This is a genomic window from Gluconobacter japonicus (assembly GCF_002723975.1).
GTDB classification, from domain to species: Bacteria; Pseudomonadota; Alphaproteobacteria; order Acetobacterales; family Acetobacteraceae; genus Gluconobacter; species Gluconobacter japonicus.
In genome coordinates this window covers 57,672-115,342 of the sequence record NZ_BEWO01000010.1, presented here as the reverse complement: position 1 = coordinate 115,342, position 57,671 = coordinate 57,672, and the positions used below count along the sequence as shown (strand labels likewise).

At 54.2% G+C, this 57,671-nt stretch carries 48 protein-coding genes and 1 riboswitch (2 of these 49 cut by a window edge); of the genes, 26 read left to right on the top strand and 22 right to left on the bottom strand.

Translation table 11 applies throughout. The annotated features are described in order from the left end of the window. Both GJA01_RS08860 and GJA01_RS08855 read left to right on the top strand, forming a co-directional pair. On the top strand, positions 1 to 321 hold the 3' portion of the coding sequence (locus GJA01_RS08860; protein WP_062505083.1) for a phospholipase C. It extends 1,335 nt beyond the left edge of the window; the window shows 321 of its 1,656 coding nt (coding positions 1,336-1,656); the start codon falls outside the window, past its left edge; its stop codon occupies positions 319 to 321. A gap of 155 nt (positions 322 to 476) precedes the next feature. Further along, complete coding sequence (locus GJA01_RS08855; RefSeq protein ID WP_062505085.1) at positions 477 to 1,631, top strand: cytochrome-c peroxidase; 1,155 nt, start codon at positions 477 to 479, stop codon at positions 1,629 to 1,631. A gap of 22 nt (positions 1,632 to 1,653) precedes the next feature. Here the strand turns inward: GJA01_RS08855 and GJA01_RS08850 are convergent, their stop codons facing one another. From GJA01_RS08850 to qhpR, 4 genes are all read right to left on the bottom strand, one after another. Continuing rightward, positions 1,654 to 3,783 (bottom strand): M3 family metallopeptidase, encoded by a 2,130-nt coding sequence (locus GJA01_RS08850; RefSeq protein ID WP_062505087.1) that lies wholly within the window; start codon positions 3,781 to 3,783, stop codon positions 1,654 to 1,656. An 81-nt stretch (positions 3,784 to 3,864) separates the two neighbouring features. Further along, positions 3,865 to 4,410, bottom strand: a complete 546-nt coding sequence (locus GJA01_RS08845) for a DsbA family protein (protein WP_062505089.1) — start codon at positions 4,408 to 4,410, stop codon at positions 3,865 to 3,867. Between the two features lie 14 nt (positions 4,411 to 4,424). After that, a complete protein-coding gene (gene arfB, locus GJA01_RS08840; protein WP_062505090.1) occupies positions 4,425 to 4,847 on the bottom strand; it encodes an alternative ribosome rescue aminoacyl-tRNA hydrolase ArfB in 423 nt (140 codons plus the stop codon). A gap of 40 nt (positions 4,848 to 4,887) precedes the next feature. Then, positions 4,888 to 5,949, bottom strand: a complete 1,062-nt coding sequence (qhpR, locus tag GJA01_RS08835) for an AraC-like transcriptional regulator QhpR (RefSeq protein ID WP_062505092.1) — start codon at positions 5,947 to 5,949, stop codon at positions 4,888 to 4,890. 182 nt (positions 5,950 to 6,131) lie between these two features. On the opposite strand from qhpR, the gene GJA01_RS08830 reads away from it, so the two are divergent. The 6 genes from GJA01_RS08830 to GJA01_RS08805 all read left to right on the top strand — a co-directional run bounded on the left by GJA01_RS08830 (position 6,132) and on the right by GJA01_RS08805 (position 13,252). Then, a complete protein-coding gene (locus tag GJA01_RS08830; RefSeq protein WP_062505094.1) occupies positions 6,132 to 7,514 on the top strand; it encodes an ethanolamine ammonia-lyase subunit EutB in 1,383 nt (460 codons plus the stop codon). 2 nt (positions 7,515 to 7,516) lie between these two features. Continuing rightward, positions 7,517 to 8,311 carry an ethanolamine ammonia-lyase subunit EutC gene (gene eutC / locus GJA01_RS08825; RefSeq protein WP_062505096.1) on the top strand — a complete coding sequence of 265 codons (795 nt, stop codon included), beginning with the start codon at positions 7,517 to 7,519 and terminating at the stop codon, positions 8,309 to 8,311. Then, a complete protein-coding gene (eat, locus tag GJA01_RS08820) occupies positions 8,308 to 9,672 on the top strand; it encodes an ethanolamine permease (protein ID WP_062505098.1) in 1,365 nt (454 codons plus the stop codon). Before eutC ends, eat begins: the two co-directional genes overlap by 4 nt. Before the next feature lie 48 nt (positions 9,673 to 9,720). Further along, positions 9,721 to 11,166, top strand: a complete 1,446-nt coding sequence (locus tag GJA01_RS08815) for an outer membrane beta-barrel protein (protein ID WP_062505099.1) — start codon at positions 9,721 to 9,723, stop codon at positions 11,164 to 11,166. Positions 11,167 to 11,274: 108 nt separating this feature from the next. Further along, positions 11,275 to 12,039 (top strand): DeoR/GlpR family DNA-binding transcription regulator, encoded by a 765-nt coding sequence (locus GJA01_RS08810; protein ID WP_306417359.1) that lies wholly within the window; start codon positions 11,275 to 11,277, stop codon positions 12,037 to 12,039. Then, positions 12,032 to 13,252: a multidrug effflux MFS transporter gene (locus tag GJA01_RS08805; protein ID WP_062505104.1), complete on the top strand. Its 1,221-nt coding sequence runs from the start codon at positions 12,032 to 12,034 to the stop codon at positions 13,250 to 13,252. The genes GJA01_RS08810 and GJA01_RS08805 overlap by 8 nt, the downstream gene beginning before the upstream one ends. Before the next feature lie 14 nt (positions 13,253 to 13,266). On the opposite strand, the gene GJA01_RS08800 is transcribed toward GJA01_RS08805, so the two are convergent. Next, the gene (locus GJA01_RS08800; protein ID WP_062505106.1) at positions 13,267 to 14,862 is read right to left on the bottom strand and encodes an alkaline phosphatase D family protein; all 1,596 of its coding nucleotides are present in this window, start codon (positions 14,860 to 14,862) and stop codon (positions 13,267 to 13,269) included. A gap of 162 nt (positions 14,863 to 15,024) precedes the next feature. Between GJA01_RS08800 and GJA01_RS08795 the strand changes: the two genes are divergently transcribed. The 3 genes from GJA01_RS08795 (at position 15,025) to GJA01_RS08785 (ending at position 19,251) form a co-directional block, all read left to right on the top strand. After that, positions 15,025 to 15,525 (top strand): RNA polymerase sigma factor, encoded by a 501-nt coding sequence (locus GJA01_RS08795; RefSeq protein WP_169925632.1) that lies wholly within the window; start codon positions 15,025 to 15,027, stop codon positions 15,523 to 15,525. Further along, complete coding sequence (locus GJA01_RS08790) at positions 15,522 to 16,460, top strand: FecR family protein (RefSeq protein WP_062505108.1); 939 nt, start codon at positions 15,522 to 15,524, stop codon at positions 16,458 to 16,460. The genes GJA01_RS08795 and GJA01_RS08790 overlap by 4 nt, the downstream gene beginning before the upstream one ends. Before the next feature lie 100 nt (positions 16,461 to 16,560). Continuing rightward, positions 16,561 to 19,251, top strand: coding sequence for a TonB-dependent receptor plug domain-containing protein (locus GJA01_RS08785; protein ID WP_010503248.1), 2,691 nt, complete (start codon positions 16,561 to 16,563; stop codon positions 19,249 to 19,251). A 45-nt stretch (positions 19,252 to 19,296) separates the two neighbouring features. Here GJA01_RS08785 and GJA01_RS08780 read toward each other — a convergent pair whose 3' ends face one another. Then, positions 19,297 to 21,654 (bottom strand): TonB-dependent receptor, encoded by a 2,358-nt coding sequence (locus tag GJA01_RS08780; protein WP_062505110.1) that lies wholly within the window; start codon positions 21,652 to 21,654, stop codon positions 19,297 to 19,299. A 152-nt stretch (positions 21,655 to 21,806) separates the two neighbouring features. On the opposite strand from GJA01_RS08780, the gene GJA01_RS08775 reads away from it, so the two are divergent. From GJA01_RS08775 to GJA01_RS08735, 9 genes are read left to right on the top strand one after another with little or no spacing between them, the layout of a single operon-like run. Further along, the gene (locus GJA01_RS08775; protein ID WP_062505112.1) at positions 21,807 to 23,135 is read left to right on the top strand and encodes an LLM class flavin-dependent oxidoreductase; all 1,329 of its coding nucleotides are present in this window, start codon (positions 21,807 to 21,809) and stop codon (positions 23,133 to 23,135) included. Further along, positions 23,132 to 24,610, top strand: coding sequence for an ABC transporter substrate-binding protein (locus GJA01_RS08770; protein WP_062505114.1), 1,479 nt, complete (start codon positions 23,132 to 23,134; stop codon positions 24,608 to 24,610). The genes GJA01_RS08775 and GJA01_RS08770 overlap by 4 nt, the downstream gene beginning before the upstream one ends. Then, the gene (locus GJA01_RS08765; protein WP_062505116.1) at positions 24,607 to 25,557 is read left to right on the top strand and encodes an ABC transporter permease; all 951 of its coding nucleotides are present in this window, start codon (positions 24,607 to 24,609) and stop codon (positions 25,555 to 25,557) included. The genes GJA01_RS08770 and GJA01_RS08765 overlap by 4 nt, the downstream gene beginning before the upstream one ends. Then, on the top strand, positions 25,554 to 26,387 hold the full coding sequence (locus GJA01_RS08760; protein ID WP_062505118.1) for an ABC transporter permease: 834 nt from the start codon (positions 25,554 to 25,556) through the stop codon (positions 26,385 to 26,387). The genes GJA01_RS08765 and GJA01_RS08760 overlap by 4 nt, the downstream gene beginning before the upstream one ends. Beyond that, positions 26,384 to 27,217, top strand: a complete 834-nt coding sequence (locus tag GJA01_RS08755; protein ID WP_062505120.1) for an ATP-binding cassette domain-containing protein — start codon at positions 26,384 to 26,386, stop codon at positions 27,215 to 27,217. Before GJA01_RS08760 ends, GJA01_RS08755 begins: the two co-directional genes overlap by 4 nt. After that, complete coding sequence (locus GJA01_RS08750; protein WP_062505122.1) at positions 27,214 to 27,987, top strand: ATP-binding cassette domain-containing protein; 774 nt, start codon at positions 27,214 to 27,216, stop codon at positions 27,985 to 27,987. The genes GJA01_RS08755 and GJA01_RS08750 overlap by 4 nt, the downstream gene beginning before the upstream one ends. Before the next feature lie 13 nt (positions 27,988 to 28,000). After that, complete coding sequence (locus GJA01_RS08745; RefSeq protein WP_062505123.1) at positions 28,001 to 29,041, top strand: P1 family peptidase; 1,041 nt, start codon at positions 28,001 to 28,003, stop codon at positions 29,039 to 29,041. Further along, positions 29,034 to 29,897: an alpha/beta fold hydrolase gene (locus GJA01_RS08740; RefSeq protein WP_062505226.1), complete on the top strand. Its 864-nt coding sequence runs from the start codon at positions 29,034 to 29,036 to the stop codon at positions 29,895 to 29,897. Before GJA01_RS08745 ends, GJA01_RS08740 begins: the two co-directional genes overlap by 8 nt. Beyond that, entirely contained in the window at positions 29,894 to 31,111 is a 1,218-nt protein-coding gene (locus GJA01_RS08735; protein WP_062505125.1) for a tetratricopeptide repeat protein, read from the top strand. Before GJA01_RS08740 ends, GJA01_RS08735 begins: the two co-directional genes overlap by 4 nt. Here GJA01_RS08735 and GJA01_RS08730 read toward each other — a convergent pair. Further along, positions 31,091 to 32,101 carry an LLM class flavin-dependent oxidoreductase gene (locus tag GJA01_RS08730; RefSeq protein ID WP_062505127.1) on the bottom strand — a complete coding sequence of 337 codons (1,011 nt, stop codon included), beginning with the start codon at positions 32,099 to 32,101 and terminating at the stop codon, positions 31,091 to 31,093. The two genes, GJA01_RS08735 and GJA01_RS08730, sit on opposite strands and share 21 nt — an antisense overlap. Before the next feature lie 384 nt (positions 32,102 to 32,485). Between GJA01_RS08730 and GJA01_RS08725 the strand changes: the two genes are divergently transcribed. Next, entirely contained in the window at positions 32,486 to 33,826 is a 1,341-nt protein-coding gene (locus GJA01_RS08725) for a GntT/GntP/DsdX family permease (protein WP_010503262.1), read from the top strand. Positions 33,827 to 33,865: 39 nt separating this feature from the next. Beyond that, positions 33,866 to 34,621 carry an SDR family oxidoreductase gene (locus tag GJA01_RS08720; RefSeq protein WP_010503263.1) on the top strand — a complete coding sequence of 252 codons (756 nt, stop codon included), beginning with the start codon at positions 33,866 to 33,868 and terminating at the stop codon, positions 34,619 to 34,621. Between the two features lie 7 nt (positions 34,622 to 34,628). On the opposite strand, the gene GJA01_RS08715 is transcribed toward GJA01_RS08720, so the two are convergent. The 4 genes from GJA01_RS08715 to GJA01_RS08700 form a co-directional block, all read right to left on the bottom strand. Beyond that, the gene (locus GJA01_RS08715; protein ID WP_172794495.1) at positions 34,629 to 35,624 is read right to left on the bottom strand and encodes a FecCD family ABC transporter permease; all 996 of its coding nucleotides are present in this window, start codon (positions 35,622 to 35,624) and stop codon (positions 34,629 to 34,631) included. Continuing rightward, the gene (locus GJA01_RS08710) at positions 35,621 to 36,427 is read right to left on the bottom strand and encodes an ABC transporter substrate-binding protein (protein WP_253783402.1); all 807 of its coding nucleotides are present in this window, start codon (positions 36,425 to 36,427) and stop codon (positions 35,621 to 35,623) included. Before GJA01_RS08710 ends, GJA01_RS08715 begins: the two co-directional genes overlap by 4 nt. 140 nt (positions 36,428 to 36,567) lie before the next feature. Beyond that, positions 36,568 to 37,314, bottom strand: coding sequence for an ABC transporter ATP-binding protein (locus tag GJA01_RS08705; RefSeq protein WP_169925631.1), 747 nt, complete (start codon positions 37,312 to 37,314; stop codon positions 36,568 to 36,570). Between the two features lie 14 nt (positions 37,315 to 37,328). Next, positions 37,329 to 39,554 carry a TonB-dependent receptor gene (locus tag GJA01_RS08700; RefSeq protein WP_062505132.1) on the bottom strand — a complete coding sequence of 742 codons (2,226 nt, stop codon included), beginning with the start codon at positions 39,552 to 39,554 and terminating at the stop codon, positions 37,329 to 37,331. A gap of 94 nt (positions 39,555 to 39,648) precedes the next feature. Then, positions 39,649 to 39,850: riboswitch (cobalamin riboswitch) on the bottom strand. 347 nt (positions 39,851 to 40,197) lie between these two features. Here GJA01_RS08700 and GJA01_RS08690 point away from each other — a divergent pair. Beyond that, entirely contained in the window at positions 40,198 to 42,513 is a 2,316-nt protein-coding gene (locus GJA01_RS08690) for a TonB-dependent siderophore receptor (protein WP_062505134.1), read from the top strand. A 435-nt stretch (positions 42,514 to 42,948) separates the two neighbouring features. On the opposite strand, the gene glgP is transcribed toward GJA01_RS08690, so the two are convergent. The 3 genes from glgP to cobD all read right to left on the bottom strand — a co-directional run bounded on the left by glgP (position 42,949) and on the right by cobD (position 47,576). Further along, positions 42,949 to 45,456 carry an alpha-glucan family phosphorylase gene (glgP, locus tag GJA01_RS08680; RefSeq protein ID WP_062505136.1) on the bottom strand — a complete coding sequence of 836 codons (2,508 nt, stop codon included), beginning with the start codon at positions 45,454 to 45,456 and terminating at the stop codon, positions 42,949 to 42,951. A gap of 501 nt (positions 45,457 to 45,957) precedes the next feature. After that, on the bottom strand, positions 45,958 to 46,542 hold the full coding sequence (locus tag GJA01_RS08675) for a histidine phosphatase family protein (protein WP_082785309.1): 585 nt from the start codon (positions 46,540 to 46,542) through the stop codon (positions 45,958 to 45,960). Continuing rightward, positions 46,539 to 47,576, bottom strand: coding sequence for a threonine-phosphate decarboxylase CobD (gene cobD / locus GJA01_RS08670; protein ID WP_062505142.1), 1,038 nt, complete (start codon positions 47,574 to 47,576; stop codon positions 46,539 to 46,541). Before cobD ends, GJA01_RS08675 begins: the two co-directional genes overlap by 4 nt. Positions 47,577 to 47,612: 36 nt before the next feature. On the opposite strand from cobD, the gene cbiB reads away from it, so the two are divergent. Continuing rightward, the gene (cbiB, locus tag GJA01_RS08665) at positions 47,613 to 48,605 is read left to right on the top strand and encodes an adenosylcobinamide-phosphate synthase CbiB (protein ID WP_062505144.1); all 993 of its coding nucleotides are present in this window, start codon (positions 47,613 to 47,615) and stop codon (positions 48,603 to 48,605) included. 6 nt (positions 48,606 to 48,611) lie between these two features. On the opposite strand, the gene GJA01_RS08660 is transcribed toward cbiB, so the two are convergent. The 3 genes from GJA01_RS08660 to GJA01_RS08650 are packed head-to-tail and all read right to left on the bottom strand — an operon-like array spanning position 48,612 to position 52,011. Beyond that, positions 48,612 to 50,054 (bottom strand): cobyric acid synthase, encoded by a 1,443-nt coding sequence (locus GJA01_RS08660; protein ID WP_062505230.1) that lies wholly within the window; start codon positions 50,052 to 50,054, stop codon positions 48,612 to 48,614. A gap of 29 nt (positions 50,055 to 50,083) precedes the next feature. Then, on the bottom strand, positions 50,084 to 50,692 hold the full coding sequence (gene cobO / locus GJA01_RS08655) for a cob(I)yrinic acid a,c-diamide adenosyltransferase (protein WP_062505146.1): 609 nt from the start codon (positions 50,690 to 50,692) through the stop codon (positions 50,084 to 50,086). Then, the gene (locus GJA01_RS08650; RefSeq protein WP_062505148.1) at positions 50,689 to 52,011 is read right to left on the bottom strand and encodes a cobyrinate a,c-diamide synthase; all 1,323 of its coding nucleotides are present in this window, start codon (positions 52,009 to 52,011) and stop codon (positions 50,689 to 50,691) included. Before GJA01_RS08650 ends, cobO begins: the two co-directional genes overlap by 4 nt. On the opposite strand from GJA01_RS08650, the gene GJA01_RS08645 reads away from it, so the two are divergent. Beyond that, entirely contained in the window at positions 52,005 to 53,177 is a 1,173-nt protein-coding gene (locus tag GJA01_RS08645; protein ID WP_062505232.1) for a cobalt-precorrin-5B (C(1))-methyltransferase, read from the top strand. The genes GJA01_RS08650 and GJA01_RS08645 overlap by 7 nt on opposite strands. Here the strand turns inward: GJA01_RS08645 and cobM are convergent. Genes cobM through GJA01_RS08630 form a run of 3 tightly spaced genes read right to left on the bottom strand, consistent with a single transcriptional unit; the run spans position 53,141 to position 55,508 of the window. Next, the gene (cobM, locus tag GJA01_RS08640) at positions 53,141 to 53,908 is read right to left on the bottom strand and encodes a precorrin-4 C(11)-methyltransferase (RefSeq protein ID WP_062505150.1); all 768 of its coding nucleotides are present in this window, start codon (positions 53,906 to 53,908) and stop codon (positions 53,141 to 53,143) included. The genes GJA01_RS08645 and cobM overlap by 37 nt on opposite strands. Next, on the bottom strand, positions 53,905 to 54,291 hold the full coding sequence (locus GJA01_RS08635; RefSeq protein WP_082785310.1) for a cobalamin biosynthesis protein: 387 nt from the start codon (positions 54,289 to 54,291) through the stop codon (positions 53,905 to 53,907). The genes cobM and GJA01_RS08635 overlap by 4 nt, the downstream gene beginning before the upstream one ends. Next, positions 54,288 to 55,508 carry a bifunctional cobalt-precorrin-7 (C(5))-methyltransferase/cobalt-precorrin-6B (C(15))-methyltransferase gene (locus GJA01_RS08630; RefSeq protein ID WP_062505152.1) on the bottom strand — a complete coding sequence of 407 codons (1,221 nt, stop codon included), beginning with the start codon at positions 55,506 to 55,508 and terminating at the stop codon, positions 54,288 to 54,290. The genes GJA01_RS08635 and GJA01_RS08630 overlap by 4 nt, the downstream gene beginning before the upstream one ends. A 29-nt stretch (positions 55,509 to 55,537) precedes the next feature. Between GJA01_RS08630 and GJA01_RS08625 the strand changes: the two genes are divergently transcribed. Then, positions 55,538 to 56,299: a cobalt-precorrin-6A reductase gene (locus GJA01_RS08625; protein ID WP_010503282.1), complete on the top strand. Its 762-nt coding sequence runs from the start codon at positions 55,538 to 55,540 to the stop codon at positions 56,297 to 56,299. Here GJA01_RS08625 and cobJ read toward each other — a convergent pair. Continuing rightward, a complete protein-coding gene (gene cobJ / locus GJA01_RS08620) occupies positions 56,272 to 57,024 on the bottom strand; it encodes a precorrin-3B C(17)-methyltransferase (RefSeq protein ID WP_062505154.1) in 753 nt (250 codons plus the stop codon). The genes GJA01_RS08625 and cobJ overlap by 28 nt on opposite strands. Beyond that, a protein-coding gene (locus tag GJA01_RS08615) for a precorrin-2 C(20)-methyltransferase (protein WP_062505156.1) crosses the window boundary here: on the bottom strand, positions 57,021 to 57,671 show its 3' portion. The gene runs 75 nt beyond the window's last position; 651 of the gene's 726 nt are visible here — the last part of the coding sequence; the start codon falls outside the window, past its right edge — the gene reads right to left on this strand; it ends in the stop codon at positions 57,021 to 57,023. The genes cobJ and GJA01_RS08615 overlap by 4 nt, the downstream gene beginning before the upstream one ends.

The window sequence follows — 57,671 nt, the reverse complement described above, 5'->3', positions numbered from 1 at the left end:
ACAGCTCCGGCTCCGGAAGGGGTCTCTGGTCAGCCTGTAAACGGACGATGCGGCCCTGGGACACGCATTCCACTGATCGTAATCTCGCCATGGGCCAAGACCAACTTCATCAGCCATGTTCAGATCACGCAGAGTTCGATTACACGCTTCATCGAAGATAACTGGTTGCATGGTCAGCGTCTTGGCCAAGGCTCTTTCGACGCGGATGCCGCAGACCTGGCGGACCTGTTCGATTTCGGCCGTCAGCCGCGTCTGTCTCCTGTTTTCCTGAACCCGGAGACGGGTGCGCCTGCCTCACAGCCGCCCGCGTCCCCGCTTTGACCTCAGGAACAGTCTGGGGAGTCCTTTATTCCGGGCTCCTTCTGGGCATGTTTTTATCGGGACAACTCCATGCTCAGGGGTGCCTCCCGACAGCAGATGGCAGCAATCCCTGCCCTGTTTCCCTACAACGGCCTAGAATAGAACCATTGTCAGAAATGGCTCAGATAGGGCGGGACATCTTTTACGATCCGCTTCTTTCTGGCTCTGGTCGTCTGTCCTGCGCCTCTTGTCACGATCCGCGTCATCACTACGGTCCATCGAATAATCAATCTGTTTTCATGGGGGGGAAAGCTCTCAAAAGCCCCGGGAAACGGGCCATCCCGTCTCTCGCCTATTTGGAGCATGTACCCAATTTCAGTATCGGGCCTGACAACCCGGAGAGCGAAACGGCTCCTGTGCTGCCTGTCGCGGGGGCTACGGCCTCACACGCCGCAAAAAGTGCAATCGCCAGTTCCGCAACAGCCATTGTGCCGCAGGGGGGGCTTTTCTGGGATGGGCGTGCGGATACCCTTCAGCAGCAAGCTCTAGGCCCGCTTTTTGATCCGGCGGAAATGGCTTCCACGCCGTTAATTGCGCGGAACCGCATCGAAAACGCGCCTTATACCAAAAGCATCAAGGCTCTTGCTGGCCCAGCCGCAGAAACCTCGCCAGATCTGCTTTTATCTGAAGCTCTGTTCGCGCTGGCACGATACCAAATCGAAGAGCCGTCTTTCCATCGTTACAATAGCAAGTTCGATGCGTGGCTTGAGGGAAAGACCCGACTTACACCGCAGGAAAGCGCAGGATATAGGTTATTCAATGATCCCATGAAGGGCAACTGCGCCGCGTGCCATCTGGATCGACCTCTTCCGGGAAATCTGCCACCGCTGCTGACTGACCGGCAATATGAAGCTCTTGGCGCCCCACGCAATATGGCTCTTATGGGGCCATATGAGAACGGTCATTTCGATCTTGGGCTGTGCGAAGCCATGCCCGGTGGGTCGAAACAGTCAGGGGCCTATTGTGGAATGTTCGCCACCCCGACCCTCAGGAACGTGGCGGACCGCAAGGTCTTTTTCCATAATGGCGTTTTTCACGATCTCAGACGGGTTCTAGATTTCTATGTTCTGAGAGACATTCAGCCGGAGCTATTTTATAGCCGTGATACACACGGACGTGTTCGGAAAGCGGACGATCTACCGGCGCAGTATCAGTCAAACCTTGATCGAACCGATGCCCCAATGGATCGCAAACCGGGCGATCAGCCAGCGCTGACGCCCGAGGAGCGGGCGGCTATCATCCGCTTCCTCGAAACCCTGACGGACGGATAGTCTCCCACCCGCCCGTAAGTTTTTACTTCTGGCTGTCAGCCGTAAGGCCGCGATGGGCCAGCATCGGTTCAATGTCCGGTGCCTTGCCATAAAATGCTTCAAACATCGGGCCGTAATCCATGGTGTGACCCTTCGACAGGATCATGTCACGGAAGCGCTGACCGTTTTCACGCGTCAGGCCACCATGCTGTGTGAACCAGGCAAACACGTCCTGATCCAGCATTTCCGTCCACAGATAAGCGTAATAACCAGCCGAATATCCATTGGACCAGATATGCAGGAAGTAGCTGGACCGGTAACGCGGGGGTACGTTCGCTACATCAAGGCCCATGCTGTTCAGTGCATCGGCCTCGAACTTGTCCACATCCTGACGCGGAGCATTTGCCGGGAGAGCATGCCACTTCATGTCCAGCTCAGCTGCTGCCACGATTTCGCCCAGCGCATAGCCTTGGTTGAACTTGGCAGCCTTTTTGATCTTGTCGACCAATGCCTGTGGCATAGGCGCGCCCGTTTTGTAATGACGGGCGTAATGCGCCAGCACCTTCGGGTCCAGCGCCCAGTTTTCATTGAACTGGGACGGGAATTCCACGAAGTCACGGGCGACATTCGTACCAGACAGCGTCGGGTACGTCTGGCTTGCGAACAGACCATGTAGTGCATGGCCGAACTCATGGAACATGGTCGTCACATCATCAGACGTAATGAGCTGTGGTTGACCTGGTGCAGCTTTTGTGAAGTTCGCAACATTGTAAATGACGGGCTTGGTATCAAGGAGCGAGGACTGGCCAACAAAATTGGACATCCAGGCACCGCCAGACTTCGTGTCACGCTTGAAGTAATCGAAATACATCAGGCCAAGCTGTGAGCCGTCCTTGTCGAAGACCTCGAACACCATAACGTCCGGGTTATAGACTGGAATATCTGTAAGCTGCTTGAATGTGATCCCATAAAGCTGATTGGCGGCGAAGAACACACCGTCTGTCAGAACCGTCTTGAGTTCGAAGTATGGCTTCACATCATCCTGGTTCAGCGCATATTTCTCATGACGGACCTGCTCCGCATACCGGTTCCAGTCCCAGGGCTTCAGCGTGAAGTTTTCGCCATCACGATGGATTGCGTCCTGAAGAACAGCCCCTTCCCGCTTCTGCTCGGCAGCCACGGCCGGAACGAGCTTCTGCATAAAATCTTCGGCCGCTTCGGGCGTCTTGGCCATCTGGTCATAAAGCGTATAGGCCGCGAAGCTCGGATAGCCGAACAGCGCGGCCTTCTGGGCGCGTAGCTGGGCTAGTTCGGAAATCGTGGCGCGAGTGTCGTTCTTGTCACCCTTCTCGGCACGGTTCCAACTCTGTTCGAACAGGGCCTGACGGGTTTCGCGCTTGCTCAGATTTTCAAGAGCGGGCTGCTGGGTCGTGTTCTGAAGCGGAAGAACCCATTTACCGGTCAGCTGGCGGCTTTCCGCGTCTTTCTGGGCTGAGGCGATGGCACCGTCATCAAGGCCTGCCAGTGCATCCTTGCTGTCAACAACAAAGGCACCGTCTTTCGCAGCGGCAATCAGCTTTTGCTGATAGACGGATTCAAGATTGGCCAGCTTGGTGTTGATGGCGCGCAGCTTGACCTTGTCGGCCTTGGACAGCTCTGCACCGGCATGAACGAACTGCTGATAATACACATCCAGAAGCTGCGCCTGCTCGGCATTCAGGTTCAGGCTGTCGCGGGTATCATGCAGTTTCTTGACGCGCGCAAACAGACGCTCGTTAAGATAGATCTCATCTTCATGCTGGGACAGGCGCGGCGCTTCGCGGCTCTCAACCTTGTCCAGCTCTGCATCACTATTCGCCTGATAAACGCCAAAGAACGTTTCCTGCACCCGGTCCAGCAGACGGCCGGCCTTTTCCATCGCCACGATCGTGTTGTCGAACGTGGGCGCAGCCTTGTTGTTCGCAATGGCCGTAATTTCGCGCAGATGATCGGCCATGCCACGCTCAAAAGCGGGCGCGTAGTCACTATCCTTGATCAGATCGAAGCGTGGGGCCTGATAAGGGAGCGTGCTGGCCGTGAAGAACGGATTGGCCGCAGCAGCTTGAGCTTCAGTTCCGGCGAAAGATCCGAGTGTCAGGGCGAAAGCGGCCCTGATCCAGAGGTTGGAAGTCATTGAAACATCCTGAAAGTCTTACGTTACCGCGACTGTATGGGAGAAGCCGCACAACGTCCAACCCTCTGTTTCGTCAGCGGGTTACGCGAACAGGCGGCCCGCCCAATCTTCCACGCTGTCCCCGCTGCTGAACGCCGGATCAATCAGCCCATCCACCATGAAGGTCGGAGAGACATGAATGCCGTTCTGCCGAGAATATTTCGCATGCCACTTTACAGCCTTCGTAACGTCTTCGAGCGTAAAGGCCTCAGCGAGGGCGACCCCGCTATAAGTTTCGAGACGTGCAAGGATTTCAGCCGGAGTGGTGTTCATATTCAGGCCAGAACAATGATCGGTGAACTCGAATTCTTCCCGATGGTCCGCCACGGCCAGGAGGACATCATGCGCTCTGTCCCGTCCCTGCTCTAGCGTGGACGCTGCGAGAATGGCGCGAACGATCACGCCGGAGAGCATGTGCCAGGGCTGTGACTGAAGGCGGATGTGCACTGTCAGCCGATCTTCTCCGACTTCTTCGAGAAGAATAGGGATTTTGCGAAGCGCCTTGACAGAAAACGGGCACGTCGGCTCCAGAAACATCTCAAATGTTCTTGCGCCTGTTCCCCATTTCAGTGCGGACAGATGTGCCATCATGTCTTTCCTTCCTAATCGTCCAGACGGACTTTCCGGTTGCGCTTGATTCCCGCCCGATGGGATTTTCCATCCATTCGCTTCTGACGGGCCGCCTTGCCCGGTCGCGTCGGGACGCGGAAAGCCTGTCGATGAGCAGCCTCACGGATCATCGCCGCCAATCGTTCAATAACGTCTTCCCGGTTGCGGAGCTGCGTGCGAAAGCGTCGTCCCGTCAACACGATTTCTCCGTCCCGGGTTGCGCGACTGCCTGCAATTTCAAGCAGTCGGGTCCGTACGCGCTCTGACAGTGCCGGAGAACCTGCTGCGTCAAAACGAAGCTGCGCGGCTGTCGCAACCTTGTTGACGTTCTGGCCACCCGGGCCAGACGCAAGGATATAGGTCACTCTTAGATCTTCGTCTTTGAGGATCAGACCGGGCATGACTTCAACACTCATGCATGCGTTCCTACACGAGGTGGTCTCTCCCAGGAAATACCTATCGACTGGGGCGTCCGTTATTCTGTTGTTGCCAGACACGGGGAGACATTCCGAACCATCGTCGAAAAGCCCGGCTGAAGGCACTTGTTTCGGTATAGCCCAGAAGAATGGCGATTTCGCTGATGTCTCTATTGGCTTCCGTCAGAAGGCGAATGGCGTCAATCTGACGGACTTCATCCAATAAAGCAGAGTAGGAAAGCCCTAGCTGCCCCAGCCGACGCTGCAGCGTCCAGGGAGAGAGGGCAAGTTTCTCAGCAATTTCCCAGAACTCGCATCCCCCATGCGGCAGACAGGTCCTGATCTGCATGATGACCTGCTGCCTCAGAGACGGTGCCTGTTCTGACTTCGCATTCTCAGGACCCCGAGCCAATGTTACCAGAGAAGATTTCATGATCTGCAACAGGCCAGCATCCGCTCCCGGCATCCGTGTCTCCAGCCTGTCTCTCCGGAAGATCAGCGCATTTCGCCCTGTCGCAAAACGGATATCTGACTGAAACACATCGCGGTGTTCTCCCGCCTGCTCCGGCTGGTCGTGGGCGAACAGAACGGCCTGCGGGGTCCAGGCTGACCCCAGTCCTGTTCGGAGAATATTTGCAAACATGCCCATCGTCAGTTCGGCATCATGGCGGCGGTGTTGAATGGTCGGGTCAGTGATCATGTAATCGAGCTGAAACGTCTCAGCAGTCTCGGTCAGGCATGTCACAGTAGAAGCCTGATGATACCCGAAATAGGCGGCCAGATTGCGGACGGCCTGCTCTACAGTCTCAGAACACAGGGCGATGTAGCCAATGAGGCCAAGTTGGTGGGGTTTGAACTGCTGGCCGAAGCACAGACCGATATTTCCATTGCGGGTCTCTATTTCGGCTTCGGCAAACAGACGACAGTAGGCCGCAAGGTTCAAAGCGTCGGTCGGCAAGGCAAACTGCCGTGTTGAAAGGCCGGAACGTCCGGCAATCCGTTCCATGTCTCCGCCTTGAGATGTCAGAAAATCTTCCACCCCCGCCGCGGCTGCGGCAAGAACATGGGCCTTTGATTCGGAGGGCTTTGAAAAGGATGACATCGCATCTTCGTGTTGCTGCTCACTCAACGCGAAGTGTTGGGCGGATTGTTGTCAAATGTCAAAACCTTGTCGTCTGGTGTCAAGTCATGATCAATCCGAAAAAGATATAATTGCGCTAACGGACAAAACCTGGATCGTCTTCTGATAGAGTTCGGGTAGATCAGAGAAACAGGATTGTGGCCATGGCTTACGGATGCACCCTGCGAGGGGAACATTACACGTTCGGGGACCTGAAAACCCTGATGGCCAAGGCCTCCCCAGCGCGTTCTGGAGACGAACTTGCCGGTCTGGCGGCCAGTTCTGATGCTCAGCGAATTGCCGCCCGATATGCTCTGGCAGACTTGCCACTCCGCACGTTCCTTCATGAAACGCTCATCCCTTACGAGGCAGATGACGTCACGCGCCTGATTATGGATACACATGATGCTCAGGCGTTTTCGCCTGTGGCGTCCCTGACCGTTGGCGGCTTCCGGGACTGGCTGTTATCCGATGAGGCCACATCTGAAGCGCTCTCTTCCATCGCTGCCGGGATCACGCCGGAAATGGCGGCCGCTGTCAGCAAGATCATGCGCAATCAGGATCTTATGACAGTCTCTCGCAAGATCCGGGTCGTCACGAAGTTCCGGAACACCATTGGCTTGGAAGGCTGTCTGGCGACGCGTCTTCAACCCAATCACCCGACAGATGATCTGAAGGGAATTGCTGCTTCAACTCTGGACGGCCTTTTACGCGGGATGGGGGATGCCGTCATCGGTATCAACCCCGCGACCGACAGCGTCTCGAACGGCCTCGCCCTTCTGGAGATGCTCGACCACGCTCGTCAGCGCTATGACATTCCGACTCAGACCTGCGTTCTGACACATGTTACGAACACGATCGAGATCATGAACCGTGGCGGCGCGGTCGATCTGGTCTTGCAGTCCATTGCGGGGACACAAAAAGCCAATGAAGGCTTTGGCGTCAGTCTCGGGATTTTGAAAGAAGCTCATGAGGCAGCGCTGACTCTCAATCGTGGCACTCTTGGCAATAATGTCATGTATTTTGAGACGGGTCAGGGCGCTGCGCTGTCCGCCGAAGCTAATCACGGTGTGGACCAGCAGACCGTGGAAGCCCGAGCTTACGCTGTAGCACGGGCCTATAACCCCCTGCTGGTAAATACGGTCGTGGGCTTTATCGGCCCTGAATATCTTTATGACGGCAAGCAGATCATCCGGGCCGCCCTGGAAGATCATTTCTGCGCCAAACTGCTCGGCGTGCCGATGGGCTGTGATGCCTGTTACACCAACCACGCCGAAGCCGATCAGGATGATATGGATAATCTGATGGTCCTTCTGGGGGCGGCAGGCATCACGTTCCTGATCGGGGTTCCAGGTGCGGATGACATCATGCTCAACTACCAGAGCCTGTCCTTCCACGACCTTCTGAGCCTTCGCAAACTTCTGAATTTGAAACCCGCACCGGAATTTGCAGGCTGGCTGGAGCGGATGGGTCTGTATGATGCGCGGAACGACAAGGTTCTGGACGTTCCTCCCGGACAGACTCTTCTCGGCCAGATGGTGCGCTGATCATGACGGACGACCGCATTACCTCCCCGACATCCCAGATACCAGATCCATGGCAAGACTTGCGCCAACTCACCCGCGCCCGGATTGGGCTGGGCCGCACAGGAAATGGCCTGAAAACCAACGATGTTCTGGATTTTCAAGCCTCTCACGCACAGGCAAGGGATGCGGTTCATACGCCTCTGAACATTGAAATCCTGACGGGTTCTCTGGGCGATGAGCCATATTATTGCGTTCAGAGCCGTGCGCCCGACCGTTCGACCTATTTGCGCCGCCCGGATCTTGGACGGCGACTTGATCCCGAAGCCGCTGCTACGCTTCCAAAAGGTGATTGGGATGTGGTTTTCGTCGCGGGAGACGGCTTGTCGTCCTTTGCCACACAACAGAGCGCAATTTCCCTGTTCCGGGCTATGCAGGCCCAGCTTGCTGACTGGACCGTCGCGCCTCTGGTCATCGCCACGCAGGCCCGGGTCGCTTTGGGGGATGAGATTGCTGTGATGCTTGGCGCGAGGATGGTTGTCATGATGATTGGCGAGAGACCTGGTCTTAGCGTGGCGGACAGTATGGGTGTCTATCTGACCTACGGGCCGTATGTTGGCTGCCCCGATTCATCCCGGAACTGCCTCTCGAACATCCACCCACACGGCATGACTGTCCCGGCTGCGGCAGCAAAGCTTTCCTGGCTGATGCGGGAAGCCAGACACCTGAAGCTCACAGGCGTGGGTCTCAAAGATGCTGCTCCTGAAGTCGTAACCCTCGAAACTTCCGTTCCCCTTCTTGAAAAGGACAACGACCAATGAGCAATGCGCCGTCGCATCTCAACAAGTCCCTGAGTGCATTCCATCTTTGGGGCATTGCCGTTGGTCTTGTTATTTCCGGAGAATATTTCGGCTGGAGTTACGGCTGGGCAACAGCCGGAACGCTTGGCTTCCTGATTGCGACCGTGTTTGTCGCCCTCGTCTATACGAGCTTCATTTTCAGCTTCACGGAACTGACCTGTGCGATCCCACAGGCTGGTGGTCCGTTCGCCTATAGTCATCGCGCCCTGGGCCGATGGGGCGGTCTGATTGCGGGTCTCGCCACTTTGGTCGAGTTCATTTTCGCACCCCCTGCGATTGCTCTCGCCATCGGTGCTTACCTGAACGTTCAGTTTCCGCATCTCTCGCCCAAAGTCGCGGCTCTAGGTGCTTATATGATCTTCATGGCACTCAACATTGTCGGCGTGCATATTGCAGCGACGTTCGAATTGTTCATTACAATTGCCGCCATTATTGAGTTGCTCGTCTTCATGGGCGTCGTCGCTCCCGCCTTCTCGTGGGACAATTTCCTGCATGACGGTTGGGGCGTAGCTCCTCATTTCGGCTGGGAAGCCATGGGGGGCATTTTCGCGGCCATCCCTTTTGCCATCTGGTTCTTTCTCGCCATCGAAGGTGTGGCCATGGCGGCTGAAGAGGCCAGCAATCCCCGCCGCTCTATTCCGATTGCGTATGTTGCGGGCGTTCTCACGCTTGTCTTTCTGGCCTTTGGCGTCATGGTTTTTGCTGGAGGTGCCGGAGACTGGCACGCTCTTGCCAACCTGAATGATCCTCTCCCACAGGCCATGAAGCATGTCGTAGGGGCGCACAGCGGATGGCTGCATATGCTGGTCTGGCTTGGTCTGTTCGGCCTCGTCGCATCCCTGCATGGCATCATCATGGGTTATGCAAGACAGATCTTTGCCATGGCGCGTGCCGGCTTTCTACCGGCGGTTCTCGGCAAAGTTCATCCGCGTTTTCATACACCGTATACGGCTACGATTGCTGGTGGCGTCATTGGCATTGCAGCCATTTTTTCCGATGATGTCATTTCGATTCACGGTCAGTCCCTGACGGCAACTCTTGTGACCATGGCTGTGTTCGGATCTCTCACTATGTATATCCTGAGTATGATCAGCCTGTTCCGCCTTCGTCGAACAGAGCCTTCCCTGCCGCGCACTTACCACGCACCGCTCTACCCCGTCCTGCCCGGCATCGCTCTGACTGGCGCAGTCGTCCTTCTGGCAGCCGTGACATACTACAATCCCGAAGTCTGCGCGATCTACATCGCATTCATGGCGATCCTAAGCGCTGTCTTCATGCGAAAATACCAGAACGCACAAACTCGGATCAGGGCCGAGGTCTGAGTTTATTCGCTGTTGTCTTTCCCCGAAACTTTCAGGAACGGATTTCGCGTGTCGGACAAACACGTCCTGGCAGTCTTCTGCCTGCTCGTTGGAACGGCTCTCCCGTCTTTTGCTTACGCTCAGGCGGCCGCCACGTCGAACACAGCTATTACGCCGGACGGGACACCTAACCCCAATCCACCGACGATGCTACCATCAACGTCCCATCAGGCTGACAGCGCTGATCCGGATATCCCGGCCCTGAAAGCGGGAAATCTGTTCTCACCCAAGACTGGGCACTCCTTGTCCTACTGGGATGGGCTGGTCGGCCACCTGACTGTTGAAGCGGGGATCAGCGGTAATCCATGGACACGGTCTGGACGAAATTTCGGCCAGTTCTATCTGGATCGCGCTAATACCGTGACTCTTAATCAGATAATGGGTTCGATATCTCATCCCATCACGTCCATAGGTGGTGGTTACGGGATCGGCTTTGTTGCTGAAGTCATGTACGGATCAGACGCGCGGTTCGATCCGACAATCGGTATGGGAGACGGTACGCTCACCGGGCTTTATCAGTGGGCCCCTACTCAGGCGCATATCGACGTTCACACGCCGTGGATCTTTCGTCACGGGATCGATTTTCAGGCTGGGCAGATGTATGCCCTGATCGGCGCCGAAGGCACACCTGCCCTCGGCCGCCCGTTCTATTCCTTCAATTACGCATCAGACTATATCGTCCCGTTCGAAACGGTTGGCATCATCGCGACGATGCACCTCAGCCAGCATATGGACTGGATCCTTGGCATCGACGCAGGCAATTCCACGACATTTGGTCAGGCCGGGAACAATAGTCGCCCCAAAGGGTATTTCGGCTTTGCGTGGAACAATCTGATGGGGGGCAAACTGAACCTGCATGCCATCGGCCATTTCGGACCACAGGGAAACAATGGTGCCAGTCGAACCTCCCCCGCTGGCTGGAGCAGCTCAGGGATCGGCAGGGCTGCAAATAGCCTCATGCAATACAATGCAAGCCTTCTGGCCACCTATCACGTCAACAAAACGCTCTCGTTAATGGCGGAAGCGCTTTACCTTCATGATGATGCGTCGCGCGATGATGCTTACGGCGTCACGTCCTACCTGTCGTGGGACATTCACCCGTCTTTGACTTTAAACGTTCGCGGTGAAATTTTCCGCGACAATACCGGCGGGATCATCAATCAGTATCCCGGCAATATGTCCTACACGAACTCCCTGCAGAACCGGCCTTATTTTTACTATGGCGCGCCCCCCACGACCTATGGTGCTCTGACGGTCGGCGTGGCCTATCGGCCACCCTTCGTTAACCGCCACCTTGGCACCGGTACGCTGACTGTTCGTCCTGAAGTTCGTCTGGACAAGTCTCTTAACGGAACGCATCCCTTCAATCAGGCTGCCACGGTTTCTGGCGCAACCGTCAATAATGGAACCAGCAATATGCTCTGGTTCAATCTGGATGCTGTTCTGAGTTTCTGATCTGCCACACCTGAGACTGCCAAAAGCAACAGAGCACGAAACTTCTTGACAGGTTATGCGTGTTTATGACGGTTTGCGCGTGTTTTACGCCCTTCCGGAGCAAATCCCATCCTCAAAGACGAACGCCTGAGCCAAATCCGTGCTCGTTTGCAAAGTCACGGTCGCGTCCTTGCGGCCGATCTGGCGACTGAATGGCATGTACCTGTTGATATGGTCCGTCGTGATCTGCGCGAACTTGCAGAAGCTGGCGAATGCCGTCGGGTATATGGTGGTGCACTCCGTTTGCAGCCGGATGCGGCGCATATCCATGCTCGCATGGGGGAAAATATTGCGCTTAAAAACGCACTAGCCAGCCATACTGCGGGTCTTTTCAAAGCTAGACAGGTGGCCTTCATTGATACCGGCTCCACCAATATTGCCTTAGCAACGTCTCTTCCTCGGGATATGCCCCTGACGGTCGTAACCTCCAGCCCTGCGGTGGCAGTCGCCTTGAGCGATGCAAGCCAGATTGAAACTATCATGATTGGTGGACGTCTTGATGGCGCGACCGGAGGAGTCATTGGCTCGGTGGCTGTTCAATCGCTTCAGCATTACCGGTTCGATCTCTGCTCTCTGGGTGTCTGGGCGATTTCAGCCGAGGGCCCAAGCGTATGGGATCCGGAAGAAGCTGCTTTCAAGCGCGAAGTTCTTAGCCGGAGCGAAACCGTCGTGGTCATGGCAGAGGGCAGCAAGATCGGGTCAGGCGGTCGCTTTCCTGTTGCTCCGCTGGACACTGTTCATACGCTCATTGTCTCAGAAGACGCCCCTTCCGACGAACTTTCCCGCATGAACGCCTCAGGCGTGTCCATTCTCAAGGTTCCAGCTCATGACTGACACGTCTGCCGAAATAACCCGTCCCGTCCAGCGTGACCTCATTATTATTCTGGGGCTTCTGACATGTCTGGGGCCGCTCAATATTGATATGTATCTGCCCGGTTTTCCAAACATCGGGCATGACTTTCAGGCCAGTGAAACAGCCGTTCAGTTTAGTCTGACCAGCACACTTATAGGGCTTGCAGTCGGGCAGCTTCTAGTTGGCCCATTCAGCGACGCCCGAGGGCGTAAGATCCCGCTTCTGGGGGCCATGGCTCTTTTTGCTTTATCATCGCTGTTCTGTGCCGTTGCTTCCAGCATTACGACTTTCATCGTTGCCCGCTTTCTGCAAGGCCTCACGGCTTCTGCAGGTCTGGTCCTCTCCCGCGCTGTGGTCAGAGACGTTTTCAACGGCCCGGATCTCGCTCGTTTCTTCTCGCGGCTGATGATCATCAACGCAGTTGCGCCCATGGTCGCCCCAATGCTTGGAGGCGCCATTCTGGCTTTGCCATCAGCAACATGGCGCACGATGTTCTGGTTCCTGACGGGATTTGGTGTTCTTGCATTAGGTTTGGTGGCGGCTCGCCTGACTGAAACACTGGAACTCCACAGGCGTCTTCCCAACTCTCCCCGTGCGACACTGGAAACATTCCACAGCCTGCTGACGGATCGCGAATTCATCGGCCATGCCCTGACTGTCGGTCTTATTCATGGTGGCAGCTTCGCTTATGTCGCTGGAACTCCCTTCGTCTATCAGGATATCTACGGTGTAACGCCGCAGACCTTCAGTATCCTTTTCGGCATCAACGGTCTGGCACTGGTGGGGGGGAGCTGGCTGATCGGGCGAGCGGGAAGTATGGCCCGTACCGATACATTCCTGCGGGCCTCAGTCATCTGCATCACAGTCGCAGCAGCTCTCATCACCTTGATTGCAACGCTCAAGGGGCCGCTTTTCCTGCTGGTGGCTGCGATCTTCCTCTACATGACCTGTATCGGGATGATCCTGACGGCAACCTTCGTTCTTGCCATCGCAAAACAGGGACACCGCGCCGGGAGTGCCAGCGCGATTCTCGGGTCACTAAACCTTCTGATAGGTGGTGTGGCTGCGCCATTGGTGGGTCTGAGCAAAACGAGTGCCCTGCCCATGGGACTAGTCCTTTTGCTGACCTCCCTGGCCGGCCTGTTCACCTGCTTCCGGCTTGCGTCTCGTCATCAGGACGATGTAACGTCCTGATGACATGGGTCGTCTCAGGCTTTTTCAAGACCTGGACGACCACGCTCCACTGCGAAGCTCGCATAGGTGGAAAGCTGTCCATCATGGTTGCTGACCTGATCCAGCGTCTTGAGATCTGCACGCCAGACATCCTGGCCAACATCACAGATGACATAGCCACGCTTGTCGGTCGTAGCCTTCAGATGCGGGTTCTCACGGCGAACAGATTGGCTGTGTGCGTCATTATCCCCGGCACCATCGCCTCCTGAAGAGATGGACGTCGCTAGGAACTCGACAGAAACTGGCTTCTGTTTGTCAGGATCAATAACGAGATTGCCCGCGTAATGCCGATGCGCATCGCCCGTAACATTGACGACATTTCCGGGACAGTGATCCCCGATGAACTGAAGCAGCCGGTTGCGGCTGTACATGTAACCTGACCACTGATCCATGCTGTAAAGCAGTTCGGAATGGGCTGATTTCCGGTGAGCGAGATCCATGACCATGACCTGATGGGCCAACAGGTTCCAGCGTGTGTCGGACTTGCTTAGCCCGTTGAAGAGCCATTCTTCCTGCTGAGTGCCCATCATTGTGCGTTCTGGTGACCACACATCCGCACCTTGCGGTGCATCCTTGTCACCATAGACCTGATCGCTACGGTACTGGCGCGTATCCAGAACGAAGGTGTTCATCAGATCACCAAAGCGGAAGCTTCGGTATATCTGCATGTGGCTCCCATCAGGCAAAGAGCTCGCGCGTAACGGCATATTCTCGTAATAGGCCTGCATGGCTGCAGCACGACGCAGGCGGAAGAACTCTGGCGGTGTCCCGTCCTGATCTGTGTCTCCTGCCCAGTTGTTATCCACTTCATGATCGTCAAAGCTGACGAGCCACGGTGCGGCAGCATGTGCAGCCTGAAGATCGGGGTCCATCTTATACTGGGCATAGCGCCGGCGGTATTCGTCCAGAGAGTAGATTTCCGGACCGAAATGGCGTCGAACTGCCGTAAAGGGCTTGCCGTAAACCGTGTGAACGCCAGCGCCGATGTCTGCGCCTTCGTAAATGTAATCGCCGTAATGGAAGATAAAATCGACGTTCTCATTCGCGATGGCGCGCCATGCGGAATAATACCCGAACTCATAATGCTGACAGCCGGCTGCCACAAATCGGAGACGCTGGACCTCAGCACCCGGCAGAGGCAGCGTCCGCCCACGGCCAATCGCGCTTTCATGGCCTACGATGCGGAAGCGATACCAGTATGGCCGATCAGGCTGCAACCCTTCGACCTCAACATGCACGGAATGCGCCAGTTCAGGATGAGCGATGGTTTGTCCTGTGCGAAGAACTGTTGCGAATTTCGGATCTTCGCTGATGTCCCAATCCACCAGAACAGGTTTCAGATGCGTCATTCCCCCCGCTTCTTCCATGGGGCGGGGCGCAAGGCGCGTCCAGATGACAAAGCCGTCTGTTGCAGGATCACCGGACGCCACGCCCAGTTGGAATGGGGACACGTCAAACGTGGGTTTCTTGTCCAGATTATGGGGGGCTGCAGCAGAAAGCTGCCTGAGACGGTAGGTGAACAGAAGACCCGCTCCAAGGCCGGTCAGTACGCGTCTACGGTTCAAAAACATCGTTCAGAGTCTTTCGCTGAGGTCGAGCAGATGTGTGTTCACTCAAGACAGCGGATCGCCCCGTTTGCCCATGCCCTGCCCGCGTTCTTCATGAAACTGTCACAGACCTGACGTCGTAAATTCCGTAATGCATCGCCGCACGCTGTCCATCCTTCAGAATGAATGAGACGATCCTTGGCGGAAAACTGGTTTCCCTGTCAGCAGGAATGGTTGCGTCTGCGCCGACGCATCAGAACTTTCACACACCGTGATGATGCTGAAGATCACCTACAAACTGCCCTTGCGAATTACTATGAACGCTCACAGGGACAGGTCACTCATCCCGAGGCCTACATTGCCCGAAGTGCGTTCAATCTTCATTTGAATGATCTGAAAAAGGCAGCTTCAGGCACTCTTTCGACCACCGGAGACCAGGAACAGATCCTTGAACTGCGTGATCCTGCTCCGTCTCAGGAAGAGGCTTATGCAGCAAGTCAGAGAATGGCACGGTTTCATGAAGGATGTCGGCAGCTTCCAGAAAGAACGCGTCAGGCATTTCTGCTGAACCGCGTTGAAAAAATGAAATATCGCGAGATTGCCGTTGCCTTGGGAATCAGTGAAAGCAGCGTGGAAAAGCATATCGCCAAAGCTCTCGTCTTTTTGTCTTCATGGATGGACCAGTGATCCCCTCTGAAAACCTGCTTGCCACTCGTGAACGTGCGGCGGAATGGATCGCTCGCCTCCATGCAGATAATTGCACAGACAATGATCGAGCCGAGTTTGTTCAATGGATGCGTGGCGATAGCTGTCGAGCGGATGCCGTGGAGCTTCTGACAGACTACTGGGAATTTGGTGGCGGCGTACAGACAAAAGACATTTTGCACACAGTTGCGGCTGCGGATGCGCGACCGAACCAGAGGCGCCGTCGTATCTTGCTCGCCCTTGCGTCTGTGGGAACTGTTGCTTTGCTTCCCGCAAACCGAAGTGCGAAGGCCTCCCGTATTTTGCAAACACCTGTCGGCCGTACTCTGAGAATATCTTTGCCGGATTACGGTTCCTGCCTGCTGGATTCCGGAAGCCGAATAACGCTGTCTGAAGATGGCAGTCGGGCAAGACTGGATCAGGGACAGGTTCTTCTTTCACCGGGTGACCGGAAAACGTTTCATCTGTCAGCCCGGAACATTACGGTTTATCTCCCCGAGCAGGCATCAACGAATATCCGCTCAGACAATGCCTGTACGGACATCACTGCTGTAAGGGGGCATATTCTTCTGAGCAAGGGAACGGCTTCGTCGACCGATGTCTGGATCAGGACGGGTCAGCGACTGCGTATTCTCAAGAACGGTCGCATGAGTGTTGACTACCCCAATATGGAATCTCTGCTTTCCTGGCAGACAGGGCGGCTTATTTTCCGGAATACACCCTTGCTGGATGCTATTTCCCAAATCCAGAGATACACCCCCCAGAAAATTACTATTGCCTCTCCGGCACTGGAAAATCTCAAGCTGAGTGGGGTCTATTTCGTATCTCAGGGCGAGATGTTTTTGCGTATGTTGCCTCGTCTGCTTCCCGTCCGGCTGGAACAGAACGGCAATCTCTACACATTCCGAGCATTATGACGGTTTCATGAAAACACTCGGAATGTCCTGAGGTTTTTCGAATTGTCATTGTCTTTCTGTGGAGACCGCTTTTTGCGATCGCCAACAGGATAGAGAATACATGGCCGTGAACGTCCGGTGCCCCCTTCGTGCAGCTTTGTTCCTGACCGTAGGAATGACCATTCTGACCCACACTGCTGTTGCTGCTTCGGCAGGGACTGCAAATGTTCATATTGACCGACAGCCAATGGCACAGGCGCTGGAATCCCTAAGCCGACAGACCGGACAAAGCATTCTTTTCTCTCCTGATCTGGTCGAGCATCTTCAGGCTCCTTCCGTTAGCGGTTCCCTGACCCCGGATGAGGCAGCGGGAAAGCTGCTTAATGGGAGCGGACTGACGGTGGAAGTTGCCCCAGGTGGCGGCATGATCGTCCGCCGCGCAGCGGGTGTAAACCGGCCATCCAGAGCGAGGCGCGCGCCTCGGGTTCGGGAAGCAAACGATATCGAGCAGATTGTTGCTACGGGCCACAGAACACGGTCCGTCCTCAGTATCAGCGGTGACCAGATGCAGGAGATGATGCCTGGTCAGAACCCGATGCAGGCTCTTGATCTTCTGCCAGGCGTGACATTTACCAACGTCGACCCCTGGGGAAATAACGAACAGAATTCCAGTATTTACGTGCATGGTTTTTCCAACACGCAGCTTGGTTATACTCTTGATGGCGTTCCGCTCGGCGCAGGGGCTTACGGCAATTATAACGGTCTTTCTCCGCAACGGGCGGCCATCAGCGAAAATATTGGTCAAACTGCACTGTCTTCAGGAGCAGGCGCTCTCGGAACCGCATCAACCAGTAATTTGGGCGGAACAATTGAATTCACAACCCGCGATCCCAAAGCAAAAGCCGGGGCAACCATCCGTCAGACCTTTGGAAGCTATTCCACATTTCGGACCTACGCGCGTCTCGATACCGGAAACTTTGGGAATGGCAACTCAGCCTATGTTTCCTTTTCACGACAGGATGCCCGCCCATGGAATCTTGGTGAAGGCAACCGGCAAGGAGGCTATCAGGTCAATGGAAAATTCGTTCACAAGGGACAGAACACAACAATTACGGCTTATTTTGACTGGCAGAATAAGGCAGAGCCAAACACGCAAGGTCTGACGGCGCCGACTGATCTCTACGCGCGCGGCGCATTCTTTCCGGATCTGAATGCCGCAATGGCGAATTATCCAGGGATGACGTCTAAATCTCCAGCGCCGGGAACACCCAACAACAAATACTATTTCTCAGCTTCGCAGCGTACGGATTATCTGACCTACCTGAAAATCTCACATCGGTTCTCCCCTAACCTGATTTGGGATAACCAGCTTTATTTCCACTATGATGACGGCGCGGGCGTGGTTGCAACATCCATTCGCACGAATGCCATTCTGACCATTCTCGGGACATATCTTGATCCGACAGGTTCAAAATACATTAAGAATGGTCAGTTTACATATAGCAACGCCGGAATTGATCCCAAGGTCTGGAATGCAACGGGTGGAACAGGTTTTGCCACCCGCACCACGGAATATGAAGATTATCGTGGCGGCCTGACCAGTACGCTGCATTATCATCTTGGTCACCATAACATCGAAGTGGGCGGCTGGTACGAGCGCAACAACAACACTCAGGGGCGGCTATGGTATCCTCTGACAGCGACAGACACACTGACGCCTTACAAGCGCGCGACCAACCCACTTTTCACACAATGGATGAACGCGTTCTACACCAACACTTTCGTCACGCATTTGCAGGATAGCTGGAAAGTCACCCCTCACCTGACACTGACGGCGGGTTTCAAATCCGAAATGGTGTATACCAACGGAACATTGCCGATTGCTGCTTTACCGCAATCCCTGGCGTCTTCCGTCAAGGGAGCAAAAACGATCGTCGATACCAGCACGCACACTGTCGCGGGTGGGACTATTCCGTCCTACAAGCCATTCCTTCCTGCTTTTGGTGCTTTGTGGAATTTTACGCCACATGAGCAGTTTTTCGCCAACATTCAGGAGAACATGAATTCCTTCGCCCAGACAGGCTATGGCAGCACATCCCCATGGGCTGTGACCAGTCAGGAAGCATTTGAAGACTTCAAACGGACTGGAAAACCCGAAACATCCTGGACCTATGAAACGGGCATTCGAACCAATCGCCCTCTGTTCCTCGGGCCATTGACGGGCATCAGTGGACAGCTTGAATACTATCACGTCGATTTCTTCAATCGATTGGGGGCAATCAAACCACCCAATCAAGGTATTTCAGGCGTTGGCGGCACGGTAGCCAATCTGGGCAGCGTTTCGACCAATGGTATGGATCTGTCTTTCACTCTGCGCTTTGGTCAACACTTCTCTGTTTATGACGCAGTGTCGTATGTAAGCAGCATTTACGGCAGCGACTTTATGGATGGCTCTACGCTTTACGCCACAAAAGGCGAGAAAGTCCCTGCTATTCCTGTTTGGTCTGATAAGTTTGCAATCAATTATAATCAGGCAGGATTCAACGCCCAGCTTTTTGGCACCTATATGGGTGTACGACCTGGAACGATCACCAACAGCATTATGGTCCCGCCACGTTTTCAGCTTGGATTCAGCTCTGGCTATACATTCAAGCACATTCCTCACATGCAGAGCCTCAAACTGCAGTTCAACGTCAGCAACCTGACGAACACGCGATCCTGGTCAACAATTACCGCGGGCGATGGCTCAACCTATGTCGGATACCCGACACCACCACGCATGTTCTTTGGTACGGTTGCTGCCTCTTTCTGAAGCTGACTTGGGGGATGGCTTTTTTTTTCGTCATCCCCTTGCTGTTCAGAAATCTGCCCGAACCCGAACTTCCCATGTAGCCGGACGTCCTGCGACGGCGATGTTATCGCCCCCAACGAAATAACCTCGTGTCACATCGTAATGCTTGTTTGTGATGTTGCGACCAATGCCTTCGATCTTCCAGTGTCCTTTACGGGGGGCGAAAGAAATATACCCGCCCCACAGGGTGTAACCTGGAATGGTATTTGCATCGTTAAGCGCAGTGCTTGTCGTGCGAAGGCTGTAATCCACACCAGAAACAAGATCATACCGGCCAAGGCGCCACGTATAATCGACAGAGCCATTAGCCGTAAAATGTGGGACTTCCACACTCCGGCCAGAAACGTCCTGTTTCACGCCTACCCAGACACCGTTGACCCGCTTTGAACTCGTAACGGCGCTGAATTCATCATAGGCCCCTTCAACATACGCCCCAGATTGGGCTACACGCAGGCCCGGTATTGGTGACCACTCCACTTCGTACTCACCACCAAACATATGTGAACGCGGAGCATTTACGAACAACCCGATCGCGGAACCCGTCGTCGGGCTATAAGCAATCGATTGCACCTGGCGATCAAAATAGTCGTAGTAGAAGAAATCCGCATTGATCCGAAGATTATAGCGCGGAAGGATCAACTTGTTTCCCACTTCGAACGCATAAAGCTGTTCCGGTTTGAATGGATTTGTCATCTGCGTGACGTCAGAGGAGTTATACACCGTAAAGCCGCCCGACTTTACACCTTTACTAAAGGTGAAATAGGCCATGTCATGACTGAATGGATGATACTGAACACTAAATTTGGCAGATGGCAGCGTATAGGACTGACCCTGTTGCGCGACTGTATTCTGCGGATTGGTCACAACGCCGTTGACGAGATAATGGGCATAAACATTATCCAGGGTGCGCTTTTCATGTTCGACCCGCAACCCGCCAACCAGTTGTAGCTTTGGTGTCAGATCATACGTAACCTGACCGAAACCACTGATGGTATTGACTGTCTGCGAGTAGCGGACATCTCCATCAGTATTATAAAGCGCTTCAAAACCCGACTGATACCGGTCATTCAGCCACTGATAGCCATAATAAATACCGCCAATCCAGTGAAGACGCCCAGTCGTATTTGATGAGAAGCGCAGTTCATCTGAGACGACACTGGCGCGCGTATTGAATTTTACATCGGCGAGCGAAAGCGATGAATCATCGAAATTATCGTATTCATTGCGCTGCATGTAATCATAGCTGGCCAGATTTGTGATCGTAAAATCCCTCAGATGCTTTTCGATCCGCAGGCTGCTGCCCCCAGTATCAATATGGCTGTAGGGCTTCTGATCAGGCGTTAGACCCGTTTCCTTGGCAAACTGTGCCGACGTGCCCCAACGTGTATAATAACGGCTGGCAGACGCAGGCATCGGATTGGTCGCACTCAGGCTGGTAATAGGACGCCAGGCATAGGGGCCCGTTCCATCGGAGCGATCGCGGCTTCCATGCAGGTTCCACTCCACCTTCCAACTCTCTGATGGTGCATAATCCACCAAAAGTCGGGCAGCACCGCGGTCGACATTTCCAAGGTGAGCTTTTGCTTCCGGATTGTATTGCCACGCCCCGCCCTGTTGCGTCTCACCGGACAGACGGAATTTGAGCTTGTCATTGATGGGGCCAGAAATATAACCGTCAATCTTCGCACTATCGAAGCGGCCATACTGGGCTGCAACGCCGCCGGTTAGCTTATCCGTCGCTTTGTTGGTAATGTAATTGATCGCACCACCTGTGGTATTCCGCCCGTACAATGTCCCCTGCGGACCACGCAGTACTTCTACGCGCTGCATGTCGAACATCATACCGTTGATTCCGAAGGGCACCGGATTGGCGACCTCATCGATATAGATACCAACAGTTGGAGAGTTGTTACTGGAATAGTTGTTAAACCCTACACCACGAATGGTGTAGGTGAACTGCCCGCTTCCGTAAGACGGCTGTATTTGTAGCGACGGTGTTGCATATTGCAGATCGAAAACGTTGTTGATGTTGCGGTTTTCCAGCATTTTTGCTGAAATAACACTAATGGATGTTCCGATGTTCTGCGGACTGTCAGCCTTACGTTCAGATGTTACGACAACATTCTCCACACGGGATGCTTCGTGATCCTGCGGTTTAGAAGCTGGGCGTATGTGAGCAATTTTAGAGGGAGCTGTTTCCCTTTTGTGCGTACTCACCTGCGCGGGCTTTTTGGCTGGAGTGCTATCTTCCGCAGATGCTGCAACACTCCAGAACGGTAGCAATGCTACAGTGGAGACAAGAGCAATTCGCCCACGGCCTAGGAGGGCATTTCTGCGGTACGGAGCAGTGTAAACGTCGTGCATCGGTTCCGCCTAACAACTAAGTTTATTCGTTAGTTTATAAAACAACTATTTGTTTGCGTTTAAGGTATAGAAAAACGATTCACAACAGGTTATGTTGTGAGAGCAATATTTTTTTGTGTTTCTGACAGTGCTAAGCAAGAGATCGAACGTCCATGGCTCCCCAGATGAAACTCGCCGCATTCCTTCTCCCAACCGGCCATCATGCGGCAGCCTGGCGCCATCCTGGGTCGGCCCCAGATGCTGGCAGTAACTTTCAGCGTCAGCTAGAACAGGCACGCCTTGCCGAGCGCGGGCTCTTCGATGCTGTATTTATTGCTGATTTTACAAGCTCCATCGACGAAGCAACAATCGATGGTTTCCGCCGCATGACCTATGCCGCATCCTTTGAGCCTCTGACTCTTCTTTCGGCTCTTGCTGCCACAACCAAGAAGATCGGCCTGATAGGTACTGTCAGCACGACTTATTCCGTACCCTATCATCTGGCTCGACAGTTTCTGTCCCTCGATCAGATCAGCGGCGGCCGTGCGGGATGGAACCTTGTCACGACCGCCAACGTGAAAGAGTCCATTCATTATGGCCGACCAAGCCATGTCCCTCATGCGGATCGCTATCGGCAGGCTCGCGAATTTGCCCAGATCGTGCAGAATTTCTGGGATAGCTGGGACGACGATGCCTTTCAGAGAGACACGGAAAGCGGAGAGTTCTTCACCCCGGCAGGCCGACGCCCCTTTGATTTCAAAGGTGAATTTCTTTCAGCCGCAGGGCAGATCGACATTCCCCGCTCTCCGCAGGGCAGGCCTGTGCTCGTTCAGGCCGGGTCTTCCGAGCCGGGCCGTCAGCTTGCCGCAGAGACTGCTGAAATGGTCTTTACGGCCCAGCAGACGCTTGATGAGGCAAAGGCGTTTCGTCTCGATCTGCATCGCCGTATGCGAGAAATTGGTCGAGACCCGGCGTCCCTGAAGGTCATGCCGGGCGTCTATCCCCTCGTGGGGCGTACACAGATGGAAGCGGAAGATCTGCGGGCGCAGCTCGATGATCTGACACATCCGGATGTCGGCCTATTTCTTCTGGGGGGCATGACTGGCACTGATCTGCGTGGATTGCCTCTTGATGGGCCGCTCCCAGACGCTCCGGCCGACTTCAACGGCAATCGTAGTCGGCAAACTCTTCTGGTCGAAATGGCAAAACGTCGGAACATGACATTGCGTGACCTGTATCTGGAAGTCAGCGGCGCACGCGGTCACTGGTCCATTTATGGCGGCCCAAAGGAGATTGCGGATCAACTGGAAGAATGGTTTGTGGAAGAGGCAGCCGATGGGTTTAACGTCATGCCCCCTATTCTGCCGCAAAGTCTGGAGCTGTTCGTGGAGCATGTTGTGCCTGAGCTACAGCGTCGCGGCTTGTTCCGCACTGCCTATGAAGGCTCGACCCTCCGTGAGCATCTGGGCCTGAAACGTCCGGCACCTGGCGAGACTCCATGAAATCGTCTTCCGTTCTGATTGTTCTGCTGGGCCTCGGTCTGGCATCGCAAGCCTCGGCTGACCCGCGTGACACCATGAGCATCGGTGTTTCCATTGAGCCGCCCGGTCTGGACCCGACCCGCACACCGAGCGAAGCCGTCGGAACGATCACTTACAACAATATCTATGAAGGTCTGACGCGTTTGGACCGTGATGGTCATGTTCAGCCTCTTCTTGCGCGCGAATGGACGGTCTCAGACGACGGACGCGTATATCATTTTACTTTGCAGGATAATGTTCGTTTTCACGATGGGTCACCCCTCACCTGCGAGAATGTCCGTTTTTCACTTCTGCGCGCAGGAGCAGCTAACAGCACAAATCCGGACCGCAATTTCTTCACGAATATTGCCGATATTGCTTGCCTGGACGCGTCTCATGCGGATGTGACGCTGAAAAAACCTCATGGCAGCTTTACCTATGAACTGGCGTGGAATGACGCGTCCATCCTGTCACCGGTATCCGCAGACAAAAATGTCAGCCACCCGATTGGAACCGGTCCTTTCAGGTTTGAGGAATGGCAACGGGGCGATCATGTCACTTTGGCACGAAATCCCGACTATTGGGGAAAAGCCCCCCTTCTGAAGACGGTGACGTTCCGCTGCATGCCCGATCCTCTTGCCGCAAGTAATGCGCTTCTCGCCGGCGAACTGGATGCCTATCCGTCTTTCCCTGCTCCGGAAGTTCTGAGCCGCTTCATTGATCATCCGGGTATCCGGGTTGTACGTGGCACTTTCCCGTTCAAAGCTATTCTGGCTCTGAACAACGCTCGCAGACCGTTTAATGACATTCGGGTCCGTCAGGCGATTGCATACGCGATTGATCGCAAGGCCCTTGTTCAGGCTGGCGCGGATGGCGAAGGGACAGTTCTGCAATCGCACATGGCGCCTAACGATCCGGATTATGTGTCACTGCCTGATCGATATTCCTACGACCCTGAACATGCGCGCGCACTTCTAAAGCAGGCAGGCATTCGGCCGGGCACGCAAATCACCCTCTCCTATCCGCCCATTACCTACGCACGGGATACCAGCGAAATCGTTGCCGCGTATCTTGAACAGGTCGGGCTGATCGTGACGTTGCAACCTCTTGAATGGCCAGCTTGGCTGGGTCAGGTCTTCGGACAGGGGAAATTTGACATGACGGTCATCGCTCATACCGAACCTCACGACATCGGTATCTATGACCGGGACACCATATATTTCCATTACAAAAATCCGGAGTTCCACAGTCTTTTCGAGCAGTATGAGGCGACGGACAATCCTGAAGAGAGACATCGTTTGTCAGTTGCCATGCAGGACCGTCTTGCACAGGATGAGCCCAATGTTTTTCTGTTTTCCCGCCCTCGGGACACGGTCATGAACCGCCATATTCTAGGCCTCTGGACCGATCAGCAGATCGCTGCCTGTCCCATGGCTGATGTATCTTGGGCACCATGATGATCGGGGTTGCTCAAACCGTTTTAGGGCGGATTTCTGTACTGGTTGTCGCCAGCATAATTGTTTTTGCGCTGCTCGCCATTCTTCCGGGTGACCCAGCGACTGTTATGCTGGGTCTGGACGCTAGCCCCGAAAGCATTGCCGCTCTTCACCATCAGCTTGGTCTCGATGCGTCTCCTGTCACCCGCTATTTTCGTTGGGTTGTCGGTCTTTTCCATGGAAATGCAGGAACGAGTTACGTCTATGACGTGCCAGTTTCCGGGCTAATTCTGGAGCGATTTCAGAGCACTTTGCCCCTCATCATCTTTGCGACCTGCCTGGCCCTTCTCATCGGTTTGCCCATTGGATCTATCGCTGCGACCCGTCGTGGGAAGCGGTTGGATCTGGCGCTCATGGCGCTTCTTCAACTCCTGAAATCTATTCCGGATTTCTGGCTGGCCATGATGATGACTTTTTTGTTTTCCCTGACCCTTCAATGGTTTCCCGCAGGGGGTTTCAGTGGCTGGAACCATGGTGTGTTCTCCGCTCTTCGCGCCCTGACCTTGCCAGCCGTCGCCCTCGCGATCCCGCAAGCAGCGATTATTGCGCGCTTCATGCGGTCATCCCTGATTGACACATTGGAGCAGGATTTTATCCGCACCGCCCGCGCCCAGGGATATAGCCGCCAGGGTGTTCTCTGGCGGGTCGCACTCCCGAATGCTGTTATTCCCGTTCTGACGCTGATCGGCATTCAGCTTCCCGTTCTCGTGACAGGGTCCATCATTGTTGAAAACGTGTTCAACATTCCTGGATGCAGCAAACTGCTTCTTGAAGCCGTCAATCAGCGAGACATTCCGGTTGTGCAGAACCTTGTCATGCTGATTGTGGCGGGTGTTCTTGTGCTGAACCTGTTCCTTTCGCTCATCATTCGTTGGCTGGACCCGCGTCTTGCAGGAAGTGACGCATGAAATTGCCCTGTGCCCCAAAGAGCCTGATCGCCGGAAGTATCCTGCTTCTTGGATTCCTGCTTCCCGCAACGATTGTCTGGATCTGGCATGGTGGTCATGCGCCGTTCATTGACATCCCGAACCGCTATGCTCCGCCTTCTCTGACCCACCCGTTAGGAACCGACCCCTTCGGGCGTGACCTTGCCAGCTATGTTTTGACGGGAGCTTTCAATACGACGGCGATTGCATTGCTTTCCGTCACGCTTGGGACCGTTATTGGAACCATTCTCGGACTTGTTGGTGCGAACGGTGGAAAGCGGGGATGGGCCGTGATGAGCGCTGCCGATCTTGGGCTGGCATTTCCTCCCATTCTTATCGCGGCCATGCTCGTGACCGCACAGGGCGCATCCGCGACGGGTGAGATCCTGGCGATCGCCCTGTTCGGTATTCCCGCACAGATCCGCATTACGAAGCAGGCTGCACAGTCTATTCTGGTGCTGGATTATATCTCCGCCGCGCGTATGGCGGGCTTTGGCTCTGTGGCTGTCACGATCCGCCATGTTCTCCCCAACATCGCACCAATCCTGATTGTTCACGCTTCAACATCTCTGGCTCTGGCAATCCTTTCCGAAGCAGGATTGTCTTATCTTGGACTGGGCGCTCCGCCGCCTCAGCCGGATCTGGGACGGGCTCTGGCGTCCTATCAGATCCATATTTTCGATCATCCTTTTCTGGTTGCTGCACCGGGCATTACGGTCATGGCGCTCGTTCTTGGTTTCAACCTGATGGGAGATGGATTGCGAGATCTTCTGGAGCGCCCATTCGCCCTTAACGAGGAGCGCCTGTCATGACGGTATGCCTTTCTGTGCAGAATCTGTCGGTTTTGTCGGGAGCGAAACTCATTCTTCGCCCCCTATCCTTTACGGTAAGCGCTGGCGAAACAGTCGCCGTAACAGGAGAGTCCGGTTCGGGAAAATCAACTCTGGCCCGTGCTTTGATGGGGCTACTTCCAGATGGCTTCGAAACTTCAGGAGAAGTTACTTTTGAAGGGCAGAATCTTACCACTCTTCCCGAACGGGCTTTCCGTGATCTGCGCGGACGACGCATTGCCATGGTGTTTCAGGAACCCATGACCGCACTCAATCCGATCCGCGCTATTGGTAAACAGATCGGTGATACGCTCAGACTGCACGGTGCGGTTTCGTTGCGAGACATTTCGGCGCATGTCCAGCAGTTGCTGGATCGTGTCGGCCTGAGCAATGCTGGTGTCTCGGCAGGAGCATATCCCCATGCCCTGTCTGGAGGACAGCGTCAGCGTGTTCTTCTGGCGATGGCGATTGCCTGTAAGCCTGCCCTTCTCATTGCAGATGAATTTACAACCGCCCTGGATAGCAAAACGCAGGCGGAGATGATGGATCTTGTTAAAGGCCTTGCGATTGATCATGGGATGGCCGTCCTCATGATTTCCCATGATCTGGGTATCATCAGGCGTCATGCGCAACATGTTCTGGTTCTTCAGCAGGGCTGCCTTGTCGAAAGCAATGAGACAGAACAACTCTTTAATGCGCCTCGGCACCCTTATACACGGGCACTTCTGAGCATGTCCCTGCATGGAACCAATCGCCCTCCTTTAACACAGATTCCTGTTCCTTCAGATGCCACTGAAGGTAGCCAGCTATGAGTATTCTTCTGGAAGCGAGACACATTCAGTTCAGTGTGTCCGAACACAAATCTTCCTTTTTCGCACCTCCCAGAAAAACCGTTCTGCAGGATGTCAGCCTTCATGTGGCAGAAAGGGAAACACTCGGTATTGTTGGATCTTCAGGGAGCGGAAAATCCACACTTTCCCGTATTCTGACAGGGCTTCTGAAACCGGAAAAAGGAGAGGTTCTCTTTCAAGGCCAGGCTCTGCGTGATACTGCGGGGCAAGTCAGGAAAGACGTTCGCCCCCATATCCAGATGATTTTCCAGGATCCCCAGGGAGCGCTCGATCCTCGCCAAACCATACGGCAGATCGTGAAAGAGCCTCTTCATCAGACGCCCCTGAGCACCGAGGAAAAGGAGCGTCGGGTTCGTCAGGCCTTGACCGATGTCGCTCTTCCGGTGGATGCAGCTGATCGTTATCCAAGAATGTTTTCTGGTGGGCAGCGGCAACGCATTGCCATTGCACGAGCCCTTGTGACACGTCCTTCCGTCATCATCGCGGATGAGGCAGTGTCTGCTCTGGATGTGTCGACACAGGCTGTCGTTCTCAATCTGCTGATGGACCTGCAGAACCGATACGGTCTCTCCTACATTTTTGTCAGCCATGATCTGGCGGTTATCCGACATATTTCTCATCGTGTCGCCGTCCTCGACGGGGGCAGGATCGTGGAAACCGGCCCAACTGTCTCTGTGCTGGACCATCCTCAGCATCCCACGACCCGCGCCCTGATTGACGCCAGTCTTTGAAACGATTTGAACCATGATTTCCCAATCGCTCAATAATCTCGTGACAGACGTGCCTGGTATCCGCGTCGGCAATGTTCAGAACCTCGATCAGCGGACGGGTGTCACAGCCCTCCTTTTCGATCGACCTGCAATAGCGTCTGGCAGCTTTCTTGGAGGTGCCCCGGCATTACGGGAAAATGCGCTGCTGGAACCTGAAATGCTTGTGGGCGGGATTGATGCCATCGTTCTGTCAGGTGGCTCCACCTATGGATTGGATGCGACCGCAGGTGTGCAGGCATGGCTACGGGAACAGGCTGCAGATCTGCCAACCCCCGACAATCAGGTTCGTGTCCCTATTGTCGTTCAGGCAAGCCTTTTCGACCTTGTGAATGGAGGCAACAAAGACTGGGGCCGGTATTCCCCGTATGCCGAACTCGGCTACCAGGCTGCACAGGGAGCCCGTAAGGGTCAGTTCGCTCTTGGGACCACAGGAGCTGGAACCGGAGCGACGACTACCCTGCTCAGAGGAGGACTGGGTTCTGCAAGCACCATCACTCCATCAGGTCATACCGTTGCCGCCCTGATGGTGGTCAATGCCGTCGGGACCGCGACCGTTGGCAATGGCCCTCATTTCTGGAGCGCTCCGTTTGAACGGGATAATGAATTCGGCGGCTTAGGATTTCCATCACGCCTCGCGGAAAACGACCTGGCTTTGCGCATGAAGCCAAACTATGTGGCCGGTACTACGATCGGTGTTATCGCGACTGACGCGATTTTGACAAAGGCCGAAGCCAAACGCTTTGCCATCCTGGCGCAGGATGGTATCGCCCGCGGGGTCTTTCCGGCCCATCTGCCGCAGGATGGAGACGCAGTCTTTGGTATTTCTACAGGTCACGCACCAGCCCCTGCATCTGTAGAAATCTGGACGGAAATCCTGCACGCCGCGACGCAGGTTACAGCTCGTGCCATCGCCCGTGGCGTGTATGAAGCCTCACCATTGCCAGGAGAGCCCTTCCTTCCAACATGGAAGGAACGCTTTGGTGACGTGAAACAGGGAAATGTGGACCATGACTGATATTCTGCCTGCCCCGATCAATTTCTTCCGCGTTCCCGGGCGACGACTGGCTCTTTCCACACTTCAAAAAAATAGCGATACGACCCTGATCTTTGTTCATGGATTAGGCGGCAACCGACAGCAGTGGCGTTTGCAGTGGGAACATTTTTCTCAGGAGAACGTCAATCTTATTGCATGGGATGCTTACGGCCATGGCGACAGTGCGCGTTCTCACCATGAACAGGCGTTCGTAAGCTCCTATGCCGTTCAGGATCTTGCTGCAATTCTGAAGGCTTATCCGTCATCAAAGCGCATTCTTGTTGCACATTCCTTTGGATGTCGCGTGACGTTAGAATGGGTTGCGGGTCTGTTGAAGACGGAACAGGCGGTTCCGATTGATGAACTTATTCTTCTTGGACCCGCCTCTCTTGCTCCATCTCTGAAGGGGCCCATGTTTGGAAACTGGATGGACCGGCTACCCTTCTGGTTGTCATCCTTGGCGCGGCCATTTTTGCAGAAACGTTTTGAAGCTCTGGCCTGGGCTCCAACGGTTGATCCAAACCTTCTGAAGGCCGAACGCAAGGCTACAAAACGCAATAGTCTTTTCATGATCAATGCTGTCCGTGCGGGAGCACGGCCCATTGATCATGATGTTTTGAGACAGTTTGAAAAGCCAGTTCACATTCTTGCTGGCCAGCAGGATGGCATCGTACCTCTCGAAGAAATAAAGAAACTTCAATCGCTTATACCCGAAAGTTCCCTGAACATTCTCCCGGAGTGTGGGCATCAGATCATGCTGGAACAGCCTGCAACCGTAAATCGCTGCATTGAAACTGCTCTCAAACACCTTTCCTCTGGGCAGGAGGCGCGCTCATGAGCCAGGACGTTCTCGGCAACGCAGTGTCCACAGACGACAGCAGAGCGTTAAAAGGTATCAACGCTTTTATTCTCGGTTATCTCGGCTACGACCTCAAACTGGTGGATATTCTTGGTGTCGCGGATCAGTCCGATGACTGTCTGGCGAATACTTATGCAGGACTTCTCTGGATGTTGTCCGAAACAGGAGATATCCCTGCTGAAGCATTGCGCTATCGGGACCGGGCGCGCGCCTCCTTTGATCGTGCCCTTCCGCGTGAAAAACTGCTCTTTTCGGTTCTGGAAGCGTCGATAGCGGAAGATCCGGATCGGATTATCGCTCTGACGGACACGATCCTGACTGAATGGCCGCGGGATCTGGTGACACTGAAACTTCGACAGTATCATGATTTTATTCGTGGACGGTTCACGGATATGCTGGCTATCGCCCTGAAGAGCGAAGATGCTGCAGGAGATATTGCGGCACTGCATGGAATGCTGGCGTTTGGTTTTGAACAATGCCACGATCTAGCTGCGGCTGAACGCTCCGCACGACGCGCTCTTGAGATGGCCCCCTCCGAACCATGGGCGCAACATGCTCTTGCGCATGTTTTTTTGACGCAGGGACGGATTGAAGAAGGTATTGCTTTTCTGGAAGACCGGTCGGTTGGCTGGGAACACCTGACCTCTTTCATGTACACGCATCTCTGGTGGCATCTCGCTCTATTCTATCTGGCTCAGGGCCGGGTAGTGGACGCGCTTGATATTTACGATCAGCATTGCTGGGGACGGGAGCGGAGTTTTTCGCAGGATCAGATAGGTGCTGTGTCCCTGCTCGTCCGTCTTGAACTGGCAGGTGCGGATGTGGGGCAGCGCTGGGATGATCTTGCGGAATGGCTTGCCCCCAGGCAGGAGGATGTCAGTCAACCGTTCCTGAGTTTGCAATATCTCTATGGCCTTCTGAAAGCACGCCGCCCCGAGGGGGTGCATCTACTCCAGCGTATAGAAAACCTTTCAGACAAAAACCTTCCAGATCAGCAAGCCTGGACTTTGGTCGGCATTCCCCTGGCTCGTGGCCTGAAAGCCTATTTGGACCATGATCCAATCACAGCCCAGCGATACTTTGAAGCTGCCCTCCCTCACCTTCAGGATATTGGTGGCAGCCATGCGCAACGTGATCTGTTCATGCAGATCCACAAAGATATCGTCCGTCAGCTAGTCAATCTGTCGCCCTGAAATTTCGACTCTGATTTTAGCTGCAAGTTCGAGAGATCGACACCGGCTGTCATGATCATAAATCGGGACAGCAATCATGAGTTCGTCAGGTTTGTGGCGATCTGCAAAAGCTTGAACTTGTGCAGAAACGCTTTCTCTTGAACCCGAGAACGTACAGGCCAGCGTTTGCCCTAGCATATGCTGCTCTTCTGCTGACCAGGGAGCAGGACCGCTGTTCACAGGCGGCGGAAAGGCGATCGGACGGCCACGTCTTAACGCCACGAAATATTGATAAAGCGATGTCGCCAGACGTTTACCTTCTGCTTCTTCATCAGCGGCGATAATGTTCACGGTCAGCATCACATGTGGTTTGGCGCATCGTTCAGACGGTTCAAATCTTGCCCGATAGAGAGTAATGGCTTCTTCCATCTGCGCGGGGGCGAAATGGGAAGCAAACGCATACGGAAGCCCCAGGTGAGCAGCCAGAACAGCGGAAAACAGCGATGAGCCCAAAATCCAGACCGGGACATGAAGACCCGCCCCCGGCACAGCCCTGATGAGGTGCGTATCCTCATCAGAGGATGGCTCAAAGTAATGAAGCAGCTCCACAACGTCCTCAGGGAACCTGTCAGGCGCAGCTGGATCACGTCGAAGAGCCCGCGCCGTCCTCTGGTCTGCCCCGGGAGCGCGCCCCAGCCCAAGATCAATTCGTCCGGGGAAAAGGGTTTCCAGTGTTCCGAACTGTTCGGCAATCACCAGCGGAGAGTGATTGGGCAGCATGATACCACCTGATCCCACCCGGATACGGGTTGTCGCACCTGCTACCTGCCCGATTAGCACTGCCGTTGCGGCAGATGCAATGCCAGGCATTGCATGATGTTCAGCAAGCCAATACCGATGGAAGCCAAGGCTTTCCGCCCGTTTGGCAAACTCAATCGAATGTCGGAACGCTTCCCGCGGACCGGAACCCCGTGTGATGATCGAAAGATCAAGAACAGAAAATGGAATCATGGTCTTTATCCTCGACAGTCTGTGAGACCAGACAGATCAAAAGCGCACGCACCCGTCACTGCATCCTGATGCTCGTCCATCACATGTGTTGCGTTAAACATCCTGTCGCCACTTGAGTTTTCCGCAAGGGGTTAAGGAGCGATCAAAATACCAGAAATATTTGAAGAAATAGTGCTCTTCCATATTTTCTGATGCCTGATCTTCAGCCATGCTGAGATGTCGATCCCGTTTTCCTGATCCTCATGACGCAGACTTTATAGCGGAATTTAGTTCGTCAAAGGATATGGAAAATGATGCTGGCAATCTTCGCGGAGGATCTGATTCCGTCGTTCTTTCACTTTCGTTCCTGACCCTCTTTCTCGTTCTGACGGGGCTGCGTTCCACATGACAACAACCTTTGCCATTCTTCTTGCAACATCTGCGATCATTGCCGTGGTCGTCCTGATTGCGCGTTTTCGCCTGAACCCGTTCATTGTTCTCTTTAGCGTTTCACTTCTCCTTGCCCTCTGCGCCGGAATGCCCCCAAATCAGGTGGTAGCGTCTTTTGAAGCCGGTGCAGGACATGTCCTTGGGCATGTGGGAACCATCATTGCTCTGGGAACCATGCTCGGCAAAATGCTTGCTGAATCCGGAGGTGCGGACCGGATTGCCCTGACCATTTCAGAACGAGCCGGAAGGCAGAGAATTGACTGGGCCATGATGGTGATCGGGCTACTGGTTGGTTTGCCGGTCTTCTTTGAAGTTGGCGTTGTTCTACTGTTTCCGCTGGCCTTCGTACTGGCAGCGCGAACCAACACGTCCATTCTTCGGGTGGCTCTCCCCATGGGAGCGGCGCTCTCCGTCACCCATGCCATGATCCCGCCCCATCCAGCGACACTTCTTGCGCTCTCCGCCTATCATGCGAATACAGGAACGACGATTTTCTGGGGGGTCATCCTCGGAACGCCTATTGCAGCCATAGCCGGCCCGCTTTTTGCGCGCTTTATCAGCCCGCGTGTTCCCATCACCGAGACAAATCCGCTGGCAGAGCAGTTCGTCAGTCGCGAAATTCCCGCAAATCTTCCGGGTTTTATCATTACAGTTCTGACCATTACGTGCCCTGTCATCCTCATGCTGATCGGGTCTGCGGCTGATCTGTTTACGACGCCCAGGAGCGCGCCCAATACGTTCCTGCATTTCATTGGAAACACTGATATTGCCCTGCTGCTGGCAACAGTCATGTCCTTTTATGTTCTGGGTCTGGCGCGTGGCTTTTCCCGTGAGACAATCCTGAGATTCACCAATGAATGCCTCGGGCCAACGGCGCTCATCATGCTCCTGGTTGGTGCGGGTGGTGGCTTCGGGCGCGAACTGATCGACAGTGGTGTTTCAAAAGCCATCACGGATGCTGCTGTGAGCGCACATGTACCCCTTCTGGTTCTGGCTTGGCTTTTGGCAGCAATTGTCCGTGTTGCCTGTGGTTCATCCACTGTCGCCATGAGCACGGCTTCCGGTATCGCAGGCCCTATTTTGGCTCATTCACAGGGTGTGTCACCTGAACTGATGGTGATTGCGACGGGTGCAGGATCTGTCGCTTTCGGTCCTATGAACGACGCCGGGTTCTGGCAGATGAAGGAATATCTTGGCCTGACCGTCCCTCAGACCATCAAAACATGGTCGGTTCTGGAAACGATTATTGCGGTTCTGGGGCTCCTGTTCTGCCTCGGGGCGTCCATGGTCATCTGACAGCATCGATTACAGATATACACAGGGAAAAACTCCACCATGAGTACTACTCTTTTCGATCTGACGGGCCGTCGTGCTCTCGTAACCGGCTCATCTCAGGGAATTGGTTTCAGTCTGGCCCAAGGGCTTCAAGCTGCGGGAGCCGAAATTGTTCTCAACGGTCGTGATCCTGAAAAACTGCTTGCTGCGGCTGAGAAACTGGGCGGTGTGAAAACACTCCCTTTCGACGTTACGGATCATGCTTCTGTCAAAGCTGCGATTGATCGCTTTGAGGCTGAAACTGGCCCGATCGATATTCTCGTCAACAATGCCGGAATGCAGCATCGGGCGCCTCTAGAGGATTTTCCGCCGGAGATGTTTCAGAAGGTTCTCCAGACAAACCTGACATCCATTTTTAATGTTGGTCAGGCTGTCGCAAAACATATGCTAGGCCGAAAGAGCGGAAAGATTATCAATATTGCGAGTGTGCAGACAGCCCTCGCCCGCCCGAATATTTCGCCATACACTGCAACCAAAGGGGCCGTTGGGAACCTGACAAAAGGGATGGCCACGGAATGGGCCAGACATGGCCTGCAATGCAATGCAATTGCGCCTGGATATTTTGATACCCCTTTGAATGCCGCTCTCGTCAATGACGCAGAGTTCTCACAATGGTTGGAGAAGCGCACTCCTGCCGGACGATGGGGTCAGCTGGATGAACTGACCGGAGCCTGCATCTTTCTGGCATCCTCGGCGTCCTCTTTTGTAAATGGTCACGTTCTGTATGTGGACGGCGGGATCACCGTCTCGCTTTAAGAGAAGCTTATCGGCGCAGGAGCAGAACCAGTAGAAACGCTGCGCCGATTGCTGAAATTACAATCCCAACTGGTAATTCCTGAGACGGTAATAGGCACCGACTCAGGATGTCTGCCAGGACCGTCAGCATTCCTCCGGCAACCATAGTCGGTAGGAAACTTCTTTTCAGAGCGCTGCCCCAGCGTGGACGAACAAGATGTGGAATAATCAGCCCGACAAAACCGATAGGGCCACACAAAGCGACTGTCATGGCACAGCCAAAAGCGCAAACTACTAGAACACAAAGCCTAAGTTTCTGAACATGGATGCCAAGTGAAGCAGCCGTTTCTTCACCAGCCATCAGGGCATCAAGATCTCTGCGATAGACCAGACCGCCCAATAAAACCGTCAGAAAACCAAGACCGACGATGGGAAGTGCTGACCAAGACCCACCTGAAAAACTTCCCATCGTCCAGAAGAGCACGGATTGTGCCGTATTTCGGTCGCCCCAGAAAATCAGAAGATTGGTCAGTGTTGAAAAAACAAATGATACTGCGAGACCCGAGAGCAAGACACGCTCAGTCGAGATCACACGATTTTTCTTCCTTCTGACAGCAATCAGCAGAAGCAGGGTAGCCGTAGCAAACAATGCCCCCGTTGAAGCTCCAACTGCTGCTGTCCAGATTCCGAGCATGTCACCACATAAAACGATGACCGCAACGGCCCCTGTTGCTGCCCCAGAGGACAGACCAAACAGAAAGGGATCGGCCAGAGGATTTCGCGTTGCGGCCTGAAGAAGGGCACCTGCCCCGGCAAGCGTAGCCCCTGTCAGAAAAGCGAGAAAAAATCTGGGTATCCGTAATGACCATATAATGCGTGCAGCAATGTCATGACTGTAAGGCCCTGCCCAGAAAGCCGCTTTTAACGCCTGCCAGGATAACGACGCGCTACCAAGCGCAATTTCCAGAAAACAAAGTCCGACAATGATAGGTATGGCAACACAAAGACTATTCTTCCGAATCATGGCTTAGTCTCGGGATGCAGAAATACGGATATTTTTTCAATGGCATCAATATTGGCTGGAGAAGGCGTCATTTCATCATAACGTACAGCCATAATACGATTATCTTTTAACGCCACAGTCTCAGTTAAAAGAGGATGACTTTTCAAAAACGCCAGGCTTTGTTCAATACCGTCGCCGTAATCGACGATCAAAATAGCTTCCGGATCTCTGACGGCAACGCTTTCCCATGAGGCAGGCCCCCAGTTTGTCGGCAGATCTCTGAAAATGTTCTGCCCACCTCCCAGATGCATCAATTCTGTCGCAAGGGCATATTTCCCGGCCGTAAAAGGCCGATCCCGGCCACTATCATAAAGAAACACGCGCACAGGAGGACGCCCTGCCAGCTGCTTCTGAACAGCTTGAACACGCATTTTCCAGCCATTTACAAGGCTTTGAGCTTCTATTGTGCGATCAAAAACCTGTCCCAAACGTTCTTCATCACCATACAGCAGGTCCAGCGTCGGAAGCGCAAAGACCTGTCCCGCTCTCATGCAGCTCTCGGAGAGAACAAGTGTCGGAATACCCTGTGCGGCCAACGTCTCCGGTGTGACGTCCCCTCCCACGTGCATTCCGTAGTTCCAGCCCGCAAAAAAGAAATCCGTTCCAGCGTTCAGAAGCTGCTCAAGCGTTGGATAATGTGTAGCGATTTCCGGAAGATCGCCCAGCTCTTTCTCGAATACGGGTGTTCGCTTGTTCCAGCCAGAAATTCCGGTCACTCCCGTCATGAATGGCTGTAAGTGGAGCGCAAAAGCCATTTCTGCCATGTTGACATCATGAACGACGGCATGGGTTGGCCTATGCGTTATGGTTACTGGCTTACTGCAACTTTGGATCGTGACCGGATAAGAAAATGCGCTCTGAATACTCAGAAGCGTGCCCAGACCAAATACTTTCAGACAGTTTTTCACGGCTGTATTGGTCTGAACAAAAGAGACACATGTCCATCGTCGAGCGTAACCTGGTGCGCTTTTTGGTTAAATGCCAGCTCGAACATCGGCGAAAACAGAACCTTCCGGGACGCGTCATCCATAATCAGACGTCCCTCCCTCAACAGGAGCGTTCTATCTGCAAAATCAGGAACAAGAGAAAGATCATGCAAAACAGTAAGAACAGTCATGGGAAGCGTTCGAAGCAGGGTCAGCAGTTCTGAACGTGCAGATAAATCCAAATGATTGGTCGGTTCATCCAGCAGTAGGATACGAGGGGTTTGCGCCAGACAGCGCGCCAGCATAACACGCTGGCGCTCTCCGCCTGACAGGCTTCCCATGGTGCGCACCATTAATGAACTGATACGACAATGATGAATGGCAGTCTGTATTGCGGCCTTCCCTTCAGCCGAAGCCTCAGTCCCTTGAAAGGGTAATCGGCCAAGAGCAACGTAATCAGAGACAAGAAACTCTGATGCAACATCATCGCTCTGGGACAACCACGCAATCTGCCGAGCGATTTCTCGCCGTGTCAGATTATGAAGTGGTCGGCTAGCAAGTGTGACGCAGCCACTGGAGGGTTTCAACAAGCCTGCCAGGAGTTTTAGCAAAGTGCTCTTGCCAGCGCCGTTCGGCCCGATAATCGCAATATGCTCACCAGCCCTGACGGAGAAATCCGCCAGAGCCAAGGCCTCCTCGTATCCTAATCCTTCAGCCTGCAGCATGATGTCTGACACTATCAGAAGCCGGCCTGAAGGCTGATGGAAAAGGATCGTGGGGCTCCGAGCATCACTTCGCTTGGATAGCTTGTGTCAGCCCATTGGATGAAGTGCTTGTTACCCACATTGTCAATCCGGCCATACACCGTGACACCACGATAAGCGTGCCATGCAGCGAAAAGATTAACCAGAGCATAATCTTTCAAACTCAGTGTGTTAGCGTAATCTCCTTGACGTGCAGAGACGTATCGCATTCCTGCCCCGAGATCGACTGGCAGATCCGCAATGCGGGACCAGACACCCCAGAGATTGGCCGTCACCGCAGGAACATTCGGGACTTGATTGCCTGACGCATTCACCGATGCTGACGGATGGAAAGAGCCATATCGCGACCATGTGTATGCGACGTTTCCGGACAGGCTCCAGTGTTTGCCAAGTGTCAGATCCCCCTGCCATTCCACACCACGGGATTTCTGCACGCCTGCCGTTGCAACGGTATCGACCCCTGTCGCTACCAGAACGCGGGTTCGCCGGATATCGTAAAGGGATAACGTCGAGGTCAGATGCCCTTTCCAGAATGACCCCTTCGCTCCGATTTCGCCTTGTCGAGAGTGGCTCAACTGACTGAACTGACCTTTATTGACGAGGAAAATATTGGAGCCTGGCGGGTCTTCTGCTGTCGTATAAACACCATAAAGACTGATGTTATCCGTTAGATCATAAACAGGGCCAATACGGAAATTGGCGGGGTGATAGGTACCTTTGAAGCTTGTTCCCGCGTTAAAAGTACCATTCTGCCTGTAATTCTGACGATCCAGTTTCAGCCAGTCATAACGGAAACCTCCTACAACCCTGAAATTATCGCGGATTGTCAGAGCATCTTCCATGAAGATACCGGCATCAACCATCGTTGTGGGTGACTTTGTGTAAGGATACTCGCCGGCAAAGCTACCTGTTTGAGTCCGTTCCGGGCTAGCCAAAGAAACGCTATCTGCATAATTGGCATCAGGAAACCCACGGTTTCGGATCAGTCGTACATAATAGGCATCCCCGCCAACCACGAGACGGTTTTTCATTCCAAAGAGATGGAAATCAAACTGCCCATCCACGGTGTCTCCAACCTGATGCTGGTTCATGTAAACATAGAACCGATCACGACCTACGCGCCCTGGAGCGATTGCGTTTCCGCTCGCATCTGTCTGGCCTGGGGTGCTGATATAGCTGTAAGCCTCAGCATTGTTCCATGTGCGATTGGCATACACGACATAAGTCTTGTTATGAAAAGCTGTATTTACAGTGGGTTGCCACGTTAAATGAAGCGTCGGCGTCACGTTGACTGAGCCTGCTTTGGCGTCTTTGGTATTGTAATATCGCCACAGTGATGAGCGGCTGACGCCAAGCCCCTTAGAAGAAGACAATAGCCCACCGACCCCATCATGGATCTGCGACAACGGAACAAGTGGCGTACCGTAATAGGTTGAAAGTCGATCCGTGAGATAGTCCACACTCAGACGGGCTGTGAACTTCTTAGAAGGATGCCAGAGCAATGTAGTCGTAAAATCGTTACTGTGCGGGTCAGCCCCTGTAACATACCCGTCTGAGGACGTGCGGCTGAAATCACTGCGGATTGCCAAGGTATCAGTGATTGGAACAGAGCCTCCAACACCTGCATTCCAGGTATTAAAGCTGCCATAGGACACAAGCGCATTCGCATGAGGACCATCGAATGCAGGGTCGCGTGTTCGCATGTCCACGGCCCCGCCCACAGCACCCTGCCCGTACAGAACGGATGATGGACCTTTAAGAACCTGAACGCTCTCTAGGTTAAAGCTGTTAAGTGGACGGTTTACCATGGTGGTTGGGCCATAATAGATCCCGTCCCGCAGGATCAGAACCTGATTTCCACTGAAGCCACGCATCATCATCTGGGCCGGACTTCCGGGAGAGCCACCAGATGACACGCCCGGGGCACTATCGGCGGCCTCTTCAGCGTGAGCATAGCCCCGCTGCTCCATAACGCTTCGCTGGATGACGTTGATGGTTGCAGGGTTATGCTGAACCGTTAGTCCAAGCCGTCCGCCAATTGCCGCTGTGTCTTTAAGAGACTGTACCCGGCCATGTGCGGTGATATGCTCTTCTTTTGCTTTTATTTCGGTCTTCCGAACATCTTCTGTCTGGGCAAATGCTGGCTGGAACACGGTGAGTGCCGCGACAGGCAGGGCACAAAAAAAACTCTTTTTCCTCATGGATAACGCAAACTTCACTCAACAATGCGTCACTACGATGAGTGAGAGAAAGAGACCCTCACTGCGTCCGGTGCACCCCGCCCTTCCGCTTCGTCTGTAACCATTTTCGATGGCAGGTCTCCTGGCTCGCGGATCAATGACAGGTCACAAACCTTCCCAAAGCAGACGCTCCAGTGGTCGGGCGTAAAAGCCTCCGTGTGACTTGTCTCACCACTTACAGTTGCGGGGGCAGCCACAGCATTTCACTGCGTTCCCTTTTCATCCCCTTTCGGGGAACCATCCGTGAGCAAGGGACATAACCGAAACTCCAGAACAGTCAAACATATATGTTATAACATAACAATATACTTTTTGAATTAAATTTAATTTTGCTATTGCAATATTGACGAAGTGAGACAAACCAGCGCGGTAGACCTCCTCTGAACGATTCCCCTATGGGGTATATATATCAAAGGTTTTCCAAGGCTTATGGTACCTCTGAAAACTCTTGGAAAATCGCTTCGCAACACCTCTATATTGAAAAAACATTTAACTTTCATATTGCTCTTTCTGAGAATGAGTATCATCTTCATAAAAAGTTCGCAGAAATATATGTAACATTCCCGCGAACACTCATTCTTGCTGGAGGTAGTCAGACCATTCCATGAAACCTGTCCTGTCGGGTTCCTTACCCCGGAAGAAGCTTTATCCTGCGTTGTTCACAGCATTTTTGCTGTCCGGGTCATGGACTGGCGCATTTGCCGCTACGTCTGACGATACTGGGAAACCTGAAGACGGACATAAAAAACTCCTTCCCACGGCTTCGACCAAAACCCCTTCCGTTCACCAGGACAGCAAAACACAAGCGCATTCGAACGCCCAGGACGACAACCAGCCTCCCGGAAGCATCGAACAACTTCTTGTAGAAGGTCACCGCAAGGACGCATCTACGGATGGGACCGGCACCTATACTGTCTCGGCTGTTTCGACGACCAAGATGCTGCTCAAGCCTATGGACGTTCCTCAATCCATCTCGGTGCTTAGCAGCCAGCAGATGAAAGATCAGAATCTCAATACGGTTGATGCTGCGCTCAAACAGGTCGCTGGTGTCAACGTCAACATGTATGGAGACGGAACTGGCGGATACACAGCGCGTGGATTTACTCTGCAGGCGCAGTATGACGGCGTTCCATCCATGGGGGGGCTGACCCTCAGCCAGCAGTATGATCTGGCAATCTATGACCGTATCGAGGTTCTGCGCGGACCGGATGGCATGCTACAGGGCTCCAGCACACCTGGCGGTAGCGTCAATTTCGTGCACAAGCGCCCAACCAACGATTTCCAGGGAAATGCCTCGTTCTCTGCCGGGTCATGGAATAACTATCACGCCACACTGGACGTGGGTGGACCCATCGCACATTCAAAGATCATCTCTGCACGTCTCGTCTTTGCAGGGACTGATCGCAATCAGTTCTACAACAACGCCTACGACCGTCGGTGGACGATTTATGGCGTGACAGACGTCCATCTGACCCGCCGTGACACGCTGACTGTTTCAGTCACGTCCCAGACCAACGATACAACGCGCTACATGGGCCTGCCCCGTGCCAGCAACGGTGCGGATTTGAATCTGCCAACTAGTACCTTTGTTGGCGCTAACTGGGGGAAATCCGAAGTCCCCATGACGGAAGTAGAAGCTCAACTTGAGCATCTGTTTTCACATGGATGGCGCGGGCGCATCAACTATCGGCATCGAACGGCCGATACAACGCTGCAATATGCTTACCTCAATGCCTATAACGCTGCGGCCCGAACCGGAAATTTTGTCGTCGCCAATACTCGGTATGACGAAACCAATGATGGCCTGGATGCCTATGTCACGGGGCCAGTGCATCTTTTCGGGCAGCGACATACCCTGATGATGGGCGCTAATTATGACCGCTACGTCTATGAAGGTGGCGGAGCCAGCGTAAATTCCCGCAGCTATGCTGCGCTGGGAGGAATTCCGCTGATGGCCTCAGGCTCTATTCCATCCCTTGCGCTTCCTACGATCAGCAATCGCTATTGGGAGCCCTCGACCCAGTGGGGCGTGTACGGCCAGGCACAAATCAAACCGATTTCACCTTTTGCTATTCTGATTGGCGGTCGCGTCAGTGGTTACGTCAGCAAGACGCGTCGTATTTCCCCAACCGTTGGCACAACCAGCACCGACATTGATCAACAAGGTATTCTGACCCCTTATATCGGCGGCGTTCTCCATCTGCGTCCAAACGTCACGGCTTATGTCAGCTATGTTTCTACCTTCTCCCCGCAATCGGCTTTCGACACAACGGGGCGCCTTGCCCCTGTTCGAGGCAATCAGCTTGAGGGTGGTATCAAGGGTGAGTTCTTTAAAGGCCATCTGGGCATGACCCTGTCAGGCTACAAGATCATCCAGAAGAACGAAGCAATTTATAACAGTACGATTGGTGCTATCTGTGGCCCAGGTGGAGTGGATGACTGTTATGTCGCTACCGGCAAGACCCGCAGTCAGGGCGCGGAAGCCGAACTGATTGGTCGCCCGCTGGAAGGATGGGACATCAACGCCAGCTACACATATAACGACAACAAGATCGTCAATAATGGAAATGCGACCCAAGCCGGCCTGACCTATGCCGGGAACTCACCCAAGCACTTGTGGAAGCTGTGGACGCATTATCGCTTTGAACCTTATCATGGGGCACAGAAAAACATTTGGAGTATCGGAGGTGGTCTGAATGCCCAGACCAGCACTTTTGGTACCAACCGCACCGTCACTCAGGGCGGCTATATCATTGGATCTGTTCAAGCCAGCTATCAGTGGAACAAATATCTGTCCCTGTCTGCAACATTGAACAACATCGCCAACAAACGTTACTACCAGCGCCTCGGTAATCTTTACTACTATAACTACTACGGAGAGCCGAGAAACTTCATGTTTACGCTCCGATCAAACTTCTGACGCCGGCTTTAGGCTGCTCTACAAATTGACTGAAACACACCGTGGCTCAAAGGATACGGAGGCACGGTGTTAAGCGCCTGGGGAGCAGTTTTCTCTGTATGTGTGCCTGCCCCTACCGTACCGGGATCGGTCTGCTTAGACCACATCAACAGCATGATGAGAGCTGCGAGAACGATAATAATTGTTAGAAGAACCCAACGTTTTTCCATGATCTTTCTCCGGCTGCCGCTGGAACACGAGGCGTGTGCAGCCCTCTATGAAAGAAAACGCTCGGGAGAGATAAGTTTTCTCACACAAAAGAAAATAATGCCTCTTAATCCAGGATCGCTTTTTTGCATGAGTGCACGCCTGGGACAGATCGCACAGACGGAGAAAGTACCGTGTCAGACCTCATGACATGATACTCCACTCCCCTGGCGACAACGCAGATATCCTTTATCGTTGCCAAAGGATGAAAGGCGCCTCCAGAGGAACGCACAGACCGTCCATAACGGGTATGATACGAAGCGTATAATCAGAGATTTCTCCCTCCAGATTCACATCTGTCTCGTAAGCGATCCACCCATCCTGAAGATCTTCAGTTCGATGGAGAGGCACGATCCGCGCCTTCTCCTCTATTGGTTCGGCATAAAGCTGAACATCGAGCAATTTTGGATCGATCGTTCCGGGATGGATGAAAGCATGAGGAGATTTACCACTCTCCTTATCAGGAATAACCACTTCTCCAATCCGGAGGCTGCTCCATCCTGCCTGAAGCATTTTACTACGGTCAAAAATATCGGGGGCAGAGCACCTATCGATCTGGTACCGCTCTCTGTAGCGCTCTGACAGAGGCAGATAGAACGTCTCCGTATATTCGCGAACAGTGCGGTTTGCAGAAAAATCCGGTGTCAGACGAGCCATGCTCTCCCGAATTTTGGCGGTCCAGGCCCGAGGAATGCCTTGTTCATCGCGCTCAAAAAACTCTGGCAAAACGTGTTCTTCCAGCAGTCGATACAGTTCCTGCGCATCGGTATGATCGAAAGCCGGGTCCCCTCCATGCTCCAACCCATCCCCCAATGCCCATCCGACTTCCGGGGTATAGGCTTCCGCCCACCATCCGTCCCTTTCAGAAAGATTCAGGCCACCATTCACCAGAACCTTCATGCCGCTCGTGCCGCTGGCTTCCCACGGACGACGCGGCGTATTCAGCCAGAGATCTACGCCCTGGACCATCTTCTGTGCGAGAGCCATATCGTAATCTGCCAGAAAAACGACCTTGCCTACGATATCCTGACGCTGGCAAAAGTTGACCCAGCGCGTAATCATGGCCTGCCCCTCCATGTCTTTGGGGTGAGCTTTTCCAGCCAGAATGATCTGAACAGGGCGGTTCTCGTCTTTCAGAAGCCTGACAAGCCGTTCCTCATCATGCAGAATAAGATCCGGGCGCTTGTAAGTCGCAAATCGTCTGGCAAACCCGATCGTAAGTGCGTCTGGCCTGAGAGCGGGGGTTGGCAGGCACCATAGCCCATCCTCTCCGACGGTACATTGTCGGGAGGGAAGCTCCTCGGATAACGCCTGAAGAAGACCACGCCTTGAGGCGCATCTCATCTGCCATAAACTTTCGTCATCCAGATGACGAACAGCGTCTCCCAGTCCTTCGAGCGTTCCCTGCCAGCGTCCCTTCCCGGCTATTCTGGTCCAAAGATCGTCCGCTGCAACAGAATCCCACGTAGGAGTATGAACGCCATTGGTAACAAAGGAAACCGGAACTTCCCTTTGTGGCCAACGAGGAAACAACGGAGCAAAAAGAGAGCGGCTCACCTCTCCGTGCAATTGACTGACACCATTCACTGCACAACTGCTTTTCATGGCCAGATAGGCCATGTTGAAAAACTCATCCGTATTCTCCGGATTAAGTCTCCCGAGGGCCAGAAACTCCTGAATGGGGAGACCGAGACGTTCTTCCGAATAAAACGTCAGATGGCTTTCGATCAATTTGGGCGGGAAAAGGTCAAATCCGGCGGGAACAGCAGTATGGGTTGTGAAAAGTGTCCCAGCCCGAGCGATAATCTGTGCTTGTGAAAACGGAATATTCAGGTCTTCTGCAATGCACCGCGCTCTTTCCAATGCGGCGAAGGCTGCATGGCCTTCATTCAGATGGCAGATCTCTGGTCTATGTCCGAGAACATGCAGAAGCCGCCAGCCCCCAATACCCAGAACCATTTCCTGACGCAGTCGAAGTTCAGCATCGCCTCCGTAAAGCTGCGTGGTAATGCAGCGAATGGCGGGAGGGTTGGAAGGGTCATTCGTATCCAGAAGATACAGGGTTGCCCGCCCAATGACGGCCTTCCAGGCACGGAGCCAGATTTCCCCCGTCGCAGTCTGGACAGATAGGCGAAACCATTCGCCGTCAGGCGTTAGAACGGGCTGAATAGGGAGATGAGCGGGGTCATTAAAGGGATAAAGGGCTTTCTGCGTGCCTTCAGGCGTAATTTCCTGCCGGAAATACCCTTGTGCATACAGGAGCCCTACCGCGACAACTGGTACACCCAGATCACTGGCGGCTTTGAGTTGATCGGCGGCTACATTTCCCAACCCACCTGAATAAATGGGAAGAGCCTCGCTAAGCATGAATTCCATGCTGAAATAGGCGACTTCAGACAGACTGCTTTCCGGGTATTTTTGAGTAAACCAGGTACGCCGTTCGAGTTCGTACTTCCGTCGCGCCATACTGGCTTTTATCAACGCCTTGGTGTCAGGATCACTCAGAGCTGCTGCAAGGTCTGATTTGGGTGTCCTAGTCAGCGTAATCCAGGGATTGCGCGTTTTTTCCCAGAGGTCAGGATTGATACTTTGCCACAGAAGATCGGCTTCATGGTTCCAGGTCCAGTGAAGATCCAGTGCGAGAATTTTCAAAGCTGTTTCTGTCGTCCGTGATGGACGGGGTGATGTTGCAGTCATTAGACCGGAACTCCCATGGCTTTTGCCTGAAGGACATTGCCTCATGCAAGCACGTTGACCAGAAGTATAACGCACCAAAGCCAAAGAAAGACGCTTTCAGAATAGCGCAGACATACTTCGTGATGTCATGCTTTATTCCCAGAAAGAAAATCGTCTTTTCGACCACAAGCAGCCAGTTTCTCTCCAGTAATCAAGTCACGAACTACACAACGCAGGACTATTTTTGAGCGAGACCCTTCGCAGCCAGAAATGCGTAAAAGCTATTCCTGAAAGGAAAAACAGAAAATAACGCACGGCGTTCCCCTTTTCAGAGGTGATTATGAAGCACAAATCTGTCAGATATATGCGGGAACCGTGGCAAACGTGCTTCCGTGCGTGAAAGTTTCTTTTTTAGGTTGGGAGAAAACATCATGTCGCTTGGGGTTATTATTGTTATTAGCCTTGTCGCCGCCCTGTTTATTCTGGGACCAATTCTTGTCGCTGTTGGCGCAGCGGCCTGGATCAATGATCGTTTTTTGACCCGCAAGTAGTTTCAAAACCTGATTTTTCAGGAGGAAGAGAGAGGGTCTGCAGACGCCAGTGCGTCCGGTAAGAAAGAATGTTCCAGCTTGTCGGTGCGACATCCATTAGATTTTCCCAAGTCACATCCAATCCAAGACAGGCCAGAATCAGGAGCCGGACGATATCGGCGTCCGCCATTACCGCCACTGTCTCATCTTTTGTCTGGATCTTCCGAAGCCACTGCACCACGCGATGATAGACCATGCTACGGCTTTCTCCGGCCGGCGGCACAAACTTCGGATCATGAAGCCATTTCTCCAGATCTTCTGCTGAAATTGTCTTCAAAGGGCGTCCGCTCCACGCTCCATAATGACGAGAACACAATTCTGGGGCGACCGTAACTAGCTGTCCGATAGTTTCTGCCAGTTGTTCTGCTCCTTCTTGTAAAGTCCCGACAACCCATTGATCAGCCGTCGGCCAAGCGAGCTTTCGTAGCTCTGAAAAGTCTCGCAGCACCTTCCCGTCAGGGAAAACGCCCTGTTTTAGACTTGGCAACATCGACAATGCGAAACAGAGAAGCTTCATCTGGACCCGGACGCCCAGTCAGACAGGGCTCTTTCCAGTCGATGCCACTCTTCCTCATTGCGGGGTACTCCCAGTCTCAACTCAACAGGGCGCTGGGGGAAAACGCGCGTTACAATCCCTTTTTTGCACAGGAACATCCAAAGTTCAGACGCCTGTTGTGTGTGGATCAAAGTAAACAAACGCGTTGATCCATACACAAGCAGTCCAGCGCTGGTCAGGGCGGCGTTAAGCCTTGTCATGTCATCATCAAGACGCGTCCTGATATGAGTAATCCATGCCGTATTGGTGAGCGCCTGATACCCTATGGTCAGTGCGGGCGCACTGACAGCCCAGTCCCCCATAAATGTGCGCATTTGATCTGCAAGATTCTTGGAGGCCACCAGAAAACCAAGCCTTATCCCTGGCAATCCGTAGCTTTTCCCAAAAGATCGCAAGATAACCAGTCTTGGGAAAGGAAGGAGAGAAACTGTATTTTCTTCTTCAAAATCTGCAAAAGCCTCGTCCACAATCAGATAAGATCCTGATTTGGCGCATCTTTCTGAGAGTCTACGAAGATATGCAATCGAGAGGTAGCGGCCGTCTGGATTGTTAGGATTGCAGAGGACACAGACCTGATTCGGCTGATCAACGGCGTTTTCAAAACTGGAACAATCCGTCACAATTGAAACGTCTGCTCCTGCATTACGCCAGGATTGCTCATGCCCAGAGTATGTCGGGCCAAAAATCGTGACACGTTTAGCCTGCAGGACCACTGGCAACAGTGCGATAAGCATCTGTGTTCCTGGCCCGGCAACGATCATATCGGAAGATGCCGCGCCGTAAGCCTGAGCAGCAGCCTGCCGGAGCGCTTCTTCTTCTTCCGCTTCTGGTAATCGTGTCCAATCCCCTATCACCGCCTGATCGACAGGGTAAGCGTAAGGGCTGATCCCGGTTGAAAGATCCACAAAGGGTTGTGGCGCTTCGGGAAAAGATCGCATGATCTGACGAACCTGCCCACCATGAGCTGGCATATTTTTCAGCATGGCTGCCGTCATGCTAGATCACGGCATCCGGATGAAATATGCAGGTCCATGAGCGTCTCCTTTCTCTCCCACACGATTTCCGTTGCCTGTCTCGCCTGCGCAATCGAGGCCGTTTTTGGCTATCCGGCCTGGCTGTTTCGTCTGATTGGCCATCCCGTGACGTGGGTTGGCGCTCTTATCGCCCGACTGGATCATCGGCTCAACCATTCCAATGACACTCCAGGACGTCGCAAACTCAAAGGTGTCATTGCTCTTGGCTTACTGACGGCACTTCCTGTCTTGATTGTCTTGTTGTCTCTCAAGCTTTTGAGCCTGATCGCCACTCCTCTGGAAATCCATATTCTGGAAGGGTTGGTCGCAAGCACCCTTATTGCTCAAAGATCCCTCTGGGAACACGTCCGCGCCGTTCTGTATGGCTTGAAGCGCGAAGGCCTGGCAGGAGGCAGGAAAGCTGTCTCCATGATTGTAGGGCGTGATCCCGAGCAACTGGACGAAGCCAGTGTGATCCGGGCAGCCATCGAAAGTCTGGCTGAAAATTTCTCGGACGGGATCGTCGCACCGCTGTTCTGGGCGGCGCTTGGGGGTCTGCCCGGAGTTGTGTTCTACAAATCTATCAATACTGCGGATAGCATGATTGGCCATCTCACGCCTCGTCATGCTGCCTTCGGATGGGCCTCTGCGAAGCTGGATGATCTGATCAATCTCCCCGCTTCCCGTCTTTCTGCAGTGTGGATCATTCTTGGCGCCATGACGATGCGGCAGGCCAGTCCATTGGGGGCTTTTCAGGCCGTCAGATACGATGCCCGCCATCATCGCTCCCCCAATGCAGGCTGGCCGGAAGCTGCCATGGCAGGTGCACTGGGCCTCAAACTTGCAGGACCCCGTGTCTATGGTGGCGTGATGGTTGAAGACCATTGGATGGGCAATGGCCGATCGGAAGCGATACAAGACGATCTCGCAAGGGCACTCCGGCTCTATCGTCGGGCATGTGGGGTTCAGGGTCTTGTTCTTATCGGACTGGCGTCGTGGCTCTGGCTCTGACGCACATCAAACAGGCTGAGCCAAAGATAAAAGCGCGCCCAGATCCAGACAGCTCTCCAGATGGTCAGCCCACTCGTCCAAGGCGTTTTCAACACGCTCATCTTGATCCTGCAAGGAACTGAGTGGCATCCCAAGACGTGCGAGAAGTGCTGCGCGTGCCTTGCCGCCAGAAAGCAGCCCATGCAGATACGTTCCCCAGACCTGCCCGTTTGCAGAAACGGCGCCATCAGGCTGGCCTTCAAGAATAGCAAAAGGCCGGTTGCAATCCGCTCCGGTCGTGCGACCAATATGAATCTCGTATCCGGACAGTGCAATGTTTTCTGGAAGAAGGGTTCCGCACACTTCGGTCAGACGTTTCTCCTTTGTCAGCACCGTCTTCACATTCAGCAGACCCAGCCCTTCCACCATTTCGCAGGAGCCTTCAAGGCCCTCCCGATCTTCAATCGCGTAACCAAGCATCTGATACCCACCACAGATACCCAGAACTCGACCTCCTCGACGGACATGGGCCTTGAGATCTATATCCCACCCCTGTTCCTTGAAGGCCTTCAGGTCAGAAATAGTCGCCTTTGATCCTGGAAGGATGACGAGATCACATACGGGGAGCGGCCGACCCGGCGGAACAATATCCAGAGAAACGCCCGGGTCGGATTTTAAGGGATCGAGATCATCAAAATTGGCAATTGTTGGCAGGTGCGGCACGGCTATGCGAAGGCCACTCGCAGCCCCCGTGGTCGTTATAAGGTCTGAAGCGTCCTCGGCCGGCAGATCTCCGACGCGCGCCAGATGCGTGACAAGTCCAAGAGGCGGCCAACCTGTTTGCTGAGCGATAACGGTCATACCTGCAGCAAACAGCGAGGCATCTCCACGCATTCTGTTGACAATAAATCCCTTGATCCGCGCGGCATCCGTGTCAGGCAGAACGGCTTTGGTACCTACCAGACTGGCAATTACGCCGCCCCGGTCAATATCACCAATCAGAACGACGTTGACATTCGCTGCCTCAGCAAACCCCATATTAGCAATGTCATTCGCCCTGAGATTGACTTCGGACGCAGACCCTGCCCCTTCGATCAAAACAATATCCGCGTCTGCCGCCAGTCGCTGAAAAGCACTGAGAACTTCTGGTAGAAGAGCTTTTTTGACGCTTTGATATTCCCGAGCCCGAACGGTTCCGCGCATCTTTCCACAGACGACCAGCTGTGAGCCGGTTTCGCTTTGTGGCTTCAGCAAAACGGGGTTCATATCGACCGTTGGATCAACACCGCAAGCGCGCGCCTGCAAGGCCTGCGCACGCCCGATTTCACCACCATCGCGCGTTACGGCGGCGTTATTGGACATATTCTGAGGTTTGAAGGGCCTTACCTTTAGTCCACGTCGCGTCAAAGCACGGGCAATACCCGCAACCAGCACCGATTTTCCAACGCTGGAGCCGGTTCCCTGAAACATGAGAGCCCGCGTCTTCGGTACGCTACCCATCAGAATTCAAACCCGGCCTGTGCTTTGACGCCTGCGCTGAAATGATGCTTTACCAATGTCATTTCCGTCACCAGATCCGCTGCTTCCACCAAAGCAGGCTTGGCGTTTCTGCCAGTAATGACGACGTGCTGCATGGCTGGTCTGTCCTTGAGGTCAGACAGAACCTGCTCCAGCGGAAGGTAGTCATAACGCAGGGCAATATTCAGTTCGTCCAGAACCACCAAACCGACATCGTCACGCTTCAAAGCTTCTTTCGCAACCTCCCAGGCGCGCTCACAGGCCGCGATATCCCTTGAGCGATCCTGTGTCTCCCATGTAAAGCCCTCGCCCATGGTGTGCCATTCAAGAAGGTCCTCAAAACGCTCCAGAGCGGACCTTTCCCCCGTCATCCAGGCCCCTTTGATGAACTGTACCACCACAACCCGTCGGCCATGACCCAGTGCCCTCAGGGCAAGGCCGAAAGCCGCCGTTGATTTCCCTTTTCCCGGTCCGGTGTGAACAGCCAGAATGCCTTTTTCCACGGTCTTGGATGCGACTTCCTGGTCCTGCATATCCTTGCGTTTCTGCATTTTTTCCCGATAGCGGGCGTTTTCATCCGAAATACTCATGCCGCGTCCTTGCCTCTGCCTGCCATGACGTGAAAAAATGAACCTGACACATGCCCACGATATCCGCCTGCTAACCCCAGATCGTTGCCATTCCCATCGCGAAGGAGTGCCAGCGCAGAGTCCTTTCCCGGATTTGTCACACGGGCGTAGTGAAATTCATGCCCACGAAAAACCGCGCCTTTCGTACCCAGAGCGCAATCCGTCTGGAGAATAGCTTCCCGGTAGCCAAGATTCATTTTCCGCTTTGCGAAACTTGTCTCATGGCTGAGAAGGCCGGTCATCTGATGGATTATGCCATCAGCATCTTCAAGCGCCCGTCCCAACACCATGAAGCCTCCACATTCTCCATGAACCGGGCGAGTTCGGGAGAAAGCTGCAAGACGTCTGATAAACTGATCTGCCGCAGCCAGAGAGCCTGCATGCAGTTCCGGATATCCACCGGGAAGCCAACAGGCGTCGCAGCTCTCATCAGGCCCCTCATTGGCGAGAGGCGAGAACGGGATCAGTTCTGCACCGGCCTGCCGCCAGCTTTTTGCAACATGCCCGTAAAGAAAGGAAAATGCAGCATCATCCGCAACCGCGATCCGTTGTCCGGGTGGCAGAACGGCAAGCTCTCCTCTGTCCTGCGCGTTCATTGGTGATGCGGCTTGAAGAAGATTATCGAGATCAAGCGATTCTTCCGCTCGGCTCTGAAGGCGCTGGAGAAGCTCTTCTAACGTCGCCTGTTCTCGTGCCTGCACCAGCCCAAGATGCCGTTCGGGCAATTTTAGAGACGGATCACGCATGAATGCTCCCAGAACCGGGATTCCAGCCGCAAGCACAGCCTCACGCGCCATGGAAAGATGACGGGGGGACGCAACCTGGTTCAGAACAACACCCGCAACACGAACATCAGGGTCCAGTGTTGCGAAGCCATGTGCGATGGCGGCGGCTGATTGTCCCTGCCCTGAGATATCCAGAACCAGCACAACCGGGATATCGAAACGGGCCGCGATATCCGATGGTGCTCCGCGCGACTTTTCAGGCTCGAGCAGCCCATCAAACAATCCCATAGCCGATTCAACCACCAGCAGGTCCGCCCCTTCAGCAGACCGGACAAGCATGGTTTCCAAAAGGCTGGGCGTCATGGCCCAACTGTCCAGATTGAGGCTGGAGCGTCCTGTCACAACCTCATGAAACGCAGGGTCTATATAGTCTGGCCCGGTTTTCGCCGCCTGAACGGCAATGTTTCTTCCGCGTAGAGCCGCCAGCAGCCCGAGGGTCGTCGTTGTCTTCCCTCCGCCTGAACGGGGAGCAGCAATCATGATAGCGCGTGTCATTTCTTGCCTTCGTTCAGAGTGTGTGGCTCGCTTTCAGGCATAAATATCGTATTCTGTACCTGATGACTGCCAAAGCGCCCCCACTCCGATATGGCTGGACGACCGGAAGCTGCGCTACGGCGGCGGCCAAGGCAGCATGGACGGCTTTGAAGACGGGTCAGTTCCCTGATCCGGTCCTCATCACTCTTCCCGGCGGCAAATCGGCCAGCTTCGTTCTTGCTGGTCAGGGCTTCAACGAAAACGGAGCCTGGGCGGCCGTCGTCAAGGACGCGGGCGATGACCCGGATGTGACGCATGGCGCTCTCATTCATGCGGCGGTACGGGAACATCCATCGGGAAACGGTGTGACATTCGTAGCGGGTGTCGGTGTAGGCACCATTACCCGCCCCGGTCTGCCTCTGCCGCCCGGAGAGCCCGCCATTAACCCTGTTCCCCGCCAGATGATTATTCGCGCGCTTGAAGACGTTTCCGGATCGAATGTTTCCGCGGAAGTGACGCTGTCGGTCGAAAACGGGATCGCCTTGGCGAAAAAGACACTGAACAGTCGGCTGGGGATTGTTGGCGGTCTGTCTATTCTGGGCACAACCGGGATTGTCGTACCTTTTTCCTGCTCCGCATGGATCGACAGTATCCATCGAGGCATTGACGTCGCACGTGCCCTCAACCTTCCCCACCTGGCTGCTACCACTGGAAATGTTTCTGAACATGCTGTTCAGGAACTTTACGGGTTGCCGGAGACCGCTCTGATCGAAATGGGAGATTTCGCAGGCGGTGTTCTCAAATATATCCGACGCCATCCGGTTCCACGTCTGACGATCGGGGGCGGTATTGCGAAAATGACGAAACTGGCTCAGGGCCGGATGGATCTGCATTCCAAGCGTGGAAGCGCCGACATGACTGCCCTCGCGGCGCTGGCGACGACTGCTGGTGCCGCCCCAGACCTCGCGGAGGCCATTGCCCTCACGCCAACCGTTGCAGAAGCTTTTCTGCTCGCATCCCAGGTGGGGATCCCGCTTGGAGATCATATCGCAAGTGTTGCACGACAATTTGCCCTCAGCGTTCTGGAAGGCAGTAACGTTATGCTGGATGTGCTGGTATTTAACCGGCAAGGGCAGTGCGTTGGGCGCAGTCATCCAGTGGGTAACCCACCTCTGAAACGTCTCTGATACTCGGGGTCATACAGCGCACTTTCCCGAAATTCTTCCGCGCCAAGAGCAGGCCCCACCAGAACAAGCGCGGTCCGTTCGACGGGGCTTTCGGACGCTTTTTCCTGCAATGTGCCAAGTGTTGCCCGAATGGTAATCTGGTCCGGCCAGGTTGCCCGTGCAACGACTGCCACTGGGCAGTCTGCCCCATAAAACGGCAGCAGCTCCTTTACGATCCGCTCGAGCGCATGGACTGCAAGGTGGATGGCGAGCGTTGCTCCCGTCGCTGCATAAGCTGCCAATGTTTCCCGGGGAGGCATGGACGATGCGCGCCCGCTGACGCGGGTGAGTACGACAGTCTGCGCCACTTCGGGGACTGTCAGTTCTTTGCCGAGAACAGACGCGGCCGCAGCGAAAGCAGGCACACCAGGTGTCATGGTCCAGGGAATACCCAACCTGTCCAGACGACGGGTCTGTTCGGCGATTGCACTGTAAATGGAAAGATCCCCAGAGTGGAGACGCGCAACGTCCTGCCCGGCTTCATAAGCTCGAACATATTCCTGCTCGATCTGGTCCAGAGAAAGCGGCGCAGTGTTTACTTTGCGGACGTCCTGAGGGCAATGCTCCAGCATTTCCTCAGGGACGATAGAGCCCGCATAAAGACAGACCGGGCAAGACGCCAGAAGGTCACGACCACGAAGTGTCAGAAGATCGGCTGCGCCAGGACCAGCGCCAATGAAATGGATCGTCATCCGTTCTCTATCCTTGTCCTGTCTGATGATATCGCAAGTGCGCAGGTCACGTCTCTGTCGCTCTGTCGTGTGACGAACAGGCGGCTTTTGGGCCCTGCTCCAGCAAGAGCGCACGCCTCAGCCACGGAACTGAAACCGGTTTTTTCGAAAGCGAGAGCTGAATGAGTTTCACATTCTACCTGTCGTTCAGCCATGTCCTGCGCGCTGATCCAGACCAGTTCAACTTTCAAAGTTTTCGCCAGAGCAGAAATGGCCGGTTCCCCTTGTCTGAAGGCCGGAGCAGCGAGCCTGGCTAATAAGTGACCAGCCGACACACGTTGGACCAGCGACAACAAAGCATCTGTGGTGATGTCTGGCCGACAGCCAATACCTGCAACAATCATTCACTGTCCCCTGAGATTGTCGTCCCATACTGGGTGACTCGCATGGCGGGCCGAAATGCATGGAGACGACCTACCGCGTCGAGCCGTTCAATGCCGATGCGCGTTAGGGTGCCACCATATTTCGCATGTTGAGCTGCCAGTATGGCCTCTCCTTCAAGCGTCACAGCATTGGCAACAAGACGTCCTCCCACGGGGAGCGCCTTGCGCGCCTGCATGAAGATATCCTCGCTGGTGAGGCCTCCGCCAATGAACACGGCATCAGGACGATCCAGAGACACAAGCGCCCCGGGCGCACGACCTTCTACAACCTGCAAACCGGGAACGCCCAGCGTCAGAGCGTTGCGGCTGATCCGGGCTGCCCGTTCTGAATTCTGTTCAATAGCGATTGCGCGATTTGAGGGATGGCGCAGCATCCATTCAATCGCGACCGACCCGGCTCCTCCTCCAATGTCCCACAGAACCTCCCCCGTTCTCGGCGCAAGTGTGGACAGGGTGATGGAACGAATTTCGCGTTTGGTAATCTGCCCATCATGCTCGAACAGATCGTCATCAAGGCCTGAAGCGAGTGGAATGATCTGCGCGTCTTTATTCGCTTGGATTTCAATGCCTATCAGATTGAGATCCGCGACAGGCAAAGTTCCATCTTCTGCCCGGAAACGGCGTATGCACTCGTCTGGACCACCAAGACGCTCCAGAACGTGAACTCGGGACTTTCCAAACCCTCGATTCGCCAGAAAGCGGCAGACCATTCCGGGTGTATCCCCATCCGCAGAAAGAACAACCAGTCTCAAAGCAGGTTGTAGGTGCGGTGCAAGCGTTTCCAAAGGTCTCCCGCATAGCGAAAAGACACGAACGTCTTGTTGTGCCCATCCAAGACGGGCACAGGCCCAGGCGATTGAGGATGGTGCGGGTACGCAGATCAGTTCCCTTGGTTCAAGATGCCTTGAAAGCGTGCTTCCAACGCCAAAAAAGAACGGATCTCCAGAAGCCAGAACAGCTACGGGTTTTCCTCGCATCTCCAGAATACGCTGTATCCCGTCAGAAAACGGCGAACCCCAAGTTTCTGTTGCTCCCCGGATCACGCTAGCGGCCAGTCTCAGATGACGCTCTCCACCGAAAACTGTCTCCGCCTGAGCGATGATCTGACGCGCAAGAGACGAAAGCCCCTCGACACCATCCTCGCCAATTCCGATAACGCTGAGCCATGGGGGTGTCATCGGCCTCCTCCGGCAGAGGGACCAATTCTATGCGTGTTCTGATCCTTGGGGGCACTACCCAAGCCAGCCAACTGGCTCACAGGCTTAGTACGGACGAAGGGTATAACACCGTTTTCTCCCTCGCCGGGGTAACGAAAAATCCGGTTTTGCCAACTGTTTCGGTGCGAATTGGTGGATTTGGTGGAGCGCACGGCCTGCGTGTTTTCCTGCGGGACCAGGGCGTGGGAGCCGTTGTGGATGCCACGCATCCTTTTGCAGCCCAGATGAGCCGCCATGCTGCGATGGCCTGTGCCCGCAGCGGTGTTCCCTTGCTTCGGATAGACCGCCCAGTCTGGACGGAAGTCGAGGGAGATCAATGGACGCATGTTTCGGGCATTGATGAAGCCGCGGCAGCGCTTGGAGATGCTCCCCAGACCGTCTTTTTGACGACGGGTCGGAAGGATCTCGGCCCGTTTCAACGCGCCTCTCAACATCATTACGTCCTGCGTAGCATTGACGCGCCTGAACCGTCGTCCCTGCCGCAGAATGTGATGCTTCTCCTGGCTCGCCCGCCATTTACCGTTGCCAGTGAAATGGCCCTCATGAAAAATCATGCCATTGAGGTGCTGGTCACGAAAAATGCGGGCTCCGAGGCGACGTCCGCCAAGCTTGCTGCAGCCCGAAACCTTGGGTTGCCGGTTATCATGATTGATCGTCCGATATTGCCATTGGCAGAGACTGCTTCGACCGTCGATGAGGCACTTCTCTGGCTGCAAAAGCATCGTCATGCTGGAACTGACCGGGACGTGTAGAGCCAGGCGTCTCCCTGAGGCCTCTCAATCTTCCGGGTCAGTTCACTGCCAATGAGAACAAGCGTGCTCATATCAACGCACTCTGGATCAGCATTCGTCAGATCCGTGAGCGTGAGGCGTTCATCGGGACGTCCAATGGCGCGGGCAAACGCAACTGGCACCGTACCCGGCAGACAGGTTCGGAGAATATCCAGCGCCTCACCAAGCTGCCATGGCCTCGCTTTGGACCGCGGATTGTATAGCGCAATCACAAATCCGGCTTCTGCTGCCAGCCTTAATCTGCGGCAAACAACATCCCATGGTTTGAGATTGTCCGACAGGGACATGACACAAAAATCGCCTCCCAAAGGCGCACCGATCCGGGCCGCCGCCGCGAGGACGGCTGACACGCCGGGAACGACAGTGACCTCGGTAGTCCGCCATAGCTCCAATCCATGGTCGATCGCCTCAAACAGCGCGCTAGCCATACCAAAGACACCGGCATCCCCGCCTGAAACGATTGCAACACAGCGTCCCTGCCCTGCAAGTTCCAGAGCATGTCGGGCACGATCCAGTTCCACCCTGTTGTCAGAGGCATGACGCACAACGGTTTCGGGCAGTTCAAGACGGGCTACGTAAGGCCCGTAGCCAATCACGTCTGTTACCAGAGATAGCGCTTTGCGCGCTTCTGGCGTCTGCTGATCCGGATGACCCGGCCCAAGTCCGATGACAAAAATGCGGCTCATCGGATACCCCGGCGCCCTGGCAGGAGAGCAAGGGAAAAATAGGGCGCAGGTTCGGACATGTCTGCCAGAGGCATGACGCGGGCATCATCCTGCGTTCCACGCTCAACGTAGACAGCATCCTGCATCCTGCCAGCGCGTTTCAGAGCTGCCTCAAGTTTGGGAAGATTGCGCCCAAGCTTCATCACGACGGCCGCATCCGCCTTTTCAAGCCAGTGAGCCAGATCATCTTCCGGCATGGTGGCAGGCAGGACGCACAACACATCGTCACCATGGGTCATGGGAAGCGCGGCTTCCGTCCAGCATCCACTCATGCCCGTGATGCCGGGAATGACCTCACAGGGAATACCGGCTTTCAGACGATCAAACAGATACATCGCAGACCCGTATAGAAACGGATCTCCCTCGCACAGGATCGCCACGTCTCGCCCAAGCTGGATTTCAGCTTCGATCCGGGTCGCACAGTCATCATAGAAAGATGACATATCAGGGTGATAGGACGGATCATTGACCTGGCGTTCTATGGTAAACGGATACGCAAATCGCAATTCGCGCGTCCCTTCCACAATATGAGCATCCGCGATACGGCGCGCATGGCCCATCCGGTCATGCCGACAGAAATACGCGATTGTGGGAGATTGGGCGATGAC

Bases quoted from the DNA above. Each gene is read 5' to 3' on its own strand.
- GJA01_RS08785 (WP_010503248.1), top strand. From the start codon at position 16,561: ATGGCCGTGAACGTCCGGTGCCCCCTTCGTGCAGCTTTGTTCCTGACC.
- GJA01_RS08775 (WP_062505112.1), top strand. From the start codon at position 21,807: ATGGCTCCCCAGATGAAACTCGCCGCATTCCTTCTCCCAACCGGCCAT.
- GJA01_RS08765 (WP_062505116.1), top strand. From the start codon at position 24,607: ATGATGATCGGGGTTGCTCAAACCGTTTTAGGGCGGATTTCTGTACTG.
- GJA01_RS08735 (WP_062505125.1), top strand. From the start codon at position 29,894: ATGAGCCAGGACGTTCTCGGCAACGCAGTGTCCACAGACGACAGCAGA.
- eat (WP_062505098.1), top strand. From the start codon at position 8,308: ATGAGCAATGCGCCGTCGCATCTCAACAAGTCCCTGAGTGCATTCCAT.
- eutC (WP_062505096.1), top strand. From the start codon at position 7,517: ATGACGGACGACCGCATTACCTCCCCGACATCCCAGATACCAGATCCA.
- GJA01_RS08780 (WP_062505110.1), bottom strand. From the start codon at position 21,654: ATGCACGACGTTTACACTGCTCCGTACCGCAGAAATGCCCTCCTAGGC.
- GJA01_RS08830 (WP_062505094.1), top strand. From the start codon at position 6,132: ATGGCTTACGGATGCACCCTGCGAGGGGAACATTACACGTTCGGGGAC.
- GJA01_RS08625 (WP_010503282.1), top strand. From the start codon at position 55,538: ATGCGTGTTCTGATCCTTGGGGGCACTACCCAAGCCAGCCAACTGGCT.
- GJA01_RS08725 (WP_010503262.1), top strand. From the start codon at position 32,486: ATGACAACAACCTTTGCCATTCTTCTTGCAACATCTGCGATCATTGCC.
- GJA01_RS08635 (WP_082785310.1), bottom strand. From the start codon at position 54,291: ATGATTGTTGCAGGTATTGGCTGTCGGCCAGACATCACCACAGATGCT.
- cobD (WP_062505142.1), bottom strand. From the start codon at position 47,576: ATGACGGCAGCCATGCTGAAAAATATGCCAGCTCATGGTGGGCAGGTT.
- GJA01_RS08690 (WP_062505134.1), top strand. From the start codon at position 40,198: ATGAAACCTGTCCTGTCGGGTTCCTTACCCCGGAAGAAGCTTTATCCT.
- GJA01_RS08720 (WP_010503263.1), top strand. From the start codon at position 33,866: ATGAGTACTACTCTTTTCGATCTGACGGGCCGTCGTGCTCTCGTAACC.
- GJA01_RS08770 (WP_062505114.1), top strand. From the start codon at position 23,132: ATGAAATCGTCTTCCGTTCTGATTGTTCTGCTGGGCCTCGGTCTGGCA.
- GJA01_RS08740 (WP_062505226.1), top strand. From the start codon at position 29,034: ATGACTGATATTCTGCCTGCCCCGATCAATTTCTTCCGCGTTCCCGGG.
- GJA01_RS08760 (WP_062505118.1), top strand. From the start codon at position 25,554: ATGAAATTGCCCTGTGCCCCAAAGAGCCTGATCGCCGGAAGTATCCTG.
- GJA01_RS08715 (WP_172794495.1), bottom strand. From the start codon at position 35,624: ATGATTCGGAAGAATAGTCTTTGTGTTGCCATACCTATCATTGTCGGA.
- GJA01_RS08675 (WP_082785309.1), bottom strand. From the start codon at position 46,542: ATGAAGCTTCTCTGTTTCGCATTGTCGATGTTGCCAAGTCTAAAACAG.
- glgP (WP_062505136.1), bottom strand. From the start codon at position 45,456: ATGACTGCAACATCACCCCGTCCATCACGGACGACAGAAACAGCTTTG.
- GJA01_RS08855 (WP_062505085.1), top strand. From the start codon at position 477: ATGGCTCAGATAGGGCGGGACATCTTTTACGATCCGCTTCTTTCTGGC.
- GJA01_RS08730 (WP_062505127.1), bottom strand. From the start codon at position 32,101: ATGATTCCATTTTCTGTTCTTGATCTTTCGATCATCACACGGGGTTCC.
- qhpR (WP_062505092.1), bottom strand. From the start codon at position 5,949: ATGTCATCCTTTTCAAAGCCCTCCGAATCAAAGGCCCATGTTCTTGCC.
- GJA01_RS08800 (WP_062505106.1), bottom strand. From the start codon at position 14,862: ATGTTTTTGAACCGTAGACGCGTACTGACCGGCCTTGGAGCGGGTCTT.
- GJA01_RS08650 (WP_062505148.1), bottom strand. From the start codon at position 52,011: ATGACACGCGCTATCATGATTGCTGCTCCCCGTTCAGGCGGAGGGAAG.
- cobM (WP_062505150.1), bottom strand. From the start codon at position 53,908: ATGACGATCCATTTCATTGGCGCTGGTCCTGGCGCAGCCGATCTTCTG.
- GJA01_RS08805 (WP_062505104.1), top strand. From the start codon at position 12,032: ATGACTGACACGTCTGCCGAAATAACCCGTCCCGTCCAGCGTGACCTC.
- GJA01_RS08795 (WP_169925632.1), top strand. From the start codon at position 15,025: ATGAGACGATCCTTGGCGGAAAACTGGTTTCCCTGTCAGCAGGAATGG.
- GJA01_RS08705 (WP_169925631.1), bottom strand. From the start codon at position 37,314: ATGCTGCAGGCTGAAGGATTAGGATACGAGGAGGCCTTGGCTCTGGCG.
- GJA01_RS08850 (WP_062505087.1), bottom strand. From the start codon at position 3,783: ATGACTTCCAACCTCTGGATCAGGGCCGCTTTCGCCCTGACACTCGGA.
- cobO (WP_062505146.1), bottom strand. From the start codon at position 50,692: ATGAGTATTTCGGATGAAAACGCCCGCTATCGGGAAAAAATGCAGAAA.
- GJA01_RS08660 (WP_062505230.1), bottom strand. From the start codon at position 50,054: ATGTTTCAGGGAACCGGCTCCAGCGTTGGAAAATCGGTGCTGGTTGCG.
- GJA01_RS08755 (WP_062505120.1), top strand. From the start codon at position 26,384: ATGACGGTATGCCTTTCTGTGCAGAATCTGTCGGTTTTGTCGGGAGCG.
- GJA01_RS08845 (WP_062505089.1), bottom strand. From the start codon at position 4,410: ATGGCACATCTGTCCGCACTGAAATGGGGAACAGGCGCAAGAACATTT.
- GJA01_RS08710 (WP_253783402.1), bottom strand. From the start codon at position 36,427: ATGGCAGAAATGGCTTTTGCGCTCCACTTACAGCCATTCATGACGGGA.
- GJA01_RS08745 (WP_062505123.1), top strand. From the start codon at position 28,001: ATGATTTCCCAATCGCTCAATAATCTCGTGACAGACGTGCCTGGTATC.
- cobJ (WP_062505154.1), bottom strand. From the start codon at position 57,024: ATGAGCCGCATTTTTGTCATCGGACTTGGGCCGGGTCATCCGGATCAG.
- GJA01_RS08750 (WP_062505122.1), top strand. From the start codon at position 27,214: ATGAGTATTCTTCTGGAAGCGAGACACATTCAGTTCAGTGTGTCCGAA.
- GJA01_RS08630 (WP_062505152.1), bottom strand. From the start codon at position 55,508: ATGACACCCCCATGGCTCAGCGTTATCGGAATTGGCGAGGATGGTGTC.
- cbiB (WP_062505144.1), top strand. From the start codon at position 47,613: ATGAGCGTCTCCTTTCTCTCCCACACGATTTCCGTTGCCTGTCTCGCC.
- arfB (WP_062505090.1), bottom strand. From the start codon at position 4,847: ATGAGTGTTGAAGTCATGCCCGGTCTGATCCTCAAAGACGAAGATCTA.
- GJA01_RS08700 (WP_062505132.1), bottom strand. From the start codon at position 39,554: ATGAGGAAAAAGAGTTTTTTTTGTGCCCTGCCTGTCGCGGCACTCACC.